Source organism: Qipengyuania gaetbuli (assembly GCF_009827315.1).
GTDB classification, from domain to species: Bacteria; Pseudomonadota; Alphaproteobacteria; order Sphingomonadales; family Sphingomonadaceae; genus Qipengyuania; species Qipengyuania gaetbuli.
Genome location: NZ_WTYF01000003.1, coordinates 37,501 through 95,171 on the forward strand (window position 1 = coordinate 37,501; position 57,671 = coordinate 95,171).

Sequence of the window (57,671 nt, forward strand, 5' to 3'; positions counted from 1 at the left end):
CTGAAGGAACTCGGCAAATTGCCTCCGTACCTTCGGAAGAAGGAGGCCCTGGATCGAGGCAACTCTTTTCAGGGGGCACAGGCCAGGGGGTAGCGACTGTTTAGCAAAAACACAGCACTCTGCTAAGTCGGCTTCAAGACGACGTATAGGGTGTGACGCCTGCCCGGTGCTCGAAGGTTAAGAGGAGGAGTGCAAGCTCCGAATTGAAGCCCGAGTAAACGGCGGCCGTAACTATAACGGTCCTAAGGTAGCGAAATTCCTTGTCGGGTAAGTTCCGACCTGCACGAATGGCGTAACGACTTCCCCACTGTCTCCAGGATATGCTCAGCGAAATTGAATTCTCCGTGAAGATGCGGAGTACCCGCGGTTAGACGGAAAGACCCCGTGCACCTTTACTGCAGCTTCAGAGTGGCATTAGGAAAGAGTTGTGTAGCATAGGTGGGAGGCTTTGAAGCGACGGCGCCAGCTGTCGTGGAGCCATAGGTGAAATACCACCCTGCTGTTTTCTGATGTCTAACCAGCTACCGTTATCCGGTAGTGGGACCCTCTGTGGCGGGTAGTTTGACTGGGGCGGTCGCCTCCTAAAGAGTAACGGAGGCGCGCGATGGTAGGCTCAGGACGGTTGGAAACCGTCTGCAAGAGTGCAATGGCATAAGCCTGCCTGACTGCGAGACTGACGAGTCGAGCAGAGACGAAAGTCGGTCATAGTGATCCGGTGGTCCCTCGTGGAAGGGCCATCGCTCAACGGATAAAAGGTACGCCGGGGATAACAGGCTGATGATTCCCAAGAGCTCATATCGACGGAATCGTTTGGCACCTCGATGTCGGCTCATCACATCCTGGGGCTGGAGCAGGTCCCAAGGGTTTGGCTGTTCGCCAATTAAAGTGGTACGTGAGCTGGGTTCAGAACGTCGCGAGACAGTTTGGTCCCTATCTGCCGTGGGCGTCGATACTTGAAAGGAGTTGCCCCTAGTACGAGAGGACCGGGGTGAACGTACCTCTGGTGTACCAGTCATCCTGCCAAGGGTGCCGCTGGGTAGCTATGTACGGACGGGATAACCGCTGAAAGCATCTAAGCGGGAAGCCTCCCTTAAGATAAGGTATCTTCGAACCGTCGTAGACCACGACGTTGATAGGCCGGGTGTGGAAGCGCAGTAATGTGTGGAGCTAACCGGTCCTAATAGTTCTTTTCGCGCTTGTAGGATCCCACCATCAACGACAGCCCTGCGCTGTCTTGGTCGGAGGAAATCTCCAAAGCCGGATAAGCCCAGAAAAGCTCAAAGCATCGATTTAACCCATGTCCGCCAGCTCTATTGCTTGGTGACCTTAGCGTCTGTGACCCACCCGATCCCATCTCGAACTCGGCCGTGAAACCGGACAGCGCCGATGGTACTAGTGCCTAAGCACTGGAAGAGTAGGTCGTCGCCAGGCATTAAAGCCGGCGGGCATCGGGATAACCCATTCACAGTTTCAAAAAGGCCGCTGCCGGTGCGAACCGAGCGGCGGCTTTTTCGTCTCTGGGCCAAGCGCCCGGATGACGGCACGGTGCCGCGGGGTGGAGCAGCCCGGTAGCTCGTCAGGCTCATAACCTGAAGGTCGTTGGTTCAAATCCAACCCCCGCAACCACCGTTACTAGCCTTGTAGGCCACAAGACCCCGCTGATTTCAGCGGGGTTTTTTGATTCCGGGGCCAGTTCGAGCGAGGAGGGTGCGCCGCCGGCAGGCTGGAGAGCTTTTTCAATCGCTGCGGAAGTCGCCCGGCCGCAAGCCGTGCCGCGCAAGCTTGTCGTAAAGTGTCTTCCGCGGGATCGCGAGTTCGGCCTGTACCGTGCCGATGCTGCCCGATGCCCGGGACAAGGCGTCTTCCAGAACCGTTCGTTCGAATTTCGCAAGCATGTCCTTGAGGCTCGTGCTGCCGGTTATCGGCGGGCCGGACGGCTCCATGCGAGTCAACCCGAGGACGAACCCCTGCGCATAGGACCGCAACTCGCGCAGATTGCCCGGCCAGTCATGGGTCAGGAGGTGATGCCAGTCGCCTTCCATGACGGGAGGTGCGGCACGGTCGAGAAGCAGTTCGAATTCCGCGACGAACCGGCGGAAGAAATCCGGAATATCCTCACGCCGGTCGGTCAGGGACGGGACCGGTACGGTCACGCCGGCCAGCCTGTCGACCACGTCGGCGGTGGCCTTCGACTTTGCCTTCGCATTCGCGCGGTTCGCGCCCGAAATGGCGATGATGCGGATATCGACCTGGTAGGGCCGGCTCGCGCCTAAAGCCAAGAAACTGCGCGTGTCGACGAGATTGGCCAGCCGGGCGCGGGCCTTGCGCGGAATATTGTCGATGGCATCGAGAACCAGCGTGCCTCCATTGGCGCGTTCGACCATGCCAGAGCGTGACAGGGCGACCGATGGATCGCGTCCGTAAAGGAGAAGATCCGCTTCCTCGTTTGCAAAGATGGCCGGGTCGACCACGACGAAAGGTCGGTCGGCTCGCGCGCTCTTGTCGTGGATGTGTCGGGCCAGAGCGCTCTTCCCGGTGCCCGGCGCACCGCGCAAGACGAGGTCGGCGTCGGTCTGGGCGACTTCGCTGACGATCGCTTCTAGCCTGCGCGAAGCGGGAGAGCGTCCAAAGGCGCTCGGCCCACCTTGGTCGGCGAGTTCGGCACGCAGCTTGCGGTTTTCCAGCACCAACGCGCGGCGCCCGAGCGCCCGCTCGACCGACATGGCCAGGCGCGACACCGAATAGGGCTTGGGGAAGAAGTCGGCTGCACCGTTCTTCATCGCCTCGACCGCCATGTCGACGTCGCCGTGAGCGGTCGTGAAAATGACCGGTATGTCGGGGTCGAGCTCGCGCAATCGGGCGAAGAACTGGATACCGTCCATGCCCGGCAGCCGGACGTCGCTCACCACCACGCCTGCAAATTCGGGCGAGAGGATGCGGAGCGGCGTCTGCGCCTCGCTATGGGCCTCGACCGCGTAACCCTCGAGTTCGAGCGCCTGTGTGACACCCGCGCGCAGCGCGTCGTCATCCTCGATCAACAGTACCGTTGCACCTTTGGCTGTCATCGGTGCCTCGGGATGATCATCGTGAAAGTGGTGTGCTGCCGGTTGGCGTCGAAGACGAGGTCACCCGAAAGGTCGCGCATGATCTCGCGGGCGATGACTAGGCCGAGTCCCAGTCCGTCATCCTTGCTGGTTGCGAAGGGGTGGAACAGCGTATCCCGGCTCGCTGCCGGGATTCCGTGCCCTTCGTCGACGACATGAAGGTGCACGGCATCGGGCAGGAGCGCGATTTCGATGGCGATCCGTCCGCCGAAGTCGGTCGCATCAAGGGCGTTCTGGAGCAGGTTCACCAGAACCTGTTCCAGGCGGACGTGTTCGGCCTCAACCGTGACCCTGCGCAGATCCTCCTCGGGAAGGTCGATATCCCTCCCGTGCGAATGGATGCGGTCGCGCAGTAGCAGCAGGGCACCGTCGATGATTTCTCCAATGGCCACAATCCGTTTCTCGCCCGGCTGGCGGCGGCCGAAGCGCCGAAGCTCGCTCGTGATCGCCCCGATGCGGTCGGCAAGGGAGACGATTTCGCTAAAATTCTGCGCTGCCTGGCCGGTCTCGCCGGCGGCGACCAGCTTTGACCCGCTTTCCGCGAACACGCGGATGGCCGATACCGGTTGGCCGATTTCGTGGTTCACCCCGGCAGAGATCTGGCCGAGTGTCGCGAGACGATTTGCCTGCGACAGTTGTTCGCGCAGCGTGCGCGTGCGCTGTGCGACAACCGCTTCTTCGTGCGCACGCCGCCGGCGATTGGCCGCGAACAGGGCAAAGATGACCGCGAACACGACAACCGCAATCGAGACCAGTACCAGGCGCCCGGTTGCCAAGGCCGCAGCCACGCGCGGCCCTGGATCGACGATGAGGTGGATATCCCAACCGGCAGGCCCGATGGCCTGCTGCGCTTCGACCAGCGGAACCTGCACGATCTCGCCGGACGCACCTGCAAGGGGCAGCTCGAGCCGCGGCAATTCGGCAATCCCGAACTGCCGGAGGTCTTCTGCCGGGTCGCGGGGAGCGGCAGGGGCGCTGCCGGTCAGATGGAAGCGCCATGCTTCTTCGCTGGTCAGCAGTACCACGCCCTCGCGGTCGGTCACGTAGACTCCGCGCGTTGCGCGGCGCCAGTTCTCTTCCGTGCGATCGAACTCGACCTTGACCGCGACAACGCCTGAAGGAGCATTCGAAGGGCCGACGCGCGCAGCGATATAGAGCCCCGGCTTGCGGCTGACCGTGCCGAGCGCGAACTGGGTCGAAGACCCCTTGTCCATCGCCTCGCGGAAATAGCTGCGGAAGGCATAGTTGGAATTCACGAAGCTGGTGGGCAGGGCATGATTGCTTGCCGCGAGGGTCAGTCCTTGCGCATCCATCACGTAGATCGCCGCGGCATCCGATTGCGATGCCAGGGTTTCCAGCCGGCGGTCGAGCGCGCGCGCTGCGTCGCGGTCGCCTGCCACCAGCGCCTTCACCTGCGGATCTTCTGCCAGCGCGAGAGGAAGCAGGCTGAACTTGTCGAGTTCGCTGGAAAGGCTGGACGCGAGAATCGCCGCGCCGTCCATGGCCGCTTCTTCCTCGGCGACCAGCGCGTTGGCGCGCATCACGTCGTCGGTCTTGATGATGGCAAAGAGAGCAAGCGCCACCAGCAGCGCGATGGCAGCCAGCCTGCCCGGTTGTGCCCTCCACCCCTTCATGGATGAGAGTTGTGCGAGTTTTCGCACAAACTGCAACCATCGTGTGTGAAAAACCGCACAAATTTAGGGTCGGAAATTGGTAACATCATGATTTTACGACAGTATCATAATTGCTTTGTCGTGATTGCCGCTCTCCGCACTGCGCGCGATTATCTCGCCCGAGCGGCGAAGACCGCCGATTTGGGGAGAGGATTATTGGTCGCAGCTGAGCTGGTCGCGGATTCGGGCGGGACGCCGGATCGCAAGGTGCCGATCTACCGCAAGCTCTATGCGCAGGTTCTGGCGGCCATCGTCGTCGGCGCCTTGGTGGGCCATGTCTACCCGGAGTTCGGCGCTTCGCTGAAACCGCTCGGCGATGCCTTCATCAATCTGGTGAAGATGATCATCGCGCCGGTTATCTTCGTAACCGTGGCCACCGGTATCGCAGGCATGAAGGACATGTCTTCCGTTGGCAGCGTGGCCTGGAAGGCCTTCGCCTATTTCCTGTTCTTCTCGACCCTTGCGCTGATCATCGGCCTGATCGTGGCGAACGTGGTCCAGCCGGGTGCCGGGCTCAACATCGATCCGGCCACGCTCGATACCGAGGCGGTTTCCAATTACGCGAGCACTGCCGAAGAGCAGACGCTTAGCGGCTTCCTCCTCGGCATCATTCCGACCACCCTCTTCAGCGCGGTAACGAGCGGATCTATCCTGCAGGTCCTGCTGGTCGCCATCCTCAGCGGCGTCGCCATCGCCGCGACGCGGCCCCACAGCGACCTCGTGTTCGACGTGCTCAGCTCTTTCGGCCAGGTCATCTTCAAGCTGGTGCACATGCTGATGAAGCTGGCACCCATCGGGGCCTTCGGCGCAATCGCCTTCACCATCGGGGAATTCGGCATCGGCTCGCTCGCCAGCCTCGCGAAGCTAGTGGCGACATTCTACATCACCTCGCTGCTCTTCGTGCTCGTCGTGCTGGGAGTGGTGGCATGGGCCACCGGCTTCTCGATCTTCGCGCTCATCAAATATTTGCGCGAGGAACTGCTGCTGGTGCTCGGCACATCCTCCTCGGAAGCGGCACTGCCCAGCCTGATGGAGAAGATGGAAATCGCCGGATGCCGCAAGCCGGTGGTCGGGCTGGTCGTGCCGACGGGCTATTCCTTTAACCTCGACGGCACGAACATCTACATGACGCTGGCCGCACTGTTCATCGCGCAGGCAGTGGGTATCGACCTGTCGCTGGGCGAACAGATCGCGCTGGTGCTGGTCGCCATGGTCAGTTCCAAGGGCGCGGCGGGCGTTACCGGGGCCGGCTTCGTAATCCTCGCCGCAACGCTTTCGGTCGTGCCGTCCGTGCCGGTTGCCGGCATGGCGCTGATCCTCGGCATCGACCGCTTCATGAGCGAATGCCGTGCTCTGACCAATTTCGTCGGCAACGCCGTTGCCACCATCGTCGTGGCGAAGTGGGAAAACGCGCTCGACACCGACCGGCTTGCCGCCGCCATGGCGGGCAATCCGATGCCGCTGCCCGGAGAGGACATCGAGCGGCACGAACGCAGCGGGCCCCACAGCGAGGCGATCAGCGAATCCCTTGGAGGAGCTGTATGATCAACCGGCGCGGGTTTCTCTCCTCGAGCGCGCTGGTGGCGGGTGCGGCGGGCCTGGCGATGTCGGGCGCGCGCGCACTCGCCCACCCCTACGAGGAAATCATGCTCTGGCCCGGTTCGCCGCCGGGCAGGGGAGGGCCCACGGGTCCGGAAAAGATCGGCACCGAAGGCGCAGGCTACGGCGCGGTCTCGAACATCTCGACCCCCCGGATGCGCGTCTACCGGCCCAACCATCCCAACGGCATGGCCGTGATGATCTGCGGCGGAGGCGGCTATTTCCGGATCCAGCTGTGGAAGGAAAGCGAGCCCGCGGCGCGCTGGCTGCAGGACCGCGGCTTCACCGTCTTCGACCTCATCTACCGCCTGCCGAACGATGGCTGGGATGCGAGCGCGCCCTTCGCCGATGCGCAGCGCGCAATGAAGATCATCCGCTCGCGCGCGAAGGATTTCGGCATCCGTCCCGACCGGATCGGGGTGATGGGGTTCTCCGCCGGCGGGCACCTGGCAGGCTACACCGCCTACCGGCCCGACCATGCGCTTTACGAGGGCAGCGACCGGTTCGAGACGGCCAGCGCAAAGCCCGATTTCGCAGCGCTGCTGTTCCCGGTGGTGTCGCTGCGCAAGCCCTACGACACCACGCGCACGCGGCGCGAGATCATCGGCGAGAACCCGACCAGCGCGGCAGAAGATGCCTGGTCGCTCGATACCCATGCGAGCAAGGACGCGCCGCCGACCATCATCTTTGCCTCTGCCGACGATCCGATCACGTCGCCGGGGCATGGCATCACCTTGTTCCAGGCCCTGAAGGCAAAAGGCGCGGCGGCGGAACTGCATATTTTCGAGGACGGAGGCCACGGTTGGGGCCTCGGTTCGAGCGACCAGATCCTGAACCAGTGGCCGGGTATTTTCGAAACCTGGCTCACCAGGCGGACATTCGAGGAATAACGGGGAGAATTCCATGCGTATCAAGACCATTGCCAGGATCGGCCTGCTTGGAGGCACCAGCCTCCTTGCCGCCACCACCGCACAGGCGCAGACCACCGCGCCCGCACCCGCCGCTGCCGTGGAGCAGCCCGTGACCGAGGAGGACGAGCAGGTCATCGTCGTCACCGGCTCGCAGATCCAGGGTGCCCAGATAAACGACGTGCTGCCGGTCACCGTGCTCGACGAGCAGGCGATCGAAAACACCGGTGCATCTTCGGGCGACGAACTGTTCCGCGCTATCCCGCAGGCCGGTACGGTTGCATTCAACGAACAGAACGCCACCACGCAGAACAGCGCGCGCGGCGACGTCGGCTCGATCAATTTGCGCGATCTCGGCACGGGCAACACGCTGCTGCTGATCAACGGTCGCCGCATGACGTTGCACCCGGGTTTCCAGACCGAACTGCTGGTCCCGGTGGTCAGCTCCGACACCAACGAGATCGCACCCGGCAGCATCCGGCGGATCGAGGTCCTGCGTGACGGCGCTTCGGCCATCTACGGGGCCGACGCGGTCGCCGGTGTCATCAATACCGTCCTCAAGGGCAATCTCAACGGCGGTTTCGTGGAAGGTGACTGGCGCGCTTCGGACGGCACCAGCCTTTACAGCTATCGCCTGAGCGGTGGCCTCGGATTCGATTTCGGCGGCGGACGGGGCAACATGACCGTCTACGGCGGCTATTACTACGAAAACGGCATGCCGACTTCGGAACGCGAATATGCTGCGGACGAAAACCGCCTGCCGCTGGTCGAAGGCACCGATTTCGAAGGCGACGCCTCGTTCAACAACCGCAACACCTTCGGCCCGTTCGGCCAGTTCGACATCCAGGCCCCGTCGAGCCGCACGCCGATCGGCGATGACGACTTTTACCTGCAGCCGGACTATTTCCCGGGCTGCCGCCTCGATTTCGGCAATGGCGTTTGCGCGCGCAACGGCACCACGCCGACTACCGCCGTGCGCTACAACCAGAACTACGACGGCACGCTGATCAGCGAGAAGAAGCGCTACAATGCGATGGCGCTGCTCAACTACGAGCTGACCAGCAGCCTCGAGGCCTATTTTGAAGGCAGCTTCTACCGCTCCGAAAGCCGCCGCAACAACGAGGCCTCGGCGATCCTCGGCGCAGTGCCGATCGGCATTTCGCGCAATGCCTACTGGAACCCCTTCGGTCCCGTCGGCAGCCCGAACCGCCTGCCGGGCACGACGATTGCCTCTGGCGGTGCGGACGTCATCATGGAGCGTTACCGCTTCGTCGATGTCGGCAGCCGCGACGTGTCGGTCGACAAGGACGTCTATCGCCTGGTCGGGGGCCTGCGCGGCAATTTCGGCTCGTGGGACTTTGATACCGGCGTGCTCTATTCGGAAGCCAGGACCGATGACATTGCGCGCAATCGCGTGTCGCTGACGCTGGCGCAGGAAGCCATCAACCGCACCGGCCCCGATGCCTACAACCCGTTCAACGGCGGGTGCCTGGGCGATCCGGGCGAGGGCGACTGCACGCCCAATCCGGAATCGGTGATGGATTCCATGCGGATCGACGTCTTCCGCAAGGGCGGCACCAGCCTTGCCCTGGCCGACTTCAAGGTCAGCCGTGACGACCTGTTCTCGCTTCCGGGCGGAAACCTGGGCGTGGCGGCAGGTGTCGAATGGCGCCGCGAGACCTTCTTCGACGATCGCGACCCGCGTCTCGACGGCACGATCACCTTCACCGACAGCGTGACGGGTGACTTCAACGGCAGCGACGTCGTCGGCACCAGTCCTTCGCCCGACACCAGCGGCGAGCGCGAGGTCTATTCGGCTTTTGCCGAAGTCTTCGTACCGCTCGTCAGCCCTGAAATGAACATCCCGCTGGTCGAGGAATTCAACGTCCAGCTGGCCGGCCGGATCGAGCGCTTCACCGATATCGACGAGACCGCCATGGTCCCGCGTATCGCGGCCTCGTGGACGACCTTCCCGGGCGTCACGCTTCGCGGTGCCTGGTCGGAAGGCTTCCGTGCCCCGAACCTGGTGCAGGTGAACGACGAGGGCACCACCCGCGTCAACACCCGCGACGACTTCGTCTTCTGCCAGGCGCAGGTCGAGAAGGGCCTGCTGGCCAATCTGGGCGCCTGCCCGGGGGCGAGTACCGTCAGCTTCCGTTCGGGCACCGAGAACCTCGTTCCCGAAGATAGCGAAAGCATCAATCTCGGCATCGTGCTCGAGCCGGAATTCATTCCCGGCCTGACGCTGACCGCCGACTACTGGCGCGTGAAGCAGACCGGGCTCGTCGGCACGTTCGGAGACGATAACGCCATCGCGCTCGACCTGCTGCGCCGCCTCAACGGCGACACGAACCCGAACGTGATCCGCGCCGATCCGACGGCTGAGGACATCGCGCTGTTCGCCGGTACGAGCCTCGCCCCCGCCGGTTCGATCATCCAGGTGCTCGACCCCTATCTCAACCTCGACAGCCGCGTGTCGAAGGGCTGGGACTTCGGCCTGTTCTACCGCGTGCCCGATTTCGGGCTCGGCAAGTTCCGCCTGCGCTTCAACGCGGCGCGCCTGAACAGCTTCGTACAGTCCGCTGGCCCCGACAGCCAGGAACTGCTGGAGGGCATCGCCAATGGCGAACTTCCGACCGACGTCACGGTGGGCGGCCTTGGCGAACTGCTCGAGGTCGACGGGCGTCCCAAGTGGCGCTTCAGCGGCTCGGTCAACTGGGAAAGCGGTCCGGTGGATGTCGGCCTCTTCACCAACTATGTCGGCGAGGTCTGGGACACGAGCGTGACGCGCGACGTGCTGCTGGATACGGACGATCCCAACGGCAACTTCTTCCGTGTCAAAGACCAGATGACCGTCAACCTGTCGATCGCCTATTCGATCGACAACGACACCGCGCTGGACGGCACCCGCCTCCGGTTCGCCATCAACAACCTCTTCGACAAGGATCCCCCGCTGGCGGACGAGCAGTTCGGTTATTACAGCGAACTGCACAGTGCGCGCGGCCGGGTGTTCCACATCGAACTGCGCAAGGAGTTCTGACCTGGAGGGTTGCAAGCAGTGAAGATGCGACACCTGATAATCTGGGTCGCATTGGCCACGGGGGCATGCTCGACGAGCGTGCCCCCGTCGGTGCATTCGGGTCCCGTAGCTGCGGCCAGTGGCTGCGCCACCCCGGCGGTCCGGATAGATTTCGATTTCGAAGGCGCCGCGCTGTCGCGCTGCGTCATTAACGGCGAGCGCGAATTCACCCTTCTGGTCGCACCAGAGCACGCCCCGCCGATCAACCCGAGCCCTTGGTACGCCTTCCGCTACGAGGCAGGGCAGGGCGCACCGATTACAGTCCATCTCGACTATCTCGTCGGCGACCATCGCTACATTCCCAAGTGGAGCGACGGCAGCACCTCTCGGCAGCTTGCGGTCGAGCTGTCACAGGACGGCAAGCGGGCGAGCTTCGTCCTGCCCGCTGGCAGCGCGCGCGTCAGCGCGCAGGAGGTGCTCGATACGCGCTGGCATGGGAGGGCGATCGACCGCTGGAAAAGCACCGGCGGCGAACGGATCGTGCTCGGCCAATCGCACGATAAGCGCCCGGTAGAGGCATTGACGCTCGGAAGCGCAAGTGCGGAGCGGCTGGTCGTGCTCCTCGGCCGCCAGCACCCGCCCGAAGTGAGCGGGGCGGTTGCCATGGAAGCATTCGTCGACCGCATTGTCGAACGGTTGGCTGAGGATCCTGGCCTGGCGGAGAGATATCGTTTCTTGGTCGTCCCATTGGTCAATCCCGACGGTGTTGCGCGGGGCCATTGGCGGGCCAACCGCGGCGGGCAAGACCTCAACCGCGACTGGGGCATCTTCTCGCAGCCCGAGACGGCGGCGGTGAAGACCTGGCTCGACGCAAACGCGACAGCGCACCGGCCGGTTGTCATGATCGACTTCCATTCGACCCGCAGCAATCTGTTCTACGTGCAAGGCGAAGAGGAGACCGACGCGCGCGAGCAAGCATTCCTCGATAGCTGGCTTGGGCAATTGGCGGGAAAGCTTGAGGGCTTCGAATTCACCATCGAACGGCGTAATGCGAACCCCGGCTCCGGCACTTCGAAGAACTGGTTCCACGAGACATTCGATATCCCCGCCTATACCTATGAAGTGGGCGACGAGAGTGACCGCTCCGCCACGCAGTCCGCTGCGAGGCGAATTGCCGACCGCTTCATGGAAACACTCCCGATAGCGGCGAATTCTCCGCAGGATTGATCACTCGGGTGGGAAAAAGGCTTTGCCAACAATGGTTAGGCCGCGCGCTTGGTGTGTTGCCACTATGCCGCACTAGAGGCCCATAACGGGGGAATAGTCGGCTCGTGCCTTGCATCTTGCAGGGGGGTGCAGCACTCCGTTCGCATCCAGAAGAGTTCCTACACGAGGGGTTTGATGCTCAAGACCAAATCGGGTTACGCATTCGCGAGCCGTTCCATCCTGTGCGCAGGGGCAGGCCTTGCCGCCATCGCACTTTCCACCAGCGCCGCAGCGCAGGACACCCAGCAGGAAGAGCCTGTAACCGTCGACACCGCGGAAGAAGAGCTTCCGCCGGCAATCGTCGTGACCGGTTCGCGCATCACCTCGGTGAACCAGTTCAACAGCCCGGACCCGATCTCGATCGTCAGCCCGGAAATCGCTCGTCAGGAAGGCAAGCTCGACCTCGCCAGCGCCCTGCAGAGCTCGCCGGTCGCTGCGGGTTCGACCCAGATCACCTCGGCCCTGTCGTCGAACTTCGTAACCAACGGCGGCCCCGGCGCCCAGACCATCGACCTTCGCGGCCTCGGCCCGAACCGTACCCTGGTCCTGCTTAACGGCCGTCGCGCCGGCCCGGCAGGTACGCGCGGTGCGGTTTCGTCCTTCGACCTCAACGTCCTGCCGCTGTCGATCGTCAACGACATCCAGATCCTGAAGACCGGCGCATCGTCGATCTACGGTTCGGACGCGATCGCGGGCGTGGTGAACATTTTCACCGGCAATCGCGAAGACGGCCTGACGGTCGACTTCAACGTCTCGGTTCCGTTCGATTCCGGCGGCGAGGAATATCGCGGCAGCATCGCCTACACGAAGAACTTCGGTCGTGGCCACATCACGCTGGCGGCCGACTATTCGCACACCAACGAGCTGGCTCGCGGCGACCGCAGCTACCTCGCCTGCCCTGAAGCCTATATCTTTGACGAGAGCGGCAACCGTTCGGATCTCATCGACCCGCGCACGGGCCAGCCGCACTGCGAAGATCTTCGCTGGGGTCACATCTGGACCTACAACCTGATCGACAACCTGCGCCTCGACGGCCCGGGCGGTCCCGACACCGGCACGCAGACCTCGCCGTTCGGTCGTACCGTGCTCCTGCAGTACCAGTATGCCAATGGTGCGGGCGGCGGCGCGCTCAACATTCCCGCATACGGTGCAGCCTCGGGCGCGTTCGACTTCGTCGCGCCGGCCGGCTGGTTCCCGACCGGATACGATGCTGCATCGATGGCCGTCCAGAACGCCTATCACCCGTTTGTGGAGCAGGCGACGATCATTCCCGAAACCGATCTCTACACGGTTTACGGTGAAGCATCCTTCGAACTGGCTGATTCGGTCGAGCTGTTCGGCGAGTTCCTCTACAACCGCCGCGAAACCTACCAGAACGGCTGGCGCCAGTTCTGGAACTTCGGCTGGACGGGCGACCTCTACACCACTGGTGCCGGTAACTACTGGAACTATTGGGCGGACGGCTTTGCCGGTTACAACTTCATCAGCCCGACCGCGATCACCGATCAGTCGGACAACAGCCAGAAGGTCGACTACCTGCGCGGTGTCGGCGGCGTGCGCGGCGATATTTCGACCGGCGGCAACTGGAAGTACGAAGCTTACGTCCAGTACAGCCGCAGTGACGGCAAGTACCGCTCGCAGCAGATCCTCCAGGATGCCTACGACAGCGGTTACTTCCAGTACTCGTCCTGCGTCGGCACGACGCTGCCCGTCTCGGGTCGCCAGTGCATCGACATTCCGTGGACCGATCCGGAATTCCTCCGCGGCAACCTGACGCAGGAGCAGATCGACTTCCTGTTCGACTGGGAAGAAGGCCAGACGATCTACACCCAGCTTTCGGGTGAAGCAGTCGTCTCGGGCGAACTGTTCGAGCTACCGGCCGGCCCGCTGGGCATCGCCGTCGGTGTCGTGGCTCGCCGCGACGAGATCGAGGATACGCCGGGTGCGATCACCCTCGCCGGCAACGCATGGGGCACGACCACCGGCGGCATCACTGCCGGTAAGAGCGTCACCACCGAAGCCTTCGGCGAACTCAGCGTCCCGATCCTTGCAGACACGCCCTTCTTCGAAGACCTCACCCTGTCGCTTGCAGGCCGCCTCACCAACGTGACGGCGACCCGCGCTTCGGACGGTGTCGAGGACGAAGACAACGGCAACTTCACCTACAAGATCGGCCTCAACTGGGCGCTGACCGACTGGCTCCGCTTCCGCGGCAGCTACGGCACCTCGTTCCGCGCTCCGGCGCTGTTCGAGCAGTTCCTCGCCGACGAGACGAGCTTCGTCAGCCAGCGTTTCGACCCCTGCATCAACTGGACTGCAGGCCTGAACGACGGCACGACCTCGCAGCGCGTCGCCGACAACTGCGCCGCTGACGGCATCCCGGGCAACTACGGCGGCGGCGGTATCACTGCCACGGCGTTCTCCTCGGGCGGTCTCGGCAATCTCGAGGCCGAAACCTCGAAGGCCAAGGTCATCGGTGTCGTCCTGACGCCGGATCTCCCGTTCCTCGGCGATACGAAGCTCAGCCTTGCGGTCGATTACTTCGACATCGAAGTGAACGGCGAAATCTCGCAGCTTGGCCCGGTGGCCATCCTCAACGGCTGCTACTCGTCGGAAGACTTCGCGAACGAACCGCTGTGTGACTTGTTCACTCGTGGCCAGAACGCGACGGCTATCTACCAGATCAACGAGATTTACGACCAGTACATCAACATCGCGAGCCAGCGTAACTCGGGTGTCGATGCCTCGCTCAACATCTCGCACGACATGGGCGATCTCGGCCTGCTGACGCTGCGTGCAGAAGCCACTTGGCAGACGCGCGACAACTTCCAGCTGCTGCCGACATCGGAAGTGGAAAGCGACAATGGCGAAGCGGGTTCGCCCGACTGGGTCGGCGACTTCCGCGCAACCTGGGCCCATCCCTCGGGCTTTAGCGCATTCTACGGCATCAATGTCATCGGCGGCACGTCGAACGAGGAAGACTTCCTCTCCGACAATGGCGGCGATCCCTGCCTTGAATCGTTCAACCGCGACAATCCGGCCGGCGATCTGCCGATCTACGGCCGCTATTGCCCGGACCTGACGACGCCGACGACGTTCTACCACAACTTCTCGATCAGCCAGGAAATCGCCGATGGCCGTGCGGAAGTTACGCTGGGCGTCAGCAACATCTTCGATACGCGCCCGCCGCGCGTGTCGCTGTTCAACGGCGGCCAGATCAGCACGCTGGGCCCGGTGGTTGCTGCCTCGCAGTATCCGTTCGTCGGTCGCCGTGCCTTCATCAACGCATCGATGAAGTTCTGATCGCGAAAGCATAGGGCGGGATACCGTCCACAAGAACGGGGCGGCATGGCAACATGTCGCCCCTTCTGTTAGGGCCTCCCCCAAGGAGCAAAAATGCCGGAAATTCTGGTTCAGCGAGACAATCTGGACGAAGCGAGCAGGCGGTTCGAGCAGGCGAGGCTGGAACGGCCTGTCTTCCTCAATTCCATCCCCAAGAGCGGTAGCCACCTGCTGCGCAACATCATGCGGATGTTCGTGCCGGTGGAGCAGACCTACCCGGCGGATTTCATCCAGTGGGGCAACCTGCAGGCGCACCGCCAGGCCTTTGATCCGTCCACTCCGAAGCTGAGCTGGGGTCACCTGTTCTACGCCGATGCCTCAGCCATCGAGACTGCCCCCACACACCGCATCCTGCTTTACCGCGATCCCTACGACTGGGTCATCGCCCGCGCGCGCTTCATCCTGTCGGACCAGTTCCAGGGGAATGTCGGACACCTGAGCAGCGGCGTCCTGTCGGGTGACGAGCTGCTGACGATGATGATTTTCGGCCTGCCGCAGAAGCTTCCTTCGCTCAACGACATTTACGAACTCAACGCGGCCGCATGGCTTGGCGCGCGTTGTCATGTCGTCAAATACGAAGACCTCATGCGCCACCTCGCCGACCTCGACAGCGACGCAGCGGAAACATTCTTCTCCGACCTCCTCGAGGCATCGGGTATCGCCAAGCCTGCCGATTGGCGCGACCGCGTGCGCACCGGTTCCGCGCGCGAGGAAAGCGCGACTGCGCGGGAAAATCTTACCGGCGTAGGTATCGAATTGCCCAGGGAACTTGGCGAACGTCACCGTGCGCTCGTCGACTACCAGGCTCCGGGCCTGCGCAAGGTATTGGGCTACACATGAACGGCAATGTGACCAACGGGCCGGGCGCCGGCACGATCTCCATCCATCCGCGCCTGTTCCCCGCGCGGGAAATGATCGAGGACGGCAAGTACGAGCAGGCCGCGCAATATCTCATCGGGTTCCTGCGCCAGAACCCCGAGAACCCGCAGGCGCTGGCTATGCTCGGGCTGGCGGCCAACCGGCTCGGCGCGCTGGGGCAGGCAGAACACTTCATGCGCAAGGCCATCCAGATGGGCGCGCGCGAATATGACAACCGGTTCCAGTTGGCGACGATCCTCAACCAGCAGGCACGGCCGGTCCCGTCGGCAAGGATGCTGGAAGCGCTCCAACAGGAACGGCCCGATGCCAACACCCGTCTGCTGCTCGCATCGATCTACGAGAAGATCGGCGAAAGCGAGCGGGCGCGCGCAATGTATGCCGAACTGGCACAGCAACATCCCGACCACGCGCCGACGCTCATCGCCTACGGGCACAGCCTGCGTTCGGCGGGCCAGGTCGACGAGGCAGTCGCGGCATACCGGCAAGCCATCGCTGCCGACGACGGTTTCGGCGATGCCTGGTGGGGGCTGGCCAGCATTAAGGCGAAAATCCTCACCGACGAGGATATTGAGACGATGCGCGCGGCGCTGGCTATCGCCATCGACGAACGCAATATCGCGCCGCTCCATTTCGCCCTCGCGCGGGCATTCCACGACCGCAAGCAGCACGCCGAGGCGTTCGAGCATTACAAGCTGGGCAATGACCTGCGGGCGAAATCGCTCGACTACAATGCCGAGGAACTGAGCAGTGAGGTTTCGGAAACCTCGCGCATGGTCGACGCGGCCTACCTGTCCAAGATGTCGCAGGTGCCGGTCGGGGATGCCGTTCCGGTGTTCATCATCTCGCTGCCCCGTTCGGGGTCGACCCTGCTCGAGCAGATGCTCGGCTCGCATTCGCAGATCGAGCCGGTAGGCGAATTGCCCTATGCGCCGGCCATCCTGCGCAGTTTCATGGAGATGGCCACGCGCCGCGGGAAGCTCACCGTGCCGCAGGCGATCACGGCGCTGCCGAACGAGCAGGCTGCCGCCTTGGGGCGCGATTACATGGAGCGGGCAGAGGTGCACCGGACCGAAGGCACCCGCTTCTTCCTCGACAAACTGCCGCAGAACTGGAGCAATGTGCTCTTCATCCGCAAGATCCTGCCGCAGGCGCGCTTCATCGACATCCGCCGTCCGGCGATGGACTGCTGCTGGTCGAACTTCACCCAGTCCTTCACCAGCGCCCACCCTTCGTCTTTCACGCTGGAGGACATGGGCCGCGCCTATGCCGACAATGTCCGCCTGATGGCGCATTTCGACGCGGTTGCGCCGGGCATGATCCACCATGTCGATTACAGCGCTCTGGTCGAGGACCCGAAGACGCAGATCGGAGCCGCGCTCGATTACCTCGGGCTGGAGTGGGAAGACGATATCCTCCAGTTCCACCAGTCGGACCGCGTGGTGCGCACACCCAGTAGCGAGCAGGTTCGCCGTCCGCTCAACCGCGACGGGATGGAGGTCTGGAGGCCCTATGCCGAATATCTCGGTCCCTTGCGCGACACGCTTGGCGATCTGGCCGAGGCATAGCGATGCGGCGGCCGAGCATATCTTGACCCGCCGTTCCGCCTCGCCGAAAGCGTCGGCGATGAAAGACATCTCGCGAATTGGGGCCCTGCTTGTCTCCTCCATGGCGCTGTGCGCCCCGCTCAGCGCGCAAGACAGCGGCGAGGAGGATGCGGCCGTAATCGTCGTGACCGGGGAGGGGCTCTCCGAAACGCCCGCAGCACCGGCCTATGCGACGCAGGAGATCACGCGCGAGGAGATCGTCTCGAGCGTCTCGGGCAGGATCGAGGATGTTCTGTCGGGCGTCGCGGGTTTCCAGCAGTTCCGCCGTTCGGACAGCCGCTCGGCCAATCCGAGCGCACAGGGCGCGACCTTGCGGGCACTGGGCGGCAATGCCACCAGCCGCGCGCTGGTGCTGCTCGACGGCGTGCCGATGGCCGACCCCTTCTTCGGTTTCATCCCGTTCAGCGCCATCGCTCCCGAAACGCTGGGCGAGGTCCGCGTGACGCGTGGCGGCGGGGCAGGGCCCTTCGGCGCGGGCGCGCTGGCCGGTACGATCGAACTATCGAGCGCCGGGCTGGACGATCTCGGCGGCTTCGGCGCACAGGCGCTGGTGGACGACCGCGGCGGGACCGAGGCCTCGGCGCATGTCGCTGCAGGGCTTGGTGGCGGCTTCGGCGCCCTGTCGGCGCGCTGGGACCGCGATCCCGGCTTCTACACCACTCCAGAGGCAGATCGCGTGCCCGCTACCGCACGTGCGGCCTACGAGAGTTATTCGGTGCAGGTGCGCGGCGTCGTCCCGGTTGGCGAGACGATGGAATTGCAGGCGAGGGGGCTCGTCTACGACGATCGTCGGACCCTTCGCTTCGATGGGGCGGACAGCTCCAGCACGGGGCAGGATGCCAGCCTGCGCCTGGTCGGTCATGGTGAGTGGGCGTTCGAGGCGCTCGCCTATGTACAGGCACGCAATTTCACCAATGTCGTGATCAGTTCGACGCGGTTCGTGCCTGTGCTCGACCAGCGCAACACCCCCTCGACCGGGCTCGGCGGCAAGCTGGAGTTGCGCCCGCCGGTCGGCGAGGACCAAGTCCTGCGGATCGGTGCGGACTACCGCCGATCGGAGGGCGAGCTTTACGAGACGGCGATCAGCGCCTTTTCCGGCAACGTGACCGAGCGGCGTAATGCCGGCGGGGTCAGCAGCGACCTCGGCCTGTTCATCGAACACGACTGGACACTCGGCGCGCTGACGCTGACCGGCGGCGCGCGCATCGACCGCTACGCGATTTCGCAAGGCTTCTACGAAGCGCGCAATGCGGGCGGCATCCTGGTGCGGCGCGACGATTTCGCGGACAGGTCGGGCTGGGAGGAATCCTTCCGCGGCGGTCTGCTGTATCGCTTGGGCGACACTGCGCGGCTGCGCGCGGCGGCCTATACCGGCCTGCGCTTGCCGACGCTCAACGAGCTTTACCGCCCCTTCGTGGTCTTTCCCGTCACCACCAATGCCAACGCCGAGCTGAAGAATGAGCGCCTCATCGGATACGAGGTGGGCGTGGACCTCGAACCGGCGAAAGGCGTCGAGCTATCCGCGACCGTGTTCGAGAACCGCGTCGAGGATGCCATCGCCAATGTCACGCTGGACCCGGTGACCCGCCAACGTCGCAACATCGAGCAAATTCGCGCGCGGGGGGCAGAAGTCTCGGCGGGGCTCACCTTCGGCCAGCTGCGCTTCGACGGCTCGCTCGCCTATACCGATGCGAAGGCTTTCCAGCCCGGTGCGGATTTCGACGGCAATCGCCCGTCGCAGACCCCCCGCTGGACAGGCAGCGCGACGCTCGGCTGGCGCCCGGCGGATGGCTGGCTGCTGGCCGCCACGCTGCGGCATGTGGGCGACCAGTTCGAGGACGACCTTGAAAGCGACGTGCTGCCCGCCGCGACGACGCTGGGCGTTTTCGCGGAAATTCCATTCAGCGACCGGTTCGCGCTCGTCCTGCGCGCCGAGAACCTGACCGACGAGACAATCGTTACCCGCAACCAAGGCGGATCGATCGATTTGGGAACGCCGAGAACCGTCTGGGCCGGTGTGCGGCTTGGCCTGTAAAGAGAGCAATAATTCGAGAGGATGCCTGACGTGACCGATACCCCCGTGCTCCCCCCGCGTTTTCGCTCCTGGCTGTTCGCGCCCGGGGATAGCGAGCGCAAGATGGCCAAGGCGACCGAGGGCGAGGCCGACATCGTCATTTTCGACCTTGAGGATGCCGTCGCCGAGGAAGCCAAGCCCGCCGCTCGCGAAGGCATTCGCGCTTTCCTGCTCGCCCAGGGCGATGAGGCGCGGGCACGCCTGTGGGTGCGCGTGAACCCGCTGGACGGTCCGCATACGGCGGACGACCTTGCCGCGATCATGACGGGCAGGCCGGGCGGCATCATGCTGCCCAAATCGCGCGGGCGTCACGACGTCGAGGAACTGGACCGGCTGATAACGCCGCTCGAGGTCGAAATCGGCATTGTGCCGGGCTTCACGCCGGTCATCGCGCTGGTGACCGAAGTCGCCGCCGCCATGTTCACCACGGGCGATTACTCGGGCGCGCCGCGGCTTGCGGCCATGACCTGGGGGGCGGAAGACCTCGCCGATTCCATCGGCGCCCTGTCCAATAGGGGCGAGGACGGCGAATACACCTTTACCTACGAGCTGGCGCGCAGCCTCACCTTGCTCGGCGCTGCTGCAGCAGGCGTTCCGGCGATCGAGACCATCGACGGGGATTTCCGGAATCTCGGCGGCCTGAAGAAGCGCGCCGAACGGGTGCGCCGCGACGGCTATCGCGGGATGCTGGCGATCCATCCGGCACAGGTTCCGGTCATCAACGCAGCCTTCTCGCCCAGCGACGAGGAAGTGGCCGAAGCCCGCGAAATCGTGGCGCTATTCGAAGCCAATCACGGAGCGGGTACGATCGGACACAATGGTCGGATGCTCGACCGGCCGCACTTGTCGCGGGCGCGGCAATTGCTGGCGCAGGTTGAAGGTTAGGCCGACAGGCCTTCGACTTCGGACAGCACCCGTTCGGCATATTCGGGCCGGCAGATGAGCAGGTCCGGCATGTAGGTGTCCGCCTGGTTGTAGACCAGCGGGCTGCCGTCGATGCGGCTGGCGTGCAGGCCATGCGCAAGCGCGACCGCGACCGGCGCGGCGCTGTCCCATTCGTACTGCCCGCCGGTGTGGAGGTAGATTTCCGCCTCGCCGCGCACGACTGCCATCGCCTTGGCTCCTGCCGAGCCCATGGGCACGAGCTGCGCACCGATGGCGTCGGCAACCGCCACGGCCTCTGCTGCCGGGCGGGTGCGGCTCACCACCATGCGCGGCGTCGGGGCCGCAGTGGCAAGCGGACCGGGCGCATCGCTGCGCAGCACCAGGTCGAGGCCGGGGAGGGCCACCGCGCCGACTTCGGGCCGGCCCTCGATGCACAGCGCCACATGGACCGCCCAGTCGGACCGCTCCTCGCCATATTCGCGCGTGCCGTCGACCGGGTCGACGATCCACACGCGGTCCTTCGACAGGCGTTCGTCCGTGTCCTTGCGCTCTTCCGACAGGAGGCCGTCATCGGGGCGCTGCTGGTAAAGCGCATGGCAGAGGAACTGGTTGGCCGTCTCGTCGCCCGCGCGGCCCAGCGTCTTGCCTTCGAACATGCCGCTCGCACGCACTTCGAGCAGGATGCGACCAGCGGTCGCGGCAAGATGTGCTGCAAGATCGGCGTCGGTCATGGCGATTACATCGGGTCCAAAAGCTAGGGGGTCCGCATGGCAGACCGAAGTCGTCATGCGAACCCCCGAATTTACATCTTGGCGGGATCAGGCGACGGCAGGGCGCCGTGCGTAGATGCCGAAGGCGGCGATAATGCCGTAGCAGATCACCGGGATCACCATGGCAAGCGCCAGGTTGCCGCCGGTGGCATCCGCGACCACGCCGTAGAGCAGGGGGACCACCGCGCCGCCGAAGATGGCGACGTTAATGATGCCCGAGCCGTCTGCCGCACGCGGACCAAGCTTCTCGCAGGCGAGCGAGAAGATGGTCGGGAACATGATGGAATTCATCAGGCCCACGGCCAGCAGCGAATAGGCAGCCACCTGGCCTGCGGTATTGGCCGAGATAACGATCAGCAGGATCGCGCCGATGGCGTTGAAGGCCAGGATCTTGCCCGGGCTGAAGACGCGCAGCAGGCCCGAACCGATGAAGCGGCCGATCATGGCGCCGCCCCAGTAGAGGCCGATCATCCAGCCGATCACGCTTTCCGGCTCGCCCAGCACGCGCTCGGTCGAGAGATAGTTGATGATGATCGAACCGATGGCGACTTCCGCGCCGACGTAAAGGAAGATGCACAATGCGCCGAAGCTGAAGCGTGTGCGCCGCAGCAGGGCGTTATCGTACAGCCAGACCACCGGTGCAGCCAGAATGAAGAGCACGCCGAGCCAGCCGCTCACGTTGAGAGCGAGGAATGCACCCGCCGCCGCCAGCGCCAGGCCGACGAGATAGCGGCCGTTCGACACCAGTTCGCCGTCACCCATGATCTTCTCGTCATGCGGGAGGCGGTTGCGGAACATCCAGACGGCTGCGGCAACAAGCGCGATCAGCGCGGCAACGCCGAGATAGCCCTGCCAGATCGCTTCGCTCTCCGCGGCGCGATAGGCTTGCAGCTCGGCGCCCGACAGCTGGTCGGCCGACATGTTTGCGAGGCTGCCGAGGATCACGGCAGCGCCGACGATCGGGAAGACCGTGGTGCCCAGCGAATTGAACGCCTGTGCGAAAGTCAGGCGGCTGTGGGTGGTGGACGGCGGCCCAAGCAGGCTGATGAGCGGGTTCGCCACCACCTGGACGATCACCACGCCGCTGGCGAGGATGAACAGCGCACCGAGGAAGATGGCATAGGTTGCCGTCTGGCTCGCCGGGATGAACAGCAGGCAGCCCAGGATCATCGTGGCAAGGCCTGCCACTGCGCCGCGCATGTAGCCGATCTTCTTGACCAGCTTCGCCCCGGGGATACCGATCACGAGGTAGGCGGCGAAGAAGCAGAACTGCACCAGCATCGCTTCGGTGTAGCTGAGCGTGAACAGCTCTTTCAGCTTGGGAATGATCACATCGTTCAGCGAAGTGATCCCGCCGAAGATGAAGAACAGGCCCATCACGAAATACTGCAGGCCCGGTGCATTTACCGGCGGCGTGTCGTCGTCGACGACCGGTGCCGGATCGGTGCTCGACGATACGTCAGGTGCCAATGCCATTCAGTTTACCCTCCCAATGGCCGGCGACCCGATGAATTGCCGGCATTCCTAATCTGTCCGGTTTGCCAGCCTTACGGGCTCAGGCAAAGCGAATACGAATGTCCCTCAGAACGTGCATTCCGTGCCTTCCGGCAGGTCTTCGCGCGATACCGACGCGATGCCGAAGGTCAACTTGGACCCGGTCGCGAATTCGATCCGGTTGCCGAGTGTCGCTGCACAGGCCGCGGTAACGACCATTTCGCGCCAGCCCTTGTCGCCTGCGTGCTGGAATTCGCGCGTCACGTCTATCGTGGTGGCCTGGTCGCCATTTGCGACGGTCAGGCTGACCGGGCCGGTCGGGCGGCCCAGCACCTGGTAGGTGATGCGATAGGCGCCGCTGCCGCCATCGGGCTGCAGGATGCCGAAGCGCGAGCCCGGCTGCATGGTGATTTCACGCGCATCTTCCTGCGCATTGCGATCGACCCCGCGGATGGCGACGCCTGCCGCACTCGAAGTACCGCGCATCTGGGCGAGCATGTCGCTCGCCATGGAGAGGTTTCCGCCTGCGGCGTAGGCAACCACGCCCGAGGCGAGGCGGCCCGAGCCGAACAGTTCGGAACTGTCGAAGCTCTCGAGTGCAAGGCAGTTCTCGTCGAGCTGGCCGAGCGGCGAGGTATCCTCGAGGCTGCGGCCATAGCCGAAAGCAAATAGCGCGCCTTCAGGGCCGTTCACGGGCTTGCCGCTGCAATCGGCAGGCCAGGAAAACGACAGGCGGCCGGTTGCAGGGCGCGCGCCGGTAAGGACGTCGGCCACACCTGCGCCTTCGCTACCCGGCAGCCAGGATGCGACGAAGGCATCGGCGGCGTTCAGCTCGCGGTTCATCCACATGGGACGGCCCGAAAGGAAGACAGCAACGGTCGGAATGCCCTTTTCGCGGAACGAGCGGAGCAATTTCAGCCCTTCTTCGTCGCGGAAAACCATGTCCCCCTGGTCGCCGGCGAATTCGGCATAGGGCTTCTCGCCGAACACGACGATGGCGACGTCGGGGCGCGCGCTGAAGCTGCCGTCGGGCGAGAGGGTGGCAGTGCCGCCCTTGCCCGTAACCGCTTCCTTCAGCCCGTCCCAGATGGAACTGGCATTGGGGAACAGCGCGCCGTTCTTGCCGGCATCGCCGCCCATCACGTATTCGCTGCCGCCCTGCCATTCGAGCGTCCAGCCGCCCGATGCCTGGCCGATATCGTCTGCGGCAGTGCCGGCGACCAGCACCTTTGCGCCGCTACGCAACGGGAGGACGCCGTTGTTCTTCAGGATGACCTGCGAACGGGCCACGGCCTCGCGCGCGATGGCACGGTGTTCGCTCGAAGCGAGCTTGTCGAACTGTCCGGCATAGCCGCGTTCCGACGGACGCTTTGCATCCGCGCCGAGCAGGCCGGCGCGGTACTTGACCTTGAGGACCCGGGTCACCGCCTCGTCGAGGCGGGCCATCGGGATGGTGCCGTCCTTGACCTGCGCGACCAGAGTTTCCATCAGCGCCTTCCAGTCGTCGGGCACCATGTAGATGTCGAGCCCGGCGAGCAGCGACTGCGCGCAATCCGTGACCGTGCAGCCGGCGACCTGGCCGTGGCCGTTCCAGTCGCCCACCACCAGACCGTCGAAGTCCATGCGATCGCGCAGGACGCCGGTCAGCAGGGCCTCGTTGCCGTGCATCTTGCGGCCGTTGATCGAGTTGAAGCTGGCCATGACCGATTCGACGCCCGCCGCGATAGTCGCGGGGTAGGGGCGGCCATGCAGCGCGATCAGCCGCTCGATATCGCCGTTCACTTCGCCCTGGTCGACGCCATTGGCCGTGCCGCCATCGCCGAAGAAGTGCTTGGCGGTGGCAATCACGTGACCGTCGCCGAGGAAATCGGGATCACCCTTGCGACCCTGCAGACCCTCGACAAGTGCGGCGCCCAGCTTGGCCACGAGATCGGGATTTTCGGAATAGCTCTCGTAGGTCCGGCCCCAGCGGTCGTCCTGTGCGACGGCAACCGTGGGCGAGAAGTTCCAGTCGATGCCGGTAACCTCGATTTCGACCGCGGTGGCCTTGCCGATGCGACGGACGAGATCGGCGTCGCCGGCCGCGCCGAGCGCAATATTGTGCGGGAAGATGGTCGCGCCCACGACATTGGTGTGCCCGTGGACGGCATCCGTACCCCACATGGTCGGGATTGCCGGTTCGCCGTTTGCGAGCGGCTCTACCGAGGCATCGTACATTTCGTCGGCAAGGCGCAGCCATTCGGAAGCGGGGGCGAACTCGTCGCCATAGGGGCCGCCGTTACCGCCATTGAGATAGCTGCCGAAGCGGTAGCGCCGCATGTCTTCGGCAGTGAAGGAATTGATCTGCGGCTGGATGAGCTGTGCGACCTTGCGCTCCAGGCTCATACGCGAAACGAGGTCGGTTACGACGGCGTCTTCGGCCGAGACTGCGGTTGCGGCAGGTGCGCTCTCGACGTCGCCCGGAACAGTGGTGCACCCCGCCGCGGCAAGGGCTGCTGCCGTTGCCAACCAATACGCTTTCATTATCCTATCCCTCCCGCCCTCGGTTGATTGAGAACGTTATCAATTTCGAGAAGTGACATGCTTCGACAGCAAAATCAAGCGGTCAGATTTTACGGGTCAGGGTTATCAGCAGGAGCATTGCCAGGGCTGCGAGTGCGGCCAGGACGAGGAACAGTGCATCGAAGCCGAACACCGGCACGAGCGCCAGCGTAAGCCACGGCATGATGAGGCTCGGAACGGTGTTGGTGAGGTTGAACAGGCCGAGGTCGCGTCCGCGTGTGGCGGGCCTGGGCAGGAAACGCAGTGTCTGGCTGGTGTGCAATGCCAGGAACACGCTGGTGGCAAGGCCGAAAACGACATAGCCCGCGATGGCCGGCACAAGTCCGTCGGCAAGACCCATCATCACGAGGCCCGCCGCTCCGACACCTGCTCCCCATGCAAGCGGGACGATCGGTCGGTCGGTCCGGTCCGACCATTTGCCTGCCAGCATGGCAGCGGGAATGGACAGGGCCAGCACGACTGTAAAAACGGTCGCCGTCTGGTTGTCGCCGAACGTGGGATCGATCGTCGCGAACCAGACGAGAAGATAGGCGAAGAGCGCGGCTTCGGCGATCTGGACGAGCAGCCGCGCGAACCACATCCGAGCCACCGTGCGGTCGATGCGGGGCAGGATCGAGGCATTCAAGGGCATTTGGATTTCCGGCGCCTCCATGAGGTGCGGCATCGGACGCGGTCGGCCGAACAGGAGGACCGGCGCAACCATCAGCGCCACGATCACTGCGACGATCAACAGTCGTGCATCGGGTTCCGCGACGCCGGGCAGGGTGATCACTGCTCCCGAGAGCGCACCCAGGGCCGGAGCACACGCCAGGAGTCCTCCCAGTCGCCCCTTTTGGCCATCGGGTACGCAATCACCGGCCCAGGCGGCCAGCGGGGCCAGCATCATGTTGAGACCGATTTGCCACACCACGATGAGCGCCAGGAGCTCGGCCGGATTGCCGGTGCGGCTCACCGACACCAGCAACAGGCACGACAGGGCAAGGCCTGCGGCGATCCAGATGCGGCGGTTGCGTGTCCGGTCGCTCGCCCAGCCGAAGAAGATATTGGCAAGACTGGCGGAAATCGCGCCCGCGAAGGCGATATATGCGAGCACGCCGACCGTGTCCGAGCCTTCCATCGCGGTTACGCGAAGGGGCAGGAGCAATGTCAGGAAGGGGACGTAGGCGACCGCGCCGCCGGCGGCCGCCAGTGCGTAAAGATACAGGAACCGGCGCGATTGCTCCGCCTGCGACCGGGCCTCAGGCGGCATTGTGGCCGGGGGCCGGCGCGGTCGAATCGCGGACCACCAGCTCGCCCTTCACGCGAACCGGCTCGGTGGGGGCAGGGGTGTCGCGCGCCGCAATCAGCAATTCGACCGCCCGCGAAGCTGTGGCGGCAATCGGCTGGTCGATGGCCGTAAGGGCGGGCTGCGTGAACCGCACAATCGGCGAATTGTCGAAGCTGATGACCGACAGGTCGCGGGGTACTTCGAGGCCGTACTCCCTGGCCGCTTCGAGCACGGCGATACTCATCTGGTCGCTGCTGGCGATGATGGCGGTCGGGCGATTGGCGGCGCCGAGCAGCTTGCGTGCTGCGACGAGGCCGGTCTCGAATCCGAAATCGCCCTTTTCGAGCAGCCCTTCGGTCGAAAGTCCGGCAGCGAACATCGCTTCCTGCCAGCCTGCGACGCGCCAGCCGCTGAGGCTGAATTCCGCAGGCCCGGCAATGAAGCCGATTGCTGTATGGCCGAGCCCGAGCAGGTGTTCGGTCGCGATCCGCGCATTGTGCGTGTCGCCCATGGTCATGGCGATGCCCGGCCCCGGCTGGGTCGAGCCGATCCGGGCGAAGGGAATGTTCCGTTCCGCGAGGAGGCCCGTAATCAGCGGGTTTTCCGAGTGGGGCGGGGTGAGGATGACGCCATCGGGTTGCAGCGCCGAAATGGCAGCGCCCAGCTCGCGCTCGACATGGTCGGTATGCGTGTCGACTAGTTCGATCATCATGCGGTAGCCGTGCTCCGCACAGGTCAGCATACCGCCGAACATCATCTGGTCGACCCAGTCGCGGCCCTCGCGCGCCTTCCAGTCGGCAATCGTGAGGTCGCGGTCGTTGATCGCGAGGATGAGATAGGAACGCGATCCGCTCATCTGCTGGGCGGCCTTGGACGGCACGTAACCCAGCTTGTCGATGCTGGCCTGCACCCGCTCCTTCATGACGGGGCGGACGTTGGGTTCATTGTTGATGACACGGCTGACGGTCTGGAGCGAAACGCCCGCATCTGCCGCCACATGCTTGATGGTCACCGCCTGGCGCCTGCGCCCCATCGTCTAAAACCCCCTCGTTCTTTCCATCCCTGCGGCCGGCTCCTGGGATCCCGCGCAGAAGCCGGCCGCGCTATCTTGTTCGTCAGGCCGCTTCGGCCTGGTCGGCCCCGCAATACCGCGCCACATAGGCATGATGTTCGGGCAATCCTGCAACCGTGCGCGCGACGTTTTCCCTGATCATGGCAAGGAAGCGGGTGAGTTCCTCTTCGCTCATCTTGGTCGCCACAGGGTGATAGGTCTTGGGCATGATGCCCTGGCCCATCATGACCTGAACCCAGCTGTTCTCGGCGAACAGTTCTTCGTCGCGGCGGAAAACGCGGCCCGTCTCGCGGAAAAGCTCGATCTTGTGCGCCAGGCTTTCGGGGATCTCCATGTCCGCGCACTGGCGCCAGAAGGGCGAGTCCCGCCGCTCGGTCGCCTTGTAGTGGAGGATCAGGAAATCACGGATCTGCTCCATATCGGTCAGCTGCTGGTCGTTGAATTCGTCGATATCGGCCTGGGCGATCTCTCCGAAGGGCATCATGCGGATAATCCGCAGTACCGCGCGCTGGATGAGGTGGATCGAGGTCGATTCCAGCGGCTCCATGAACCCGCTGGAAAGCCCGACCGCGACGCAATTGTGGTGCCACTGCTTGCGGCGTGCGCCGGTGACGAAGCGGATGCGGTTCGGCTTGCTGCAGGTCTCGCCTTCGACCGACGACAGCAGGCGCGCCTCGGCCTCGTCGTCGGAGAGGTAGCGGCTGCAGTACACGATGCCGTTGCCTTGGCGATGCTGGAGTGGGATGCGCCACTGCCAGCCTGAATCATGCGCGATGGCGCGGGTATAGGGAATCGGCGGACGGACGCTCTCGGTCTGGACCGCGATGGCGCGGTCGCAGGGCAGCTGGTGGCTCCAGTCGTCGTAGCCGACGTGCAGCGCGCCTTCGATCAGCAGGGCACGGAAGCCGGTGCAGTCGACGAACAGGTCGCCTTCTATGCGCGAACCGTCCTCGAGGTGCAGGGCCGCGATATTGCCGTTTTCCCCGTCAAGCTCGACGCGCGCGATCTTGCCTTCCTTGCGCATGGCGCCATGCGCCTCGGCTTCACGCCGCAGGTAGGCGGCATAGCGGGTGGCATCGAGCTGGTAGGCGTAGTTGATCCGGTTTTCCGGCAGGTGCGCGAACTTGCCGGCATAGGCTGCCTTCAGTTCGAGGCAGTAATCGTCGAAGCTTTCGGTGTGACCCTTTGTCAGGCCGTGGAGCCAGAAATGCTGGAAGCCTGCCGACCAGTGATCGCGGCCGGTCGCGCCGAAGGAGTGGAAGTACTTTTCGCCGTCGACCTTCCAGTTCTCGAACTCGATGCCGAGTTTGAAGGTCGCCTGCGTCTCGCGCATGAAGGTGTTCTCGTCGATCCCGATCAACTGGTTGTATTTAACCAGTGGCGGGATCGTGCTCTCGCCGACGCCGACCGTACCGATCGCATCGCTTTCCACCAGCGTCAGTTCGATCGTCTTGCCCATCGTGCGGGCGAGTGCGCACGCCGCCATCCATCCGGCAGTGCCGCCCCCGGCAATGACGACGCGGCGAGGGGTGTAGTCGGTATTCATGAATTCAGCATCCTGAGCAGAAATGAACGCAGGCGTGAGGCCGTCGTGGCATCGAGCGGATCGAGCACACCGCGCTTGCCGGCGGGAATGTGGTCGTGATTCTCGGGCTTGGAATCGAACACGTAGTGATCGAACAGGTCGCGCCAGATCTCACGGTCTCGTTGCGGCAAGTCGCGCAGGGCGAGGATGGCGTGATTGAGCGCAACCTGCGGATCGTTGGCGTGCGAAGGAACGTCGCGCCACCAGTAGTTCACGAGGATATTGAAGTCCGCCAGCCCTTCGACGTGGTGCCACCACATCGACGGGATGAACAGCGCATCGCCCGGCTCCATGTCGGCGCGCTGAGCCTGAGACAGCGCATCGGCGAAACGCGGGAAACGTTCGAAATCCGGCGCGTGGAAATCGACCATGCTGACTGGCCGGCCCGCCGGCGTATTGTCGATCGGCCCGAGATACAGGTTTTCGAACTGGTCGGGCGGGAAAAGCGTGAACCGGCGTTTGCCCACCGCACAGCAGGCAAGATTGTCCGGGAAATCGCTATGCGCCGCTATCCGCGTGGCGTTACCGATCCAGATGCTGTGTCGCGGCCTGCGATCACCAAGCGGGGGCGGGTTCTCTTCGGCGACGCCGTCGAAATGTGTCTTGATGTCAATCGAGCCGAGATAGGCGGTCGGCGCGTCGGGTTGCCCCTCGTGCTTGTCGAAGCCGGCAAAAATGTCCGCCAGCTTGCCGGCGCCCGAGCGGAAATTCATCGCCATGTCGTCGTCGTAGAACATGCGTCCGCCTTGGGCTGGCGGACCCAGCGAGATCGCGAACTGCACCGGGCGCGCCCGCTCCACGAGATAGGCGCGGGCTGCGCTGTTCGATACCAGCCCGGCCTGGACCAGCGGCCAATCCTTCACCAGTCCGCGCACGAGAAACGGTTCGCGCACGTCCTTCAGCAGCGCATCCAGCGCTGCTTCATCCCGAACTTCGCGTTCGGGTACCGCCTTCATGGCGGCGAAGATGGAAGGGTCGGCTTCAGCCATTCCGGACCTTGGCATCCTTGCGTTCTACAAGATCGGAGAAATGCGACAGCGAGGCCAGCGCCATGAACACGGGCATCAGGTGGCCACTTCCATGCAAGTCGGCGAGGGCGTCGCCATCGAGGCTCTGGAGCTTGCTTTCGTTGACGATATGGAAGCCGACGAGCGAATGCTTCGAGCCGTCCGACAAGGGCACTTCCAGCGTGAAGGGCTCAAGCAGGTCGTGCCGCTTCAGCGCGTCGAAGAAGCCTGCGCTGTCGCGGTGGCCTTGGTCGAGCTCGCCCAGCATGCCTGCAATATCCTCGAGGAACGGCGTGGTGCCCCCATCCTCGTCGAAAACGCGGGTGCCTTCGCCGTTCTTCGAAACGCGCGGATGGTCCATGTCGATGTGCACCTGGCCCACACCTTCGCCGTTCTGCGTCCGCCCGATGAGGAACGGCTGGATGGCAAGGCTGAGCGGGCGGTAACGCGCGTCCCAGTTTCCGTCCCTCAGGAACAGGTTCTCGCCGTTCTCGAACCCGAACAGGGCAAGCGCGGTGAAGCTGTCATCTTCCTGGTTCTTGCGGAACACGATCGGATATTCCGCCTGCACGCGCCGGAATTCGATCGGCGTGACCAGCGTGCCCATGACGGCGTCGCCTCGCTCCGCACTCGGCTCGAGCAGGACGCGCAGGTCGCGGTGGTCGGCATTGTTCAGGACTTGGTGGTTGCTCATTTCAGGCAATTTCTCCCTCGCGCGCATCCGGCGCAGCGGTTGTGTTCACAGCGTCGAGATAGACGCGATTGGTCGGTAATGCAGCAGCCAAGCCGCGCGCACGTTCACGCACTTCGGCAAGGCGGCGCTGTGCAAGTTCGAGATCCGCGACCGGCGCAGTTTCGGGCGCCGGGAAGCCCATGCCGTAAAGCACGTAATGCTGGCTGTAGGCGGAGAATATCTCGTCGATCTGCGGAAAGTCCCATTGCGAGGGTGGCTGGTCACGCCACAGCACCAGCTGTTCGGCCAGCGAGGCGGGGACAGTCTCGAGGGCGCGCTGGGCTAGCCAGAAGGGTTCTGCTCTTTCGCTCAGCACGTAGTGGAGCTTGAGAAAATCCACGATCCGGTCCCAGCGGTAGCGGAACAGCGTGTTGAACCGCGCCGCGTGGGCGGGCAGGGATGACCGGCTCGCCGGGAAGTTTTCGGCCAGCGCCTTCAGCGACAATTCGATCAGCACGATGGCAGAAGCCTCGAGCGGCTCGATGAACCCCGCCGAAAGACCGACGGCAAGGCAGTTGCCCTGCCAGAACCGTTCGCGGTGCCCGGTCCTGAAGGACAGCTTGCGCGGGGCGAGGCTGTCGAGGTCGGCTCCGGCAACATTGGCGGCGATGTACGCGCGCAAGGTAGCCTCCGCCTGTACATCGTCGCAGAAACGGGAGGAGTAGACGCAGCCGATCCCGCGGCGGGTCGGTAGTGCAATGTCCCACAGCCAGCCCGCTTCGTGCGCTGTGCCGATGGTCTGCGAGGCGATCGCCGCATCGGGGAGGGTGGGGACCTGTACGGCGAGCGCGCGGTCGTTGAACGACACGTCGGACCGGTCGACCCAGCCCCCTTGGAGGTGTCCGTCCGCAATAACCGCAGCCATGCCGGTACAGTCGAGGAAGAAATCGCCTTCCAGCCTGCCGCCTTCGCGCAGGACCAGCGCATCCACCAACCCGTCGTCACCGACTTCGACGTCGGAAATATGGTCGGCAACATGCGTAACGCCGAGCCGCGCGGTCGCGTGGCGTTCGAGCAGGCGCGCAAATTTGCCCGCGTCGAGGTGATAGCCGTAATTCAGCGCGCCCGCGTAATCTGGCATGGAACGCTGGCGCGGGGCAAGGTTGCGATTGCAGGCATCGGCCTGCGGAGTCACTGCAGAGGCGAAAGCAACGCCCGGCGCATTCTGCTGCCATGCCGACAAGACCGCCCGCATATCGCCGGGAGCGGGGGCCGTGAACGGGTGGAGATAGCTGTCGTTGTCCTTTCCGGTGCGCCAGCCGTCGAAACGCGAGCCCTGTTTGAAGCTTGCATCGCATTCGCGCAGGAATTCCGCTTCGGGGATGCCGATGATGCGCAGCGTGTCGCGCATGGTCGGCCAGGTGCCTTCTCCGACACCGATGGTCGGGATGTCCGGTGCCTCGACCAGGGTAATCGACAGGTCGGGACGACGTGCGGCGAGATAGGCGGCGGAAAGCCACCCCGCGGTGCCTCCACCGGCAATCACCACATTTTGCATCTGTCGCGCCATGTCCTGAACTCTGCCCCTACATGCCCGATGCATGGGGCAAAAGGAAAGGGCCGCGCCAGCCTTTCGGCAGCGCGGCCCTTCGTTTCCAAGCGAAGGGGGGCGGACGGATCCGCCCCCGGCTGCCTCTTAGAAGCTGAAGCGAACACCCGCCGCGTAGCGCGGTGCACCACGATAGGCGAAGAAGGTGTTGTTCTCGCTGCGGCGGTAACCCTTCAGGTTCTCGCCGGTCAGGTTGATCGCTTCCGCGAACACCGTCAGCCCGTTGTCGAACTCGTACGAGGCGCTGGCGTCGATCTGCCAGTACTCGTCACGATAGAACGGGTTGGTCGGGTTCTGGCTGTAACCGGCCAGGAAGTCGTCACGCCAGTTCCACGCCGCACGAGCCTGGAACGGACCCTTGTCGTAGAACAGGACGGCGTTGGCACTATCCGAAAGACCGACCAGCGCGAACTGCGGGATACGGTAGGGCTGGGTGTTGTCGAACTCGGCATCGCCGTTGACGATGGTGTAGTTCAGGATGACACCGAAGCCGGTTTCCCAGAAGTTGTGCTGGAGCGCGAATTCCCAACCGTCGATCGTTGCCTTCTGGTCCGAGTTGATCGGAACCGAGATGTTGAACTCGAGCAACGGATCGCCCGGAACGCCGAGGATGGCGGTCTGGCCGGTGACCGGGTTGAACGAGGTCGTCTCGGGGTAGTTGGCAATGATGTAGGCGCGGATGTCGTCGTTCGAGATGGCACCGCCGCCAAGGGCTGCACGCGCTTCTGCAGCACGCGGACCATTGTAGGGCTGGTAGACACCTTCGAAGAACTGCTGGATCCCGCCGACCGTGATGTAGTTCTCCACGTTCTTGCGGAAGTAGCCGACCGACATGTAGCTGGCGTTGCCGTAGTACCATTCGACCGAAGCGTCGAAGTTCTCCGACTTGAACGGAAGCAGGCTCGGGTTGCCCTGGTTACCGTCGCCACCGTCCACGCGGAACAGTGGGTTCAGGCTCAGGCCGCCCTGCAGGTTGTCGTAGGTCGGGCGGGTGATCGTGTGGCTGTAGGAAGCACGGAAGATCACGTCCTGGATCGGCTCGATGTCGAAGTCGATGTTCGGCAACCAGAAGTCGTAGCTACCCTTGGCACGGGTGAAGTCACGAGCATCTGCGTAGCTGAGGTTGAACTCGTTCGCTGCAACCCAGGCCGAACCGTCGGGGATCAGCGAAAGAGCCCGCGAATCGACATCGGTCACTTCGTAACGAAGGCCCGTGATGAGGTGTGCCTCACCAGCGCCCACGTCGAACGAGAATGCCGCCTCGGCGTAAGGAGCCAGGGTCTTTTCCGTGATGCGACGGTCGATGTCCTGGACAGCAAGGCAGGTGCCGGGCTGTGCAGCGCCGGTTGCCGGGCTCGAGCAGATGCCGAACTGGCTTTCCAGCAGGTCGACCATGCGTTCCACGTCGAAGCCGTAGAAGCTCTGGATGATGTTCGGGTTATCGACACCTTCAAGGCCGCGGAACGCATCGGTCACGCTGATCGGGAAAAAGATGTCGTCCGGAATATCTGCCGGAGTTCCGAGGCCGCCCCAGGTATCGTTCTGGATGAAGCCATAGGCCGACTGGACGCGGTTGTTGGTGTAGGTAACGCCGAAGTCGAGCGACTGCAGGAAGGAATCTGCTTCCGGCGTGTAGTTGCCGCTCAGCTGGACCTGATCGATCTCGTCCTTGAAGTAGGCATTGCGGAACGCGTTACCCGTGGCAAAGCGCTGCGCCACGTCGTTGCCGTCCGTACCGGTCGCATTCGTGTAGGAAATGACCGGCAGGTAGGACGTGTAGTCGATGCCCTGCGTCTGCACGTTGAACACGGCGGTACCGACCGACAGGTTCGAACCGTACGGCAGCGTCGGCTTCGATTCTGCGCTCGAGCTGTGCGCGTCGAGCGTGAAGGTAAAGCCGTTGGGCGCTTCCCATTCGATGTTGCCACCCAGCGAGTGGTTGATCGAGCGGTTGGCCGTGAGCGAGCCGCTGTAGGAAAGGTCGGACGGCGCGCCGCCGAAGTTTTCCGAGTAGAACAGGATGTCCGCAATCGGGCCGTCACCCCACGCACTCGAAGTCGTGACGTGGTTGAACCAGATGCCGACCGAGCTCTGCGCAGCTTCGACAGTGTTCTGCGAGAAGGTGTAGTCGAGCGTCGCGGTGACGTTGTCGCCCAGCTTCGCCTGCAGCACGGCCTGGCCGTTGATGCGCTCGCGGTCGATGTTGGTGACGTTGTACGAACCGTTCTGCGGAACCGCGTAGACGGTGTTGGCGTCGGGGCGGTTTTCCTGGAGGTTGTAGTTACCGCGCCAGTCGTTGCCCGGATCGCAGGGGATAGCGCCCCACTCGTTTTCGTAGCCGCTGCCGCAACCAAGGTAACCGTCGCGGAATTCGCTGAAGAACTGGTTGAAGCCCGATTTGCGCTTCTGGTAGCTGCCGGTGACAGCGATACCGATGCGGTCTTCGGCGAAGGTCTTGCTGATGACCCCCGAAACTTCCGGCGTGATGCTCACATCGTCGTTTTCGGATTCGTCATAGACACCCTTGACGGCAAAGCTGCCGCTGAAGCCCGGATTGTTGAGCGGGCGCGGGGTGCGGATGTTGATCGACGAACCGATACCGCCCGAAGGAACGGTCGCGCGGCCGGTCTTGTAGACCTCGACGGCGACGACTGCTTCGGAAGCGAGGTTGCCGAAGTCGAACGAACGCGACGAAGGCGCGCTGGCGCCGTCACCGAGAGTCGAAGTCGGCATCTGGCGGCCGTTGAGCGTGACGAGGTTGTATTCCGGACCGAAGCCGCGAACCGTGACACGGGCGCCTTCGCCGTTTTCACGGTCGATCGACACGCCGGTGATACGCTGCAGCGATTCGGCCAGGTTGGTATCGGGGAATTTGCCGATATCTTCCGCCGAGATCGCGTCGACGACACCCTGCGCGTTGCGCTTGATGTTCATGGCATCGCGCAGCGAAGCGCGAATACCGGTGACGACGATAACGTCGTCTTCTGCGACGACTTCTTCAGCCGCCTCCTCGCCGGCAGTGGCGTCTTGCGCCATCGCCTGGGTGGCGCCGAGTCCCATTGCCACCACCGATGCCCCCGCCATGAATTTGGCAAAAGAGGGCTTACGTCCAAAAGCCATCTGTGATTCTCCTCCCAAGACATGCGCTTGCCGCACACGCAAAGCTAAATGTGAACGTTCACCTATTTGATAACGTTCACTCGGTCAATTCCGGTGGATTCGTTTGCACAGAAATTGCGCGAAGTGTGACATTCCTGTTTCAGCTATTGCGCGCAACGCCCCCATTGCTCTCTTCGGCGCGTGGCGGTAGCGCCGCTGGCGATGTTCGACCCGCAGGCATTCCGCAGCGCACTTGGCTCCTTCGTGACCGGCGTCACCATCGTGACGACGCGCGATGCCGACGGGCGTCCGGTGGGCCTGACTGCCAACAGCTTCAATTCGGTGAGCCTCGACCCGCCGATGGTGCTGTGGAGCCTCTCGCTCCATTCGGGCAGCCTGCCTGTCTTCCGCGAGGCGCAGAGCTGGGCAGTGCACGTGCTGGCCGCAGACCAGCAGGCCATGTCCGACCGCTTTGCGCAGCCCGGCAACGACAAGTTTGCCGGACTCGACGTGGTCGACGGGCCGGAAGGCGCGCCGATGCTGGCGGGATATGCTGCCCGGTTCGGTTGCCGCGCACGCTTCGAATACGAAGGCGGCGACCATGCGATCTTCCTCGGCGAAGTGGTCGAATTCGAACGCCGCGATGCCGAACCGCTGATCTACCATTCGGGCCGGTACGGGCGGCTGATGCGTGCGCCCACCGGCGAGGACCTGGAGCACGAGGGCCTCGCGGAAAAATCGGGCGAAGGACTTGCCCTTACGGAACGCGGCCTTGAACTGCTGCGGGCGCTGGAAGGCATCGCGAAGCGCTAGACTCTCTCCTGCCCGCCCGATACCGGTTGCGAAAAGCAACCAGCAGGAGAGGCAGGCCATGAAGACTCGCATCACCGAAATGTTCGGCATCGAGCATCCGATCATCCAGGGCGGCATGCATTATGTCGGTTTCGCCGAAATGGCGGCAGCCGTGTCCAATGCCGGCGGTCTCGGCATCATCACCGGCTTGACGCAGGGCACGCCCGAGAAGCTCGCCAACGAGATCGCGCGCTGCAAGGACATGACCGACAAGCCCTTCGGCGTGAACCTTACCTTCCTGCCCACCGTCAATGCGCCCGATTACCCGGGGCTGGTGCGCGTCATCATCGAAGGCGGGGTGAAGATCGTGGAGACGGCGGGCAACAACCCCGCACAGGTCCTGCCCTATTTCAAGGACGCCGGCGTCAAGGTCATCCACAAGTGCACCAGCGTGCGTCACAGCCTCAAGGCGCAGTCGATCGGCTGCGACGCGGTTTCGGTCGACGGCTTCGAATGCGGCGGCCACCCGGGCGAGGACGACATTCCCAACATGATCCTGCTGCCGCGCGCGGCGGACGAGCTGGAAATCCCCTTCGTCGCCAGCGGCGGCATGGCCGATGGTCGCAGCCTCGTCGCCAGCCTCGCCTTGGGCGCGGACGGCATCAACATGGGCACGCGCTTCATCGCGACCAAGGAAGCGCCGGTGCACGAGAATGTGAAGAAGGCGATCGTCGCTGCCAGCGAACTCGACACGCGCCTCGTCATGCGCCCGCTGCGAAATACCGAGCGCGTGATGACCAATGACGCGGTGGAGGAACTGCTCCGCATCGAGAAGGAGAAAGGCGCGGACCTCAAGTTCGAGGACATCATCGAACAGGTCGCCGGCGTTTATCCGCGCATCATGACCGAAGGCGACATGGATGCAGGCGCCTGGTCCTGCGGCATGGTCGCAGGCCTCATCCACGACATCCCGACCTGCAAGGAACTGATCGACGGCATCATGGCGCAGGCCGAGGAAATCATCACCAAGCGGCTTGCCGTTTTCCAGAACGCGTAAGGTTTTCGAGATGCTCGATACGTCCAAACGCTTCGCCTATTCCGAAGACCACGAGGCCTTCCGCGACACGGTGCGCAAGGTCTTTGCCGAACACATGACGCCCTATCTCGACCAGCACGAGGAAGAGGGCATCGTCCCGCGCAGCGCGTGGAAGGCGCTGGGCGAGGCAGGGATGCTGTGCCCCACGGTCGCGGAAGAGAACGGCGGGCTCGGCCTCGATTTCGGCTTCAACTGCGTGATCGCGGAAGAGCTGAGCTATCTCGGATCCTCCGCCGGTTTCACGCTGCAGAACGACATCACGGTCAATTATTTCGAGCGGCTCGGCACCGAGGAGCAGAAGGCGAAATACCTGCCCGGCATGATCAGCGGCGATGTCATCACCGCCATCGCCATGACCGAGCCGGGCGCGGGCTCCGACCTTCAGGGCGTGCGCACCACGGCGACGCTCGACGGCGACGAATGGGTGATCAACGGGTCGAAGACCTACATCACCAACGGCCAGAATGCCGACGTGGTGATCGTGGTCGCCAAGACCGACCCTTCGCAGGGCGCCAAGGGCACCTCACTGATCCTCGTCGATGCCGGCACGCCGGGTTTCGAGCGCGGGCGCAACCTCGACAAGATCGGCCAGCATGCCGCCGACACGTCCGAGCTTTTCTTCAACGACTGCCGCGTGCCGAAGGACAATTTGCTGGGCGGCGAAGGGCGGGGCTTCATCCACCTGATGGAAGAACTGCCGCAGGAACGCCTGTCGATCGCCGTCGGCGCGCAGGCCGGCGCGCAGCGCGCCTTCGACGAGGCGGTGAAGTTCACCAAGGACCGCAAGGCCTTCGGTCGCACCGTGTTCGAATTCCAGAACACCAAGTTTGTGCTCGCGGACCTGGCGGCCAAGCTGCAGGTCGGCTGGGCGCATCTCGACTGGGCGATCCAGCGCCACCTCAAGGGCGAACTCACCACCGACGAGGCAAGCGCAGCCAAGCTTTGGCACACCGAACTGCAGTGGGAATGCTGCGACAAGTCGCTGCAGCTGCATGGCGGGGCTGGCTACATGAACGAATATCCCATTGCCCGCCTGTGGCGCGATGCCCGCGTCCAGCGCATCTATGGCGGCACGAACGAGATCATGAAGGAAGTCGTCAGCCGCGCGATCTGAGGAGACAGACATGGCCAATCCGCTCGATTTTTCCGGCAAGACCGTCCTCATCGTCGGAGGGACGAGCGGGATAGGCAACGGCATTGCCCACGGCTTCCGCGAACAGGGGGCCGAGGTACACGTGACCGGCACGAGGGCGAGCGCGAACGACTATTCGCCCGAAGACGGCAGCGTCCTCGAAGGACTGACCTTCCATTCGCTCGACGTGGCGGACCGCGCGGCCCTCGATGCCTTCGCATGGCCCGAACGGCTCGATGTCGTGGTGTTGTGCCAGGGCATTGCCCGCTACAACCGCGACGAGTTCAACCGTGAAGGCTGGGACGCGGTGATGGCGGTCAATCTCGACTCGCTGCTCGACTGTTCCAATGCCGTGCGCCCCAAGCTGGCGGAATCCGGCGGATCGCTGATCATCATCAGCTCGATCGGCGGTTATCGCGGCCTGATCGGCAACCCGGCCTATGGCGCCAGCAAGGCGGCGGCAATCAGCATGGTCCGCTCGCTCAGCCTGGCCTTCGCGGCAGAAGGCATCCGCGTGAACGGCATCGCGCCGGGATACGTCCACACCAAGATCAACGATGCCTTTCTCGGCAACGAGAAGTTCCGCGATGCGACCATCGCGAACACGCCGCGCGGTCGCCTCGGCCTGCCGCAGGACATGGCGGGAGCGGCGCTGTTCCTCGCCTCGCCGCTGGCCGATTACGTGGTCGGCCAGACGATCAGCGTCGATGGCGGATTGAGCGTAGGGAACTGACACGGTGGAATACGCCAATCTCGGCCCTTCGGGCCTCAAGGTCTCGCGCCTGTGCCTTGGCTGCATGAGCTATGGCGACACCAGCAAGGGCTGGCACGGCGAGTGGGTGCTTTCGGAAGACGACAGCCGCCCCTTCATCCGCGAGGCGGTGGAGGCGGGCATAAACTTCTTCGACACGGCCAACATGTACTCGATGGGCGCATCGGAAGAGGTGGTGGGCCGGTTGCTTCCCCAATTCGCGAAGCGTGACGAGATCGTGCTGGCCACCAAGGCTTTCCTGCCGTGGCGGCAGGCGCCCAATACCGGCGGCAATTCGCGCAAGAGCCTGTTCCAGGCGATCGACGACAGCCTCGCGCGCCTCGGCGTGGATTATGTCGACCTGTTCCAAATCCACCGCTGGGACGACACCACGCCGATCGAGGAAACGATGGAGGCGCTGCACGACATCGTGAAGGCGGGCAAGGCGCGCTACATCGGCGCATCCTCCATGGCCGCATGGCAATTCGCCAAGGCGCAGGAAGTGGCGCGCGCGAACGGCTGGACGCGCTTCATCTCGATGCAGAACCACGTGAACCTGCTCTACCGGGAGGAGGAGCGCGAGATGATCCCGCTCTGCCGCGACCAAGGCGTGGGGATCATTCCATGGAGCCCGCTCGCGCGCGGCAAGCTCGCCCGCGCATGGGACGAAAGCACCGTGCGCAGCGAAACCGATGGCTTCGGCAAGCTGCTATACAGGCAGAACGTGGATGCGGACCGCGAGGTCATCGAGGTGGTCGGCCGGATCGCTGCCGATCGCGGCGTTTCGCGCGCGACCGTGGCGCTCGCGTGGCATTTCGCCACGCCGGGCATCACCGCTCCGATTATCGGGGCGACGAAGCAGGGCCATATCGGCGCGGCGATAGAAGCCATGGCGCTCGATCTCACCCCCGAAGAGGTCGACCGGCTTGAAGAGCCCTATCGTCCCAAGACGCCGGTGGGCGTGGCATCGACCGCGCCGCAGAACTGGTCACTCACGCTCAAAGCCTGAAGCGGGACATGAAAAATCCCGCCCGGCGCTACGCAAGCCGGGCGGGACAAGTTGACACCGCCTTTCGAGGGGGAAGGCTAAGTGGCGGTGCCTTGCAAGCTTCAGGCGCTCGGAAGGAAGACGCCGTCGGTGACGTGGATCACGCCGTTGGTTGTCTTCACATCGGCCTGCACGACCTTGGTTTCGCGACCTAGGGCGTCGGTAACGACGATGGTATGCCCATCGAAGCTGGCGGTCAGTGTCTCGCCTGCGACCGTCTCGAATTCATAGCTGCCACCGGCCTGCTTGATCGCGGCCGAAAGCTGGGCTGCCGGGATACGGCCGGAGACGACGTGATAGGTCAGCACGGTCTGGAGCTTGCCCTTGTTGGCCGGCTGCAGCAGCGCATCGACGGTGCCGGCAGGCAGTTCGCCGAACGCATCGTCGGTCGGCGCGAAGACGGTGAACGGGCCGGGCGAAGACAGCGTGTCGACGAGATCGGCGGCCTTGACTGCAGCGACCAGCGTGTCGTGCACGCCGGTGCCCATGGCGGCCTCGACGATGTTGGGCTGGCTCTTCATCGAATGCTTGCCATGGTTATGCGCAACGGCCGGGGTCGCGGCGGCGAGCGCAAACCCGCCCATGGCGAGAACGGACGCCGCAGCTGCGGCCTTGAGCTGGTTCGAAATCGGCATTGAAACTCTCCTGTTTGTGCAAGCCCGTCCTTCTTGCGTGGGAGAGTTACGGAGCGGGTTGCCCCGCGGATGCATTAGCCGTCAGATTTTTTTCAGCTGGCCTTCTGCGACCACCGGCCCAGCATCGACTCCTTCGGGTTTGCCGCCCAGCGGCTCGCGCGTGAGCAGCAGCGGCGCACCGTCCGCCATCTTCGCCGCGACTGCCGGTTCCAGCGTCACGCGGCGTTCCTCGCCGGGCGCGACTACGCCGAGCGAGAGGAGCGGCGTATCATCCTGCGGGACCAGCCACAGCTCGTGGTCGTGGACCCCGTCGGCGGTCAGGCCGCTTGCCGAGACGAGCAGTTCGCCGCGGTCGGGCAGATAAGTGACGGCCAGCCTCAGGTCGGTATTCGCAATCGGCACTGATGCGACCAGCGGCGCTTCTGCCTGCATCTCGATCTGCGGAGTACTGGGCAGGGTCATGAAGGTGAAGGCGAAGACGGCAATCGCGGCGGCAGCGGCGGCACTCACCGTGCCGAAGACCTGCCAGCGGCGCATCCGGTTCCTGAGATCGATGACCTCTGCCGACGGGGCAGCACCGTCCAGCGCCTCTTCGATGCGGCGCCAGACCTCTGCGCGCGGTGTCGCAGGCGAAATCTCGTCGAGCATCGGGGCCAGCCGGTCCTGCCACCAGGCGACCGCTGCCGCAAAGCGGGCATCGCTTGCCTCGCGGCCGCGCGCGGAGAGCAGTTCCTCGCCCTCCAGCAGGCCGAGCGCATATTCCGCGGCAAGCGTGTCGTCGTCGGGGCGGGGCGCGTCGGTCATTCCCCCTTCTCCAGGCAAGTCTTGAGACGCGCAAGGGCGCGGCGGATACGGCTCTTCATCGTCCCCAGCGGCGTTCCGCTGCTCTCCGCGAGATCGGCGTAAGTGCGGCCTTCGAAGAAAGCGGAGCGGATGGCGCTGCGCGGTTCGTCTTCCAGCTTTTCGATGCACTGGTGGACGCGGGCCTCGCGCTCGGCATCGATGAGCAGGTCTTCGGCGAGAGGGGAGGCGTCCGCTATCGGCGCGGCTTCTTCCTCGCCCACGCTCGCCTGGCGCAGCTTGCCGGACCGCAGCCGGTCGACTGCGCGGTTACGGGCAAAGGTTGCCAGCCACGCAATCGGGCTCGCCCGGCCGGGATCGTACCGGTCGGCCCTGCGCCAGAGATTGATGTAGACGTCCTGCAACGCGTCCTCGGCTTCCTTCTCGTCCCCCAAGATACGCAGGCAGATGCCGAAAAGCTTCGCCGAGGTGGCGCGATAGATTTCCTCCAGCGCGCCGCGATCCCCGCTGGCAAGTCGGGCCATGGCCGCCTTCAGCCTTTCGCGGGCCGCTGCGCTTGCCGGTTTCACGGGCAGCCGACCCCGCAATGCTTGCTGGTCGTCTCCACCTGGATGGTCGCGTGGTTGATCCGATGATGGTGCTCCAGCTCGTGCGCGGCTTCCCGCAGGAAGGCATCGCCCGGATGTCCGCCGGGCATGACGAGGTGCGCCGTCAGTGCGGTTTCGGTGGTCGACATGGGCCAGATATGGAGGTCGTGCACCTCGCTCACCCCGTCGAGCGAGGCGAGATAACCGCGGACGGCTTTTTCGGAGATACCCTTGGGCACGGCGAGCAGGCTCATGGCTACGCTATCCTTGAGCAGCCCCCATGTTCCCCAGGCGATGACCGCAACGATGATCAGGCTGACCACCGGATCGATCCAGAGCGCTCCCGTATAGAGGATGGCGATCCCCGCCAGCACCACGCCGAGGCTGACCAGCGCGTCGGCCGCCATGTGCAGGAAGGCGCCGCGGATATTGAGGTCATGCTCGCGCCCGCGAAGGAAAAGCAGCGCGGTGCCGGTGTTGATCGCGATGCCGATGCCGGCAACGATAATCATGGTCGTTCCGTCGACTGGTAGCGGATCGGTCATGCGGTGTGCGGTCTCGAACGCGATTGCACCAATTGCGACGAGCAAAAGCGCCGCATTGGCGAGCGCGGCGAGGATGGTCGAGCTCTTGTAGCCGTAGGTGAAGCGCTCGTTCGGCGGTCGCTTTGCGGCCACGCTGGCACCCCAGGCCAGCAGCAGGGCAAGGACATCGGAGAGATTGTGCCCGGCGTCCGCGATCAGCGCCATCGAGCCGGAAATCCATCCGTAAACGGCCTCGATGATCACGAAACCACTATTGAGAATGATGCCGATCAGGAATGCGCGGCCGAAATCCTTCGGTGCATGCGAGTGGCCATGGCCGTGCCCGTCATGCCCGTGCCCCTCGTGCGCGTGATCATGGCCGTGGCCTATTCCCAATTCCGTCGGCTCCCCATGCCCGTAATCCCGCCCGACTGCCGTTTTTCCGGACGTCCTTCAAGGGAAAACGCTGGAATACAGCGGGATACGAAATATCGCATCTGCAATGTTATAACATACATAGATGAAGCTGCGGGGTAAAGTTCGGCGGTGCCAAACGCTGCCTAGTCGTAAATGCAGGCGTCCAGCCCGTCGCGCCCGACGACGCCGATACGGGCCGAAATGGTGTTGCCGTGGCGCCGCAGCCAGCCGCCCGGGTTCTTGACCGACCGTTCTTTCGGCAAGGGAAGCGCCGCCGCCATGCGCGCCGCCTCCAGCGGGGTCAGCAGTGCGGCCGACTTGCCGAAGTAACGCTGCGCCCCGGCTTCTGCGCCATAGGTGCCGATCCCGGTTTCCGCGACGTTGAGGTAGACCTCCATGATCCGCCGTTTGCCCCAGATATTCTCGATGAGGACGGTGAAATAGGCCTCCAGCCCTTTGCGGAAATAGCCGCCGCCCTGCCACAGGAAGACGTTCTTCGCGGTCTGCTGGCTCACGGTCGAGCCGCCGCGGATCCGCCCGCCCTTGGCATTCTGCTGGATAGCATTTTCGATGGCTTCGCGGTCGAAACCGTCATGCGTGCAGAATTTTCCGTCCTCTGCCGCGATGACGGCGCGCACCATGTTGCGGTCAATATTGGACAGCGGTTCCCAGTCCTTGGTGATGCCGTTGCCGTCCATGATCATGGTCGCAGTCACCGGCACGGGCACGAACTTGAACAGCACGACCAGCGCGATGCTGAGGCCCAGGAAACCGACGAGGAAGCGGAAGAGGAAACGCACGACAACACGCATGCCAGCGCGTCTACTGTGCACGGCCGCACCGCGCAATCGCGCTTGTTGATAGCGCGGCGCCGTGCTCTGTTCCCAACCGCAACAGGGGAGAAGGACATGCGAGTCGACAGGAAATGGATCGGCGCCGCCGCAGTGGCGCTGGCGATGGGGGCGAGTCAGGCGAGCGCCGATACCGGCGAAATCGCCACGGCCGTGGAGGCAGACTATGCCGACCATCTGGGCGCGCTGTTCAGGTACTTCCACGAAAATCCCGAACTGTCATTTCTCGAAACCAACACCGCCAAACGGATGGCAGCCGAATTGCGCGCGACCGGCATGGAGGTGACCGAAGGCGTCGGTGGGACCGGCGTTGTCGGTATGGTCCGCAACGGCCCAGGGCCGCTGGTCATGCTGCGCGCGGACATGGATGGCCTGCCGCTGCCCGAGAAATCCGGCCTGCCCTATGCATCCAAGGCCGTTCAGGTCGCGCAGGACGGGACCGAGTATCCCGTGATGCACGCCTGCGGTCATGATGTGCACATCACCTCTATGGTCGGCGCGGCGCGCCAGCTGATGGAGATCAAGGACCAGTGGTCCGGTACGCTGATGTTTGTCGTCCAACCTGCGGAAGAGCGCGTGGGCGGGGCGGAGCTGATGCTCAAGGATGGGCTCTACGAACGCTTCGGCAAACCCGATTACGCGGTCGCTTTCCATGTCGATGCGGACCTGCCGACCGGCAAGGTTTCGGGGTCGGAAGACATCGTCGGCTCGAGCGCGGATTCGGTGGACATCGTCGTGCCAGGTATCGGCGCGCATGGCGCTTCGCCCCACCAGGGCCGCGATCCTGTGTACATCGGCGCGCAGATCGTGACGGCGCTCCAGTCGATCGACAGCCGCGAGGTGGGGCCCCTGTCACCGGTGGTCGTCACCGTGGGCTCATTCCAGTCGGGCACCAAGCACAACATCATCTCGGACGAAGCGCGCCTTCAGCTGACGGTGCGCGCCAATGACGAGGAGGTGCGGGCCCAGATTCACGAAGCGATCGAGCGGATCGCGGTCAATATCGGCCGCGCGCACGGCCTGCCCGAAAACCTCCTGCCGCGCGTCACTCGCACGGAAGGGACGCCGGTCACGGCCAACGATCCTGCGCTCGCTCGCCGGCTCAATGCGGTGATGATCGACGCATTCGGCGAAGACGGCTTCCTGCCCGCGGTCCAGACCGGCATGGGGGCGGAGGATTTCGCCTATTTCGTCACCAAGGAACAGGGCGTGCCGGGCTATTACTTCGCGGTCGGCGGCACTCCGCCGGAAGACTTCGAGGCAGCCGCCAATGGCGGGCCGCCGGTCCCTTCGCACCACTCGCCGCTGTTCAAGATCGCGCCGCGCGAGAGCGTGACGCTGGGGACGCGCGCGATGATTGCCGCGGTGCTCGACCTGGCGCCTCCGAAATAGAGGGAGGCGAGCGCTCAGCGCTCGGCGGCGCGCCAGTCGATGGCGGACATCAGGTCCAGCGGGTCCGGGAAATTTTCCGCCGTCCCGCCGAACCAGGTGGCGCGATATTTGACCAGCCAATCGCCTTTGGCCGGGCAGTAGAGATAGAGGTCGGAAAGCGATGCTGGCCGGCCTTCGCCCGTGTAATTTTCCGGCATCGCGTAGCGGATGGAGAGCGCTGCCGAGGCCCGCGCACGATCGGGTGAAGGCGAAAGCCAGATTCGCTCTTCCTGCGCGCCCGGATTCTTCGCGATATGGCTTGCAGCGTCAGCGAAGATCTCGGCGCAGTTTGCCCCATCAACTTTGGGATAGAGGTAGGCGGTTAGGATCAGCGTCCCATCATCATTGACCAGCCTGTAGCCGACACTGCCGTCCCGCCCGTTTGAGGTGTATTCGGTTATCGAGGTTCGCTCGAACTGCCCAACCCTGTCCGGGAAGACCACGCCCGCACCCCTGTGTTTCCACGGGCCGTTTTGCTGCTCGATCCGCTTCTGCGCCTGGCCTTCGGACGGGAAAGCCAGCGCGATCCCGGCAACGGCCAGTGCAAGACCAGTCGTCAAAGTGGTGAGTTTCATCGGTTCCCCCTGATCTTTCCCGACCCCACGTGACCTATGGCGATCGCCAATCATTATTGAAGCGACTGGGCGACCGGAATGCAACCGCAAGGCCCTGCCAATCCCAAGCACGCCTGGCAGCCAGATACGAAAAAGGGGCGGCACACGGCCGCCCCTTTCGTGTCTGTATTCAGGCGCGGATGCCTCAGGCGACGCCCGGCAGCAGCCTTTCGCCGGCGATACGCTGCATCGCCTTCTGGAGCTTCTCGAACGCCCGCACCTCGATCTGGCGGATGCGCTCGCGGCTGACCGAGTAAACCTGGCTGAGCTCTTCGAGCGTCTGCGGATTGTCCGTCAGGCGGCGTTCGGTGAGGATGTGCTTCTCGCGGTCGTTGAGGCTGTCCATCGCTTCCACGAGCATTTCGTGGCGGACTTCCTTTTCTTCCGCTTCGGCAACGGTTTCGTCCTGGAGCGGACGGTCATCCGTCAGCCAGTCCTGCCATTCGCCCGAGCCTTCTTCGCCGTTGCGCATCGGCGTGTTGAGCGAGCCGTCGCCGCCCATCATCATCCGGCGGTTCATGTTGACGACTTCCTGCTCCGGCACGCCGAGATCGGTCGCGATCTTCGTGACGTCGTCGGGGTGGAGGTCGGTGTCCTCGTAGGCGTCGAGATTCTTCTTCATGCGGCGCAGGTTGAAGAACAGCTTCTTCTGCGCTGCTGTGGTGCCCATTTTCACCAGACTCCACGAACGCAGGATGTATTCCTGGATCGAAGCCTTGATCCACCACATCGCATAAGTGGCGAGACGGAAGCCGCGATCGGCCTCGAACTTCTTCACACCCTGCATCAGGCCGACATTGCCTTCGGAAATGAGGTCCGAAACGGGCAGGCCATAGCCACGGTAGCCCATGGCGATCTTGGCCACGAGTCGCAGGTGCGAGGTAACGAGCTGCGCCGCAGCTTCGGGATCCTCGTGTTCCTCATAGCGCTTGGCGAGCATGTATTCCTGCTCAGCCGTCAGCACCGGGAACTTCTTGATTTCGGAAAGATAGCGGTTGAGGCTCTGCTCACCGCCGAGCGCCGGGACGCTCAAAGACTTTGCGTTAGACACTAATATCCTGACCTTTCTTGCGTCGACCTCTCTTGTCGGACCCCTGATGGGCATCCGGTCATTCGGGCCACTCGGTTACTTATACAGTAGCGGGCGCCGGATTGCACGGCCCTTTCGTCGATTTCAACGAGCGGTTTCGTCGATCAGTTCCCGCATATCGGCGGGCAATTCGGCGCAGAAATCCAAGATTTCACCGGTGATAGGATGTCTGAATCCGAGCCTCGCGGCGTGCAGCGCCTGGCGGCGGAAGTCGAGCCGTTCGAGAAGGGGCCGGAGGGCCTTGGGAGTGCGTCCATAGACAGGGTCTCCCAATAGCGCATGACCGATTGACGCACAGTGAACGCGGACCTGGTGCGTACGCCCGGTTTCCAGCCTGCATTCGATGAGCGTTGCGCCATCGAGTAGCTCCAGCGTCTCGAAATGCGTGACCGCGTGTTTCCCGCGCGAGGAGGTATCGGGCAGGACCGTCATCTTCTTGCGATCTTTGTCCGACCGCCCGATCCGGCCCGAAATCGTGCCCGATAGAGGGTTCGGATGCCCCGCGCAGACCGCGAGGTAGCGGCGCGTTATGGAATGGTCGGCGAACTGCTTGGCAAGGCCCTCGTGCGCTGCATCGGACTTGGCGACAACCAGCAGCCCGCTCGTGTCCTTGTCGATGCGGTGGACGATCCCCGGACGCTCGACCCCGTTGATGCCCGACAGCTTGCCGCGGCAATGGTGGAGCAGGGCATTGACCAGCGTGCCTTTCAGATTGCCGGCAGCCGGGTGCACGACCATGCCGGCGGGCTTGTTGACCACCAAGAGGTCGTCGTCCTCGAACACGATGTCGAGCGGGATGTCCTGCGCGGGCGTATCGAGCGGCTGGGGCGGGGGCATGGCGATGCGCCAGTTTTCCTCGCCCCTGACCTTGGCAGACGCCGATTTCGCCACGGTCTTGCCGATGGTTACCGCGCCTTGGGCGATCAGCGTCTTGACCCGTTCGCGCGACAGGCCGCTGGCCTCGGCAAGCACCTTGTCGAGGCGACCGGCCTCGGACAGCGTTCCGGAGAGGATTTCTGGTTCGGCCATGCTAGGGCCATGCGCGATGACGCTCGAACTCTCAAGTGACGTGATGCAGCGCCTGCTGGATGAAGCGGCGAATGCACACCCGTGCGAATGCTGCGGGGTCTTGCTCGGCACAGCTTCGCGGATCGAGGAAGTCGTGCCCGCCGCCAACGTCCATGCAGAGCCCGCGAGGCACTTCGAAATCGACCCGCAGACCCTGATCGATGCCCACCGCGCCGCCCGTACGCGTGGTCCGCAGGTGCTCGGCTATTACCACTCGCATCCCAACGGACGCACCGGTCCTTCGCCCCGCGATGCCGAGCTGGCGGCAGGCGACGGGGTGGTTTGGGCGATTATCGCGGCAGGCGGAGTCACCTTCTGGCGCTCGGGGGATGGCGGTTTCCATGCGCTTCCCTATGTGGTCCGCGACCGCTAGAAGGCGGTTAATACATCGTACCCGACGGGATCTTCATGACTGACAGTACTTCCACCGATCTTGCGGCAATGCTCTGCTCGCGCCTGTGCCACGACATGCTCAGCCCGGTCGGCGCGCTCAGCAACGGGCTCGAGCTGCTGGCGATGGAAACCGACCCCGAAATGCGCGCCAACGTGGTCGCGCTGCTCGAACAGAGTGCGGCGATTTCCACCAACAAGCTCAAGTTCTTCCGTCTCGCCTTCGGTGCGGCCGGCGGTTTCGGCGACCGCGTCGACGTGGCAGAGCCGCGCGCGCTGATCGAGGCGCTGGTCGCGGACAAGAACAAGATCGAGATCAACTGGGCCATCGAGACCGCGAACCTCGGCAAGCCGGCGGTCAAGGTGCTTCTCAACTTCGCCCAGATCGCGATCGACGCGCTGGTGCGCGGCGGCACGCTGGATGTCGGCGCCGAAATCCGCGACGGCAATTGCGAGATCGTCGTCCGCGCCAGCGGCCCCAAGATCGCGTTCGACGACACCATCGGCAAGGCGCTCGACGGAAGCCTGCCGGCCCACGAACTCTCCAGCCGCACTGCGGCGGCCCACATGATCGCCCTGCTGGCAGAGCAGACCGGCGGCGGCCTCCAGTACGCCCGCACCGACGATACGCTGGTGATGGGCGCGGTCATGCCCGAAGGCGAAGGGCTCATCGGTTGAGCGCGGAGGGGAGCCGGGACGAACTCGTCCACCGCGAGGCGCTGTCACCCAATTTCGACGAGCGCGCGCTCCCCATTACCATGGTGGTCATCCATTATACGGAAATGCTCGGCGCGGAGGCTGCGCTGGAGCGTATGTGCGATCCCGAAACCAAGGTTTCGGCCCACTACCTCATCAGCGAGGAAGGCGAGGTCATCCGCCTCGTGCCCGAGGAAAAGCGTGCCTGGCATGCGGGCCTGTCCTATTGGCGCGGCCACAAGGACGTGAATTCGGCCAGCATCGGTATCGAACTCGACCATCCCGGCCATCTCAACGGCTATCGCGACTTTTCCGAAGCGCAGTTCGAGGCGCTTGTGCCGCTGCTGGCGCGAATGGTGAAGAAATACGACATCCCGCGCGCCAACGTGGTCGGCCATTCCGACGTGGCACCGGCGCGCAAGATCGATCCGGGCGAACTGTTCCCGTGGGAACGGCTGGCGGAATACGGCCTGTGCCTTTCCACCCCGAAGATCGAGCTGGGCGACCCGTTCGACAATGACGGGGCTTTCTACCTCGCGCTCGAACGCTTCGGTTACGACATCACCGACGGCCACAAGGCCGTGGAAGCGTTCCAGCGCCGCTGGCGCCCGCGCAAGATCGATGGCGAGATCGACGGCGAAATCCGTGCGATCCTGTTCCAGCTCCTGCTCGACCGGGACCGTGGAGCGCATCGCTAGGGGTGGCGTCTGCTATTGAGTGGAAAGCGGACGTTCGGAAGTGCATGAAAGGGTGAGCCCAGCCGCTTTCACGCTCCCCTTACCCGTATTTCTGCTCGGCCAATGGGAATTGCGCGCGATCCGTGATAAGCTGACAAGCGGGCTCTCGGGGGAGGGGAGTTTTATGAAGCGCTCTATTGTGCTGCTGTATGGCATCGTCAGCTACCTCGTCGGAGTTGCGGGCTTGGTGGCGATCATCGCGTCGCTGGCTCAGATCCTGCCTTTCGGATTTCTATGGCGAGAAGGGGCTTTTCCCGAAAATCCAATGCTCTGGAACACGCTACTCGTTACTGTCTGGGGCATAATCCACTCGGGCATGGCTCGACCCGGGTTCAAAACCGCGATCACAAGGCTCATACCCGTCGCCGCGGAGCGGTCGACCTACGTGCTGGTTTCAGGGGTCACCAGCATCCTTCTGACCGGCTTCTGGATGACGGTCCCCGGGCAGGTCTGGCATGTCCAGACAGGCATTCCTGCAAATATCATCTGGGCAGTGTTCGTCTTCGGATGGGCATTTCTTCTGGCGTCGACATTCGCCATCAACCATTTCGACCTGTTCGGGCTGCGACAAGTTCACCTGCACTTCCGGAACCAGCCCAACCCACCGCTGCCCTTCGTCAAACGGGCAATGTACGCCTACATCCGCCATCCAATACAAACGGGGGTCTTGATCGGCGTTTGGGCGACACCCTCGATGACAATGACGCAAATCGTCCTCAGCGTGGGCTTTACCGTCTATATTTTCATCGGTCTCTGGTTCGAGGAGCGCGACCTGATTGCCGAGCACGGTGACGCTTATCGCGCCTACCGTATGGAAACGGGGAAGGTTCTCCCCAAATTCTGAATCCCTTTTATCGATTCCGGGTTATGTGACGACAAATTCCGCAATCGGGTCGTTAGCTGCCATACGCGCTTTCCTACGTGATGTGGGGCATGGCAGCGTCGACCAGTGTTGCGCAGCGCTTCACATTCCTCATTGCAGCATTTTCCACCTCGTCCACGCGCCAGATCGCATTTCTCTGCCAGGACCGTGTTCCAAGTGTTCCATCCTGTGGGGACAAGCACGGGCAGGTCCAACTTGCACCCGACATCACTTCCGCTTGGCGAAGGGGCTGCAAGCGCCTATCTGCACCCGGGCCAGGGGGCCGGGCAGCCGCGGATGCTAGCATCCGAGGAAAGTCCGGGCTCCACGAAACCAGGGTGGCGGGTAACGCCCGCCGGGGGTGACCCCAGGGAAAGTGCCGCAGAAAGCAAACCGCCGATGGCCCGCTTGCGGGATCAGGCAAGGATGAAAGGGTGCGGTAAGAGCGCACCGGGGCGCTGGTAACAGGGCTCGCACGGTAAACCCCACCCGGAGCAAGGCCGAATAGGGGCGGCACGTTCCCGAAAGGGAGCAGATGCGTTTCGCATCGACCGCCCGGGTTGGCTGCTTGAGCCATGGGGCAACCCATGGCCCAGACGAATGGCTGCCGCCGCGGATACGGTCCGGTCTTCCGGATACCGTCTGCGGAGACAGAACCCGGCTTACAGGCCCCCTGGCATCAATTTCGGGAAATCAGTCCTGCTTGCGGACGGCGATGCTGCCGTCTTCCGCCTCGAACGCCTGGATCCGGCGGCGGCTGTCTCCTTCGAGCACCAGTGCGGTAAGTACCCCGGTGCGGAAGGCGCCGGTATCGATCCCGACGCGGTCGCCGGTGTCCTCGACTTCCTCGAAGATCGTATGCCCGTGGACAACGACGTGGCTGAAAGGCTCGGCGTGGTTGAGGAAACGCTCGCGGATCCACAGGAGGTCCTTGCGCTTCTGTTCCTCGACCGGGCGCTTGGGATTGATGCCGGCGTGGACGAGGACATAGTCGCCGACCACGATCATGTCCTCGAAGGCCGCGAGGAAATCGCGGTGCTTTTGCGGCACGATCTTGTGCATCGCCTTCTGCACTTCGGCGATCTGCATGCGGTTGTATTCCTTGCGCTTGAGACCGTAGCTCAGCACCGTCTCGCGGCCACCGTGGCGCAGGAAATGGCGCAGCACTTCCTTGTCCTCGAAGCTTTCGAGAAACATTTCCTCGTGATTGCCGGCCAGATAGCGGACCTTGCGCGTCTTGCCCCAGTTGCGCGCCAGCTTGATGACGCCTGCGCTGTCGGGACCGCGATCGACAAGGTCACCCAGGAACACCACGGTTGAGTTTGCCGGCGCGCAGGCTGCATCGTCCGCCTCGATCGCTTCCTGCAAGGCCTCCAGCAGGTCGAGCCGGCCGTGGATATCGCCGATCACATACCAGCGCTCACCCTGCGGGACGTGCGCGATGCGCCGCCCCTTTTCGGGCTTGCGGAATATCTGGCGAAGGGCGTTAAGCATGGTTCGAAGCGGTTACCTGTTGCGGGCGCATTTAGGCATTAGCCTTCATGGCAGCAAGCGATGAGCGGCGGGTGAACGCCTTCGCAGTTGCACAATAGACACGCTTCACGCTGCGATAGCGAAAAGATGAAACAGCTATCTTGCGCAGTTGAAGAGGATACTGCACCTTTATTTCGATTTCGCCCGAGGAGCCCTTTCAAGAATCGGGACCCGGCGAAAACGCAGGTGGGACGAAGCACCAATCCGAACCCAAGGAGTTCGAAATGCTCACGTCCTTTCGCGGCCGTCTGGCCGTATCCCTCGCCGCCCTTGCATGCGGCATCTCCTCCCCGGCGCTTGCGCAGGACGAAGAAGAATCCGGCCCGATCACCGTATCGGCCAATGCAGCCCTGACCACCGACTACCGTTTCCGCGGCGTATCGCTTTCGGGCGGTGACCCGGCCATCCAGGGCGGCGTCGACGTCGCGCACGAAAGCGGCTTCTACGTCGGCGTATGGGCCTCCTCGATCGATGGCGGCGACGCTTACGGCGAGATGGAGTTCGACATTTACGGCGGCTGGTCGGGCCAGCTGACCGACGCGGTCAGCCTCGATGTCGGCCTGCTCTATTACGCCTATCCGACCGAGGAACTGGGCCTCGATACCGACTATTGGGAGCCTTACGCTTCCGTCGGCTTCAACCTCGGCCCGGCAGAAGCGACCGTCGGCGTAGCCTATGCCTTCGAACAAGATTCGCTCGGCGGCGATGACAACCTCTATGTCTACACCGATCTCAGCGCCGGCCTGCCCGGCACGCCCGTGACGGTGACTGGACATCTCGGCTATACCGATGGCGCACTGGCTCCGCCGCTGCTTGCCGGCGATGCAGACGACAGCGGCATGGATTGGTCGATCGGCGCGAGCGTGACGGCCGGCATTCTAGAAGTGGGCGTGTCCTACGTCGGCGTCGAGGGCCCCTCGATCGATGGCTTTACCGACGATGCGCTGGTCGGGACGATCACAGCCAGCTTCTGATTTCGCACGAGGTCAACCGAAGGGGGCTCGTCCTTGTGACGGGCCCCCTTTCGCATGGAGGCCATGATGCCTAGTTGCGGTTCATGACCAAATATCTCCATACCATGATCCGTGTCACCGATCCCGAAGCGACGGTGGCGTTCTTCGAACTGATCGGCCTGACGGAAGTCCGCCGGGCGGATAGCGAGCAGGGCCGCTTCACGCTTATCTTCCTGGCCGCACCCGGGCAGGAAGGCGTGGCCGAGGTGGAACTCACCTATAACTGGCCGCCTGAAGACGGGGGCGAGGGCGAGGCCTATTCAGGCGGCCGCAATTTCGGCCATCTCGCCTACCGCGTCGATAATATCTACGACACCTGCCAGCGGCTGATGGACGCCGGTCACACGATCAACCGTCCGCCGCGCGACGGGCACATGGCTTTCGTGCGGACACCCGACGGAATTTCCATCGAGCTCCTGCAGGAAGGCTACCTCGAGCCCCAGGAACCTTGGGCCAGCATGCCGAATACCGGAAGCTGGTGAGTAGCGCGGACTAGCGCTCGTCTTCCTCGAGATAGGGCGAGCGCTGGTCGTCGGGGTGGTCGGTCGTCATGCGCAGGATCGTGTAACCGACGACTGCCGAGATGAGCGAGCCCATGAGGATGCCGATCTTGGCTTCCTCGATCAGCAGGCTGTTGCCGGCGAACGCCAGACTGGAAATGAACAGCGACATGGTGAAGCCGATCCCGCACAGGATCGATACGCCCCAGATTTCCGCCCAGTTCGCCCCTTCCGGACGCGGTGCGAAACCGACCTTGTCGGCGATCCAGATGGCCGAGAAAATACCGACCTGCTTGCCCACGAACAGGCCAGCGGCAATCGCCAGCGGGAGCGGGGCAAGGATGCCCGCAAGGCCAAGTGCGCCCAGCTCGACACCGGCATTCGCGAAACCAAATACGGGCACGATGAGATAGGCGCTCCATGGCGCGAGGTTGTGCTCGAGATGCTCGAGCATGGTGTCGTCGTCCTTGCCGACCATGGGAATGGTCAGGGCGGCCACGACGCCTGCGATAGTCGCATGAACGCCTGAATTCAGCACCAGGAACCACAGCAGCAGGGCCATCAGGATGAAAGGCGTATAAGCGCTCACCCGTGCGCGGTTCATCGCCATCATGATGCCGGTCACCACGACTGCGGCAACCAGCCACGCAAACTTGAGATTGGCCGTGTAGAATAGGGCGATTACCAGCACCGCCCCGATATCGTCGACGATCGCGACCGTAAGCAGGAACAGGCGCAACGAAGCCGGAACGCGGTTACCCAGCAGACCCAGCACGCCCATGGCAAACGCGATGTCGGTGGCAGCCGGGATAGCCCAGCCGCGCGTCAGGTCCTGCGCGCCTTCGGCATTGACGAAGAACAGGTACACCAGCGCAGGCAGGATCATGCCTGCCGCCGCCGCGAGGACGGGCATCTTGCGCTGGTCGTTGTCGGACAACTGGCCCTCGATCCACTCGCGTTTCACCTCGAGGCCCACAACGAAAAAGAAAATCGCCATCAGTCCGTCGTTGATCCACAGGTGCAGCGTGTTGAGCTTGAACGCCTCGGCAGAGAACAGCTCACCGTGGAAGAGGTGGTGATACTCGGTCGCCAGGGGCGAATTAGCCGCAATCATCGCAGCAAGTGCAACCAGGATCAGCAGGATGCCCGCAGACGCGTCGCTGACGAAGAGGGCGCGAACCGGGGCGAACACGAGACGGATGGGATTTTGCCTGTCAGTCATATCGGGGTGCTCTCTTTCGCAAAGCATCGCTCGTTGCAAGGGTCGATTCCCTGCGTTAGGTAACTCACTGGGGGGAAACGGTTTGTTGGTCGCACAATTTACCGCCGGCGAATGGCTGGCGCTCATTCAGCATGAACTCTTGCTCATGGCGGCGGTGTTTTTCGGCATCGGGCTGCTGGACGAGCTGGCGATGGACGCTGCCTACATCTGGCTGCGCCTGACTGGCCGTACGAAGACCGAAAGGCTTCCCGGAACAGACCTCAGGGACGAGGAACTGATGGGCATGGCGGCCGTGTTCATTCCCGCCTGGCGGGAAGACGCGGTTATCGGTCCGACCCTGACCCATGCGCTTGCTTCATGGCCGCAAGAGGACCTGCGGATCTATGTCGGCTGCTATCGCAACGATCCTGAAACGCAGGCCTCGATCGCCGTTGCCGCAAGAGCGGACCGGCGGGTGCGCATGGTCATCGTCGGGGAGGATGGACCGACCAGCAAGGCGCATTGCCTGAACCGTCTCTATCTCGCGTTGCAGGATGACGAGGCAAGGATGCGCTGCAAGGCGCACATGGTCGTGCTGCACGATGCAGAGGACATGGTCGATCCCGCGGCGCTCGTCCTGCTCGACCGGGCAGTGTGGCTCAGCGATTTCGTGCAATTGCCGGTCATGGCCCTGCCGCCTTCTGATTCCCGCTGGATCGCGAACCACTATTCCGACGAATTCGCGGAATCCCATGCGAAGGCGATGGTCGTGCGCGATGCCCTCGGCTGCGCCATTCCGGGTGCCGGGGTCGGCTCTGCCATTGCCCGCCCGATGCTGGACCGGCTGGCCCGGGCCCACCAGGGCGAACCTTTCGCACGCCATTCGCTGACCGAGGATTACGAACTTGGCCAGAGGGTGGTCGCGCTGGGCGGGGCGGGGCGGTTCCTGCGCGTTCGGACACAGGGCGGCAGCCTGGTCGCAACCCGCGCCTATTTCCCGTCTTCGCTGGAGACTTCGGTACGCCAGAAGACCCGCTGGGTGCATGGCATCGCGCTGCAGGGCTGGGACCGGCTCGGGTGGGGCGGGTCGTTGCTCAATCGCTGGATGACCTTGCGCGACCGGCGCGGCCCGCTGGCGGCGCTGGTGCTGGCCTGTGCCTATTTCCTCGTTGCCGCGTCCTTCATTTCGGGACTGGCGGTAGAATTCGGCCTTGTCGCTGCGCTCGAGCCTTCGCCGCTGCTTCGCGCGCTTCTCCTCTTCACGCTTGCAGGCCTGTTCTGGCGATGCGCGGCAAGAGCGGTCTTCACGGCACGCGAATATGGCGCGGCAGAAGGCCTGCGCGCCATTCCGCGCGTCATCGTATCGAACATCATCGCGATCATGAGTGGGAGAAGGGCGCTCGCCGCCTATTTCGGAACACTGCGCGGCGCGCCGGTCGTTTGGGACAAGACCGAGCATAGCGACCATCCGGCCATCGCTCTGCAACGAGAACTGCCCGCATGATTTCCGCCGGAGTCGAGCGACGCGGACGCCCGCTGGTATTCCTGCTGGTCGTGCTCGGTGGCTGGACGATGCTGCGCATGGCGACCTGGGAGAACCCCTTTCCCCACCAGTTTGTGCCGCAATGGGCCGCACCCGTAGTGGAGCGGTTCGTCCAGCAAGAGGCTCCGGCGAGGGCGACGAGCGAGCTTGCAGCCCGCGCCGTACAGGCGAGGCATACCGCAACGAAGTTCGCCATGCGCGACCCGCATGGATCGGACCTCGATGCCGCCAGCGACATCGCTGCGCATCCAGCGCCCTTCGCGGAAGGACGGACGCTGGCAGGGCACAATCTCCTTTTCATGGCGGCGATGGCGCGCATTCCCATGCCTTCCAGCATCGCAGACGTGCTCGGCAGGGACGATATGGCAGGAACGGTATCTCCCGTCTCTGCCGGGTCCGAAGAAGTTCCGCAGCGCCGCTGGCGGTTCGACGGCTGGCTGCTGCTTCGCGGCGTGAGCGCGGGCGAGGTTGGCACTGGTCCGGCACTCTCGTCCTACGGAGGCAGTCAGGCAGGTGCATTGCTTGCCTATTCGCTTGCACCGGGTTCTCGGCGCGATCCGGCATTCTACTTGCGGGCAAGTGCTGCCCTGCGCGAACCCGGCCAGAGCGAAGCGGCCCTGGGAGTGCGCGTGCGACCGCTCGGCGACAGGCGGCTCGCGCTCCATGCAGAGGTTCGCGGCGCACAAACCGGCTCCGGGACACAGGTGCGCCCTGCAGCTTTCGCTACCTACGGATACGAAAACCGTAACCTGCCGCATCGGCTCGGTGCGCGCGCCTATGCTCAGGCCGGTTACGTAGGCAGCGATTTCGCGACCGGCTTCGCCGATGGCCAGCTGGTCCTGGATCGCGAAGTCGCGAAGTTCGATCT

Annotated in this window: 45 protein-coding genes, 1 tRNA gene, 2 rRNA genes and 1 other RNA gene (2 of these 49 only partly in view); 27 read left to right on the top strand and 22 right to left on the bottom strand. The window is 63.8% G+C overall.

The window, feature by feature from the left end:
- The 3 genes from GRI42_RS00460 to GRI42_RS00470 form a co-directional block, all read left to right on the top strand.
- A 23S ribosomal RNA gene (locus GRI42_RS00460) occupies window positions 1-1,201 on the top strand (it extends 1,589 nt beyond the left edge of the window).
- A gap of 115 nt (window positions 1,202-1,316) precedes the next feature.
- Window positions 1,317-1,431, top strand: a 5S ribosomal RNA gene (rrf, locus tag GRI42_RS00465).
- Window positions 1,432-1,549: 118 nt separating this feature from the next.
- A tRNA-Met gene (locus GRI42_RS00470) sits at window positions 1,550-1,626 on the top strand.
- Between the two features lie 110 nt (window positions 1,627-1,736).
- Here GRI42_RS00470 and GRI42_RS00475 read toward each other — a convergent pair.
- Window positions 1,737-3,065 (bottom strand): sigma-54-dependent transcriptional regulator, encoded by a 1,329-nt coding sequence (locus GRI42_RS00475; RefSeq protein WP_160606114.1) that lies wholly within the window; start codon window positions 3,063-3,065, stop codon window positions 1,737-1,739.
- Entirely contained in the window at window positions 3,062-4,738 is a 1,677-nt protein-coding gene (locus GRI42_RS00480) for a sensor histidine kinase (protein WP_160606115.1), read from the bottom strand. The genes GRI42_RS00475 and GRI42_RS00480 overlap by 4 nt, the downstream gene beginning before the upstream one ends.
- 210 nt (window positions 4,739-4,948) lie before the next feature.
- On the opposite strand from GRI42_RS00480, the gene GRI42_RS00485 reads away from it, so the two are divergent.
- The 9 genes from GRI42_RS00485 (at window position 4,949) to GRI42_RS00525 (ending at window position 20,353) form a co-directional block, all read left to right on the top strand.
- Window positions 4,949-6,322 carry a dicarboxylate/amino acid:cation symporter gene (locus GRI42_RS00485; RefSeq protein WP_234033764.1) on the top strand — a complete coding sequence of 458 codons (1,374 nt, stop codon included), beginning with the start codon at window positions 4,949-4,951 and terminating at the stop codon, window positions 6,320-6,322.
- Complete coding sequence (locus tag GRI42_RS00490; RefSeq protein ID WP_160606117.1) at window positions 6,319-7,266, top strand: alpha/beta hydrolase; 948 nt, start codon at window positions 6,319-6,321, stop codon at window positions 7,264-7,266. Before GRI42_RS00485 ends, GRI42_RS00490 begins: the two co-directional genes overlap by 4 nt.
- A 13-nt stretch (window positions 7,267-7,279) precedes the next feature.
- Window positions 7,280-10,324: a TonB-dependent receptor domain-containing protein gene (locus tag GRI42_RS00495; protein WP_160606118.1), complete on the top strand. Its 3,045-nt coding sequence runs from the start codon at window positions 7,280-7,282 to the stop codon at window positions 10,322-10,324.
- 24 nt (window positions 10,325-10,348) lie between these two features.
- On the top strand, window positions 10,349-11,530 hold the full coding sequence (locus GRI42_RS00500; protein WP_160606119.1) for a M14 family metallopeptidase: 1,182 nt from the start codon (window positions 10,349-10,351) through the stop codon (window positions 11,528-11,530).
- A 174-nt stretch (window positions 11,531-11,704) separates the two neighbouring features.
- Window positions 11,705-14,872, top strand: a complete 3,168-nt coding sequence (locus GRI42_RS00505; protein ID WP_160606120.1) for a TonB-dependent receptor domain-containing protein — start codon at window positions 11,705-11,707, stop codon at window positions 14,870-14,872.
- A 93-nt stretch (window positions 14,873-14,965) separates the two neighbouring features.
- A complete protein-coding gene (locus GRI42_RS00510) occupies window positions 14,966-15,751 on the top strand; it encodes a hypothetical protein (protein ID WP_160606121.1) in 786 nt (261 codons plus the stop codon).
- Window positions 15,748-17,355, top strand: a complete 1,608-nt coding sequence (locus GRI42_RS00515) for a tetratricopeptide repeat-containing sulfotransferase family protein (RefSeq protein WP_160606122.1) — start codon at window positions 15,748-15,750, stop codon at window positions 17,353-17,355. Before GRI42_RS00510 ends, GRI42_RS00515 begins: the two co-directional genes overlap by 4 nt.
- A 58-nt stretch (window positions 17,356-17,413) precedes the next feature.
- Window positions 17,414-19,429: a TonB-dependent receptor plug domain-containing protein gene (locus tag GRI42_RS00520; RefSeq protein WP_160606123.1), complete on the top strand. Its 2,016-nt coding sequence runs from the start codon at window positions 17,414-17,416 to the stop codon at window positions 19,427-19,429.
- A gap of 30 nt (window positions 19,430-19,459) precedes the next feature.
- On the top strand, window positions 19,460-20,353 hold the full coding sequence (locus GRI42_RS00525; protein WP_407692145.1) for an HpcH/HpaI aldolase/citrate lyase family protein: 894 nt from the start codon (window positions 19,460-19,462) through the stop codon (window positions 20,351-20,353).
- Here the strand turns inward: GRI42_RS00525 and GRI42_RS00530 are convergent.
- The 10 genes from GRI42_RS00530 to GRI42_RS00575 form a co-directional block, all read right to left on the bottom strand.
- A complete protein-coding gene (locus GRI42_RS00530; RefSeq protein ID WP_160606125.1) occupies window positions 20,350-21,084 on the bottom strand; it encodes a 3'(2'),5'-bisphosphate nucleotidase CysQ in 735 nt (244 codons plus the stop codon). The two genes, GRI42_RS00525 and GRI42_RS00530, sit on opposite strands and share 4 nt — an antisense overlap.
- An 87-nt stretch (window positions 21,085-21,171) precedes the next feature.
- The gene (locus GRI42_RS00535) at window positions 21,172-22,599 is read right to left on the bottom strand and encodes a sugar MFS transporter (protein ID WP_160606126.1); all 1,428 of its coding nucleotides are present in this window, start codon (window positions 22,597-22,599) and stop codon (window positions 21,172-21,174) included.
- A 105-nt stretch (window positions 22,600-22,704) separates the two neighbouring features.
- Window positions 22,705-25,140, bottom strand: a complete 2,436-nt coding sequence (locus tag GRI42_RS00540; protein WP_160606127.1) for a glycoside hydrolase family 3 protein — start codon at window positions 25,138-25,140, stop codon at window positions 22,705-22,707.
- Window positions 25,141-25,222: 82 nt separating this feature from the next.
- Window positions 25,223-26,428, bottom strand: a complete 1,206-nt coding sequence (locus tag GRI42_RS00545) for an MFS transporter (RefSeq protein WP_160606128.1) — start codon at window positions 26,426-26,428, stop codon at window positions 25,223-25,225.
- On the bottom strand, window positions 26,418-27,479 hold the full coding sequence (locus tag GRI42_RS00550) for a LacI family DNA-binding transcriptional regulator (RefSeq protein WP_160606129.1): 1,062 nt from the start codon (window positions 27,477-27,479) through the stop codon (window positions 26,418-26,420). The genes GRI42_RS00545 and GRI42_RS00550 overlap by 11 nt, the downstream gene beginning before the upstream one ends.
- An 82-nt stretch (window positions 27,480-27,561) precedes the next feature.
- A complete protein-coding gene (locus GRI42_RS00555; protein ID WP_160606130.1) occupies window positions 27,562-29,064 on the bottom strand; it encodes a tryptophan halogenase family protein in 1,503 nt (500 codons plus the stop codon).
- Window positions 29,061-30,092, bottom strand: coding sequence for a cupin-like domain-containing protein (locus GRI42_RS00560; RefSeq protein WP_160606131.1), 1,032 nt, complete (start codon window positions 30,090-30,092; stop codon window positions 29,061-29,063). Before GRI42_RS00560 ends, GRI42_RS00555 begins: the two co-directional genes overlap by 4 nt.
- The gene (locus tag GRI42_RS00565; protein WP_160606132.1) at window positions 30,085-30,804 is read right to left on the bottom strand and encodes a SapC family protein; all 720 of its coding nucleotides are present in this window, start codon (window positions 30,802-30,804) and stop codon (window positions 30,085-30,087) included. The genes GRI42_RS00560 and GRI42_RS00565 overlap by 8 nt, the downstream gene beginning before the upstream one ends.
- 1 nt (window position 30,805) lies before the next feature.
- Window positions 30,806-32,353, bottom strand: a complete 1,548-nt coding sequence (locus GRI42_RS00570; protein WP_160606133.1) for a tryptophan halogenase family protein — start codon at window positions 32,351-32,353, stop codon at window positions 30,806-30,808.
- 126 nt (window positions 32,354-32,479) lie between these two features.
- Window positions 32,480-35,452: a TonB-dependent receptor gene (locus tag GRI42_RS00575; RefSeq protein ID WP_160606134.1), complete on the bottom strand. Its 2,973-nt coding sequence runs from the start codon at window positions 35,450-35,452 to the stop codon at window positions 32,480-32,482.
- A gap of 240 nt (window positions 35,453-35,692) precedes the next feature.
- On the opposite strand from GRI42_RS00575, the gene GRI42_RS00580 reads away from it, so the two are divergent.
- The 5 genes from GRI42_RS00580 to GRI42_RS00600 are packed head-to-tail and all read left to right on the top strand — an operon-like array spanning window position 35,693 to window position 40,271.
- Window positions 35,693-36,304 carry a flavin reductase family protein gene (locus tag GRI42_RS00580; protein WP_325065273.1) on the top strand — a complete coding sequence of 204 codons (612 nt, stop codon included), beginning with the start codon at window positions 35,693-35,695 and terminating at the stop codon, window positions 36,302-36,304.
- 58 nt (window positions 36,305-36,362) lie between these two features.
- Window positions 36,363-37,340, top strand: a complete 978-nt coding sequence (locus GRI42_RS00585) for an NAD(P)H-dependent flavin oxidoreductase (RefSeq protein ID WP_160606135.1) — start codon at window positions 36,363-36,365, stop codon at window positions 37,338-37,340.
- A 10-nt stretch (window positions 37,341-37,350) separates the two neighbouring features.
- Complete coding sequence (locus tag GRI42_RS00590; protein ID WP_160606136.1) at window positions 37,351-38,493, top strand: acyl-CoA dehydrogenase family protein; 1,143 nt, start codon at window positions 37,351-37,353, stop codon at window positions 38,491-38,493.
- A 10-nt stretch (window positions 38,494-38,503) separates the two neighbouring features.
- The gene (locus tag GRI42_RS00595; RefSeq protein ID WP_160606137.1) at window positions 38,504-39,244 is read left to right on the top strand and encodes an SDR family NAD(P)-dependent oxidoreductase; all 741 of its coding nucleotides are present in this window, start codon (window positions 38,504-38,506) and stop codon (window positions 39,242-39,244) included.
- Window positions 39,245-39,248: 4 nt separating this feature from the next.
- On the top strand, window positions 39,249-40,271 hold the full coding sequence (locus GRI42_RS00600) for an aldo/keto reductase (RefSeq protein WP_160606138.1): 1,023 nt from the start codon (window positions 39,249-39,251) through the stop codon (window positions 40,269-40,271).
- Window positions 40,272-40,372: 101 nt separating this feature from the next.
- Here GRI42_RS00600 and GRI42_RS00605 read toward each other — a convergent pair whose 3' ends face one another.
- The 5 genes from GRI42_RS00605 to mtgA form a co-directional block, all read right to left on the bottom strand.
- Window positions 40,373-40,945 (bottom strand): fasciclin domain-containing protein, encoded by a 573-nt coding sequence (locus tag GRI42_RS00605; RefSeq protein WP_160606139.1) that lies wholly within the window; start codon window positions 40,943-40,945, stop codon window positions 40,373-40,375.
- Between the two features lie 81 nt (window positions 40,946-41,026).
- A complete protein-coding gene (locus GRI42_RS00610; RefSeq protein ID WP_160606140.1) occupies window positions 41,027-41,749 on the bottom strand; it encodes an anti-sigma factor in 723 nt (240 codons plus the stop codon).
- The gene (locus GRI42_RS00615; protein WP_325065274.1) at window positions 41,746-42,315 is read right to left on the bottom strand and encodes a sigma-70 family RNA polymerase sigma factor; all 570 of its coding nucleotides are present in this window, start codon (window positions 42,313-42,315) and stop codon (window positions 41,746-41,748) included. Before GRI42_RS00615 ends, GRI42_RS00610 begins: the two co-directional genes overlap by 4 nt.
- Window positions 42,312-43,253, bottom strand: a complete 942-nt coding sequence (locus GRI42_RS00620; protein WP_160606141.1) for a cation diffusion facilitator family transporter — start codon at window positions 43,251-43,253, stop codon at window positions 42,312-42,314. The genes GRI42_RS00615 and GRI42_RS00620 overlap by 4 nt, the downstream gene beginning before the upstream one ends.
- A 164-nt stretch (window positions 43,254-43,417) precedes the next feature.
- Window positions 43,418-44,086 (bottom strand): monofunctional biosynthetic peptidoglycan transglycosylase, encoded by a 669-nt coding sequence (gene mtgA, locus GRI42_RS00625; RefSeq protein ID WP_160606142.1) that lies wholly within the window; start codon window positions 44,084-44,086, stop codon window positions 43,418-43,420.
- A 96-nt stretch (window positions 44,087-44,182) separates the two neighbouring features.
- Here mtgA and GRI42_RS00630 point away from each other — a divergent pair, with 96 nt between their 5' ends.
- On the top strand, window positions 44,183-45,517 hold the full coding sequence (locus GRI42_RS00630) for a M20 metallopeptidase family protein (RefSeq protein WP_160606143.1): 1,335 nt from the start codon (window positions 44,183-44,185) through the stop codon (window positions 45,515-45,517).
- A gap of 14 nt (window positions 45,518-45,531) precedes the next feature.
- Here GRI42_RS00630 and GRI42_RS00635 read toward each other — a convergent pair whose 3' ends face one another.
- From GRI42_RS00635 to GRI42_RS00645, 3 genes are all read right to left on the bottom strand, one after another.
- Window positions 45,532-46,185 carry a hypothetical protein gene (locus GRI42_RS00635; RefSeq protein WP_160606144.1) on the bottom strand — a complete coding sequence of 218 codons (654 nt, stop codon included), beginning with the start codon at window positions 46,183-46,185 and terminating at the stop codon, window positions 45,532-45,534.
- 130 nt (window positions 46,186-46,315) lie between these two features.
- Complete coding sequence (gene rpoH, locus GRI42_RS00640) at window positions 46,316-47,275, bottom strand: RNA polymerase sigma factor RpoH (RefSeq protein ID WP_199800378.1); 960 nt, start codon at window positions 47,273-47,275, stop codon at window positions 46,316-46,318.
- A gap of 69 nt (window positions 47,276-47,344) precedes the next feature.
- Window positions 47,345-48,289, bottom strand: a complete 945-nt coding sequence (locus GRI42_RS00645) for an RluA family pseudouridine synthase (RefSeq protein WP_160606146.1) — start codon at window positions 48,287-48,289, stop codon at window positions 47,345-47,347.
- A gap of 16 nt (window positions 48,290-48,305) precedes the next feature.
- On the opposite strand from GRI42_RS00645, the gene GRI42_RS00650 reads away from it, so the two are divergent.
- The 5 genes from GRI42_RS00650 (at window position 48,306) to rnpB (ending at window position 51,694) form a co-directional block, all read left to right on the top strand.
- Window positions 48,306-48,701: a Mov34/MPN/PAD-1 family protein gene (locus tag GRI42_RS00650; RefSeq protein WP_160606147.1), complete on the top strand. Its 396-nt coding sequence runs from the start codon at window positions 48,306-48,308 to the stop codon at window positions 48,699-48,701.
- A 35-nt stretch (window positions 48,702-48,736) separates the two neighbouring features.
- Entirely contained in the window at window positions 48,737-49,396 is a 660-nt protein-coding gene (locus tag GRI42_RS00655) for a histidine phosphotransferase family protein (protein ID WP_160606148.1), read from the top strand.
- A gap of 80 nt (window positions 49,397-49,476) precedes the next feature.
- Window positions 49,477-50,112, top strand: coding sequence for an N-acetylmuramoyl-L-alanine amidase (locus GRI42_RS00660; protein ID WP_160606482.1), 636 nt, complete (start codon window positions 49,477-49,479; stop codon window positions 50,110-50,112).
- 163 nt (window positions 50,113-50,275) lie between these two features.
- Entirely contained in the window at window positions 50,276-50,995 is a 720-nt protein-coding gene (locus GRI42_RS00665; RefSeq protein ID WP_160606149.1) for a methyltransferase family protein, read from the top strand.
- A 293-nt stretch (window positions 50,996-51,288) separates the two neighbouring features.
- An RNA gene (gene rnpB, locus GRI42_RS00670) (RNase P RNA component class A) lies at window positions 51,289-51,694 on the top strand.
- Window positions 51,695-51,706: 12 nt separating this feature from the next.
- Here the strand turns inward: rnpB and GRI42_RS00675 are convergent.
- A complete protein-coding gene (locus GRI42_RS00675) occupies window positions 51,707-52,507 on the bottom strand; it encodes a metallophosphoesterase family protein (RefSeq protein ID WP_160606150.1) in 801 nt (266 codons plus the stop codon).
- A 263-nt stretch (window positions 52,508-52,770) separates the two neighbouring features.
- Between GRI42_RS00675 and GRI42_RS00680 the strand changes: the two genes are divergently transcribed.
- Both GRI42_RS00680 and GRI42_RS00685 read left to right on the top strand, forming a co-directional pair.
- Complete coding sequence (locus GRI42_RS00680) at window positions 52,771-53,520, top strand: TorF family putative porin (protein WP_160606151.1); 750 nt, start codon at window positions 52,771-52,773, stop codon at window positions 53,518-53,520.
- 83 nt (window positions 53,521-53,603) lie between these two features.
- Entirely contained in the window at window positions 53,604-54,041 is a 438-nt protein-coding gene (locus GRI42_RS00685) for a VOC family protein (protein WP_160606152.1), read from the top strand.
- Between the two features lie 10 nt (window positions 54,042-54,051).
- Here the strand turns inward: GRI42_RS00685 and nhaA are convergent, their stop codons facing one another.
- Window positions 54,052-55,281 carry a Na+/H+ antiporter NhaA gene (nhaA, locus tag GRI42_RS00690; RefSeq protein WP_160606153.1) on the bottom strand — a complete coding sequence of 410 codons (1,230 nt, stop codon included), beginning with the start codon at window positions 55,279-55,281 and terminating at the stop codon, window positions 54,052-54,054.
- Window positions 55,282-55,366: 85 nt separating this feature from the next.
- On the opposite strand from nhaA, the gene GRI42_RS00695 reads away from it, so the two are divergent.
- Both GRI42_RS00695 and GRI42_RS00700 read left to right on the top strand, forming a co-directional pair.
- Window positions 55,367-56,764, top strand: coding sequence for a glycosyl transferase family protein (locus GRI42_RS00695; RefSeq protein ID WP_325065275.1), 1,398 nt, complete (start codon window positions 55,367-55,369; stop codon window positions 56,762-56,764).
- A protein-coding gene (locus GRI42_RS00700; protein ID WP_160606155.1) for a hypothetical protein crosses the window boundary here: on the top strand, window positions 56,761-57,671 show its 5' portion. 199 nt of this gene lie beyond the right edge of the window; only the first 911 of its 1,110 coding nucleotides appear in the window; its start codon is at window positions 56,761-56,763; its stop codon lies beyond the right edge, outside the window. The genes GRI42_RS00695 and GRI42_RS00700 overlap by 4 nt, the downstream gene beginning before the upstream one ends.

Excerpts from the sequence above, each read along its gene's own strand:
- GRI42_RS00530 (WP_160606125.1), bottom strand. The coding sequence starts at position 21,084 with ATGACCGACGCCGATCTTGCAGCACATCTTGCCGCGACCGCTGGTCGC.
- rpoH (WP_199800378.1), bottom strand. The coding sequence starts at position 47,275 with ATGCCCATCAGGGGTCCGACAAGAGAGGTCGACGCAAGAAAGGTCAGG.
- GRI42_RS00500 (WP_160606119.1), top strand. The coding sequence starts at position 10,349 with ATGCGACACCTGATAATCTGGGTCGCATTGGCCACGGGGGCATGCTCG.
- GRI42_RS00680 (WP_160606151.1), top strand. The coding sequence starts at position 52,771 with ATGCTCACGTCCTTTCGCGGCCGTCTGGCCGTATCCCTCGCCGCCCTT.
- GRI42_RS00685 (WP_160606152.1), top strand. The coding sequence starts at position 53,604 with ATGACCAAATATCTCCATACCATGATCCGTGTCACCGATCCCGAAGCG.
- GRI42_RS00595 (WP_160606137.1), top strand. The coding sequence starts at position 38,504 with ATGGCCAATCCGCTCGATTTTTCCGGCAAGACCGTCCTCATCGTCGGA.
- GRI42_RS00560 (WP_160606131.1), bottom strand. The coding sequence starts at position 30,092 with ATGGCTGAAGCCGACCCTTCCATCTTCGCCGCCATGAAGGCGGTACCC.
- GRI42_RS00540 (WP_160606127.1), bottom strand. The coding sequence starts at position 25,140 with ATGAAAGCGTATTGGTTGGCAACGGCAGCAGCCCTTGCCGCGGCGGGG.
- mtgA (WP_160606142.1), bottom strand. The coding sequence starts at position 44,086 with ATGCGTGTTGTCGTGCGTTTCCTCTTCCGCTTCCTCGTCGGTTTCCTG.
- GRI42_RS00635 (WP_160606144.1), bottom strand. The coding sequence starts at position 46,185 with ATGATTGGCGATCGCCATAGGTCACGTGGGGTCGGGAAAGATCAGGGG.
- GRI42_RS00515 (WP_160606122.1), top strand. The coding sequence starts at position 15,748 with ATGAACGGCAATGTGACCAACGGGCCGGGCGCCGGCACGATCTCCATC.
- GRI42_RS00575 (WP_160606134.1), bottom strand. The coding sequence starts at position 35,452 with ATGGGACTCGGCGCCACCCAGGCGATGGCGCAAGACGCCACTGCCGGC.
- GRI42_RS00610 (WP_160606140.1), bottom strand. The coding sequence starts at position 41,749 with ATGACCGACGCGCCCCGCCCCGACGACGACACGCTTGCCGCGGAATAT.
- GRI42_RS00675 (WP_160606150.1), bottom strand. The coding sequence starts at position 52,507 with ATGCTTAACGCCCTTCGCCAGATATTCCGCAAGCCCGAAAAGGGGCGG.
- GRI42_RS00475 (WP_160606114.1), bottom strand. The coding sequence starts at position 3,065 with ATGACAGCCAAAGGTGCAACGGTACTGTTGATCGAGGATGACGACGCG.
- nhaA (WP_160606153.1), bottom strand. The coding sequence starts at position 55,281 with ATGACTGACAGGCAAAATCCCATCCGTCTCGTGTTCGCCCCGGTTCGC.
- GRI42_RS00590 (WP_160606136.1), top strand. The coding sequence starts at position 37,351 with ATGCTCGATACGTCCAAACGCTTCGCCTATTCCGAAGACCACGAGGCC.
- GRI42_RS00655 (WP_160606148.1), top strand. The coding sequence starts at position 48,737 with ATGACTGACAGTACTTCCACCGATCTTGCGGCAATGCTCTGCTCGCGC.
- GRI42_RS00505 (WP_160606120.1), top strand. The coding sequence starts at position 11,705 with ATGCTCAAGACCAAATCGGGTTACGCATTCGCGAGCCGTTCCATCCTG.
- GRI42_RS00535 (WP_160606126.1), bottom strand. The coding sequence starts at position 22,599 with ATGGCATTGGCACCTGACGTATCGTCGAGCACCGATCCGGCACCGGTC.
- GRI42_RS00495 (WP_160606118.1), top strand. The coding sequence starts at position 7,280 with ATGCGTATCAAGACCATTGCCAGGATCGGCCTGCTTGGAGGCACCAGC.
- GRI42_RS00565 (WP_160606132.1), bottom strand. The coding sequence starts at position 30,804 with ATGAGCAACCACCAAGTCCTGAACAATGCCGACCACCGCGACCTGCGC.
- GRI42_RS00545 (WP_160606128.1), bottom strand. The coding sequence starts at position 26,428 with ATGCCGCCTGAGGCCCGGTCGCAGGCGGAGCAATCGCGCCGGTTCCTG.
- GRI42_RS00650 (WP_160606147.1), top strand. The coding sequence starts at position 48,306 with ATGACGCTCGAACTCTCAAGTGACGTGATGCAGCGCCTGCTGGATGAA.
- GRI42_RS00555 (WP_160606130.1), bottom strand. The coding sequence starts at position 29,064 with ATGAATACCGACTACACCCCTCGCCGCGTCGTCATTGCCGGGGGCGGC.
- GRI42_RS00665 (WP_160606149.1), top strand. The coding sequence starts at position 50,276 with ATGAAGCGCTCTATTGTGCTGCTGTATGGCATCGTCAGCTACCTCGTC.
- GRI42_RS00510 (WP_160606121.1), top strand. The coding sequence starts at position 14,966 with ATGCCGGAAATTCTGGTTCAGCGAGACAATCTGGACGAAGCGAGCAGG.
- GRI42_RS00520 (WP_160606123.1), top strand. The coding sequence starts at position 17,414 with ATGAAAGACATCTCGCGAATTGGGGCCCTGCTTGTCTCCTCCATGGCG.
- GRI42_RS00550 (WP_160606129.1), bottom strand. The coding sequence starts at position 27,479 with ATGGGGCGCAGGCGCCAGGCGGTGACCATCAAGCATGTGGCGGCAGAT.
- GRI42_RS00605 (WP_160606139.1), bottom strand. The coding sequence starts at position 40,945 with ATGCCGATTTCGAACCAGCTCAAGGCCGCAGCTGCGGCGTCCGTTCTC.
- GRI42_RS00630 (WP_160606143.1), top strand. The coding sequence starts at position 44,183 with ATGCGAGTCGACAGGAAATGGATCGGCGCCGCCGCAGTGGCGCTGGCG.
- GRI42_RS00645 (WP_160606146.1), bottom strand. The coding sequence starts at position 48,289 with ATGGCCGAACCAGAAATCCTCTCCGGAACGCTGTCCGAGGCCGGTCGC.
- GRI42_RS00585 (WP_160606135.1), top strand. The coding sequence starts at position 36,363 with ATGAAGACTCGCATCACCGAAATGTTCGGCATCGAGCATCCGATCATC.
- GRI42_RS00570 (WP_160606133.1), bottom strand. The coding sequence starts at position 32,353 with ATGGCGCGACAGATGCAAAATGTGGTGATTGCCGGTGGAGGCACCGCG.
- GRI42_RS00490 (WP_160606117.1), top strand. The coding sequence starts at position 6,319 with ATGATCAACCGGCGCGGGTTTCTCTCCTCGAGCGCGCTGGTGGCGGGT.
- GRI42_RS00660 (WP_160606482.1), top strand. The coding sequence starts at position 49,477 with ATGGTGGTCATCCATTATACGGAAATGCTCGGCGCGGAGGCTGCGCTG.
- GRI42_RS00480 (WP_160606115.1), bottom strand. The coding sequence starts at position 4,738 with ATGAAGGGGTGGAGGGCACAACCGGGCAGGCTGGCTGCCATCGCGCTG.